Below are 57,671 nucleotides of genomic sequence, written 5' to 3' on the forward strand. Positions count from 1 at the left end.
GGATTAAACATGAAAAAGTGGATGCTGATTGCCGCGATGGCACTGGGTGGCTGTGCGCAAATCAACGATTATGAAAACGCGGTGCAGACACCGGCACCCGCCGATCTGCAGGGAACCTGGCAAACTGTCGGCCCACAGAGCAGCCTGATCAACGAGAAGGCGATGGCCAGTGTGATTATTAATGCGGATGGCAGCACCCTGGATTGCCGTCAGTGGATGCGGGTCATCGCGAAGCCGGGCAAGCTGACTCGCCTGAGCGGTGATTATGTCAATGTGACACGCCAGCTGCGGGTCATGCCGCTGGTGGTGGATAATGGTGAACTGCGCTACGACCGGATGACCCTGCGTAAAGTGGCGCGTCCGACCGTCGAGTGTCAGCAGGCGCTGGAAGAAGTCAGGAAGCAGCCCAAAGCCGCCGTGATTCAGAACATCGAACCGCAACTGCTGCGCACACCGATTACTGAAAACAACGCGAAATCGTAACTATTGTCCATAACAAAACCGCCCCGGCCGGGCAGAGCGCACTTCACGCTCATGCCTGCCGGGGCGGTTTTTCATTTTTATAACGTCAATGCTTCTGGAACGCGCTTAGTCAGCAACAACCCAGACGCTGACGCTGCCACCGTTACAGACAAATACCGCGGTGCCGTGCTCGTCGGCGGTAATCGTCTCTTCACAATTCCCCAGGTGATCGCGCCAGACCTTGCCGGCAAAACCTTCACCCATCGGCACGCTTTTCTCGCCCGCATCACCGTTTGACATGATGACGACACAGCCTGGTTGTGTTTCAGTGCCGCTGCGGCTGAACGCCACGCAGTTGGGATGATCGAAATAGTCGGTCTGTACGCCCCAGCCATATTGCTGGCGCGCCCGGATTAACCCTTCCAGTTCCGGGATCACCGGCATTTCAATTTTGTGTTTCTCGCCGTCGCCGCCTTCATCTTCATAGGTAGCCCCGAACAGATCGGGATAGAAAATGGTCGGCACGCCCTGTTCACGCAGCAGGATCAGTGCATAGGCCAGCGGTTTAAACCAGGCTTCAACCGGCGCTTCCAGCGACTGAAGCGGCTGAGTGTCGTGGTTAGCCACGATCGTTACGGCATGCCATGGATCAGCCACGACCAGCGAGTTAGCAAAAATCTGGCTCATATCGTAGGCGCTGCCCGCGGTTGAGGCCTGATGGAAGTTCATGTGCAGTGGCGCATCGAACAGCATGGTTTTGCCTTCCACCTGATGCACATACTCCTGCAGCTTCTCGGTTTCAAACGACCAGTATTCTGCGACGATGAACATCGGCTCCTCAGCGACCTCCTGAATATGCTCGATCCACTCTTTGTAAAACCAGGCCGGAATATGTTTTACCGCATCCAGACGAAAGCCGGTGCAGGGCACCTGTTCCATGACCCAGCGCGCCCAGAACTTCAGCTCTTCCCTGACCGCGTTGTTGCGGAAATCGATGTTGGCACCCATCAGATAGTCGAAGTTGCCCAGCTCGTTATCGACCTGATCGTTCCAGCCTTCGGCGGTGTAGTCGTTAATGATTTTAAATACGCCGTTTTCATCCGGATTTTCGATGTGGTCTACGCCGCTAAAGCATTTGTGGTCCCAGACAAATTTCGAATATTCCCCGGCGCGGGCCGGAAAGGTGAATTTCGTCCAGGCCTCGCACTCGACGACCTCGTCGTAAATTTCGTCGCGGTTATCCGGGTTGACCCGGTTAACACTGATCGTCTCTTTCTCGTCAGCGCCCATCTTGTGGTTCAGCACCACATCCAGCAGTACCCCAACGTTGTGACTGCGCAGCGCTTCGGTGGCTGCCAGTAACTGCTTTTTATCGCCATATTTAGTGGCAACGCCGCCTTTCTGATCAAACTCCCCCAGGTCAAACAAATCGTAGCTGTCGTAGCCGACAGAATAGCCCCCCGAACCCCCTTTGTAGCACGGTGGCAACCACGCCATCGTGATACCGATTTCGCTGAGCCAGGCCGCGCGATCGGCGACTTCCGGCCACAGTTTGCTGCCATCCGGGTAATACCAATGGAAAAACTGTAATAACGTTGGGTTTTGCATGTACCACACTCCAGGGGATGATGAAAATCAAGTATGGAGTAAGCGGCAGAAAAGAGACGCCGCGCAGAGAAATAAATCTGGCGGCGTGGCAGAGGAGGGTATCAGGAGAGCGTTTCGCGCGGCACCATGACTAAGCCGCCCTGACTGCTATAGGCGGACATCACCGATTTCTGTCGGGTGTTCTGGCCTACCAGCGAGGCCAGCTCATCCATCCGCGCCTGCAGCAGACGTTTCACTTCGCATTCATTATCCAGAATACGGCGCAGCACCGGGCGTAATTGCTCCTGCGTCTGTGATGATGGCGACACAGCATCTGTCGATTCGGCTAAGTTCTGCACCGCACTGACATACTCCATCTCCCTGCTGATCAATTCATCCCATTCGCCTTGTTCTGCATGGCGCAGCATTCCATGGCTGAGATCGAGTAACTTGTGGTAAACGGTAATCAGATGCGGTGCAGTGGTCATTAAACGGCGTCCTGAATCAGGGGAGATTGAACTACTTCTTTCCACGCGTCCGCGATATTGCGCAGCAGGCCTTCGACCTCCTCAACTGCAGCAACATCATTGTGCAGGTTGGCATGCAGCAGGCGACGGGTCATGTAGTTGTAAAGATCCAGCAGATTATCTGCCAGTTCATCACCACGGTTTTCAGCCAGGCCCTCTTTCAGGCCTGCTTCGATAATATTGATTGCTTTGGAGATGGAGCTGCCTTTGCCTTCAATATTGCCATCCTGCATAAACAAGCGGGCGCGAATTAACGCGCTCAGTGCGCCGTCGAACAGCATTCCAACCAGCTGCTGCTGGGTGGCGCTCATGACGGCGCTTTCGACGCCAATTTTTGCATAGGCTTTGGTGCCTGTAGCGCTATACATGGACACTCCTGTTATTTTTTAGATGAATCGGACGTGTCAAACTGCTGCGTCAGATACGTGCTGGTCGAATTGAGTTTACTGATGGCCATATCCAGCTGAGTAAACTGTGTCTTGTAACGTGCGATATCCGCATCAATGCGATCGCTGGTGGTGTTATAGAGCGCAGTTAAGGTATTCAGTGTCTTGCTGACGCCATCGGTGGCAGCCTGAACAATGCCTTTAGATGCCAGCCAGTCAGTGAGTTTGCTGTCAATTTTAGCGGCGATGCCGGTTTTACCGTCACCCACGATCATCGCTTTTACGCCCGCAGCATCTTTATCCAGTGCGGTGCTCAGCTTAGTGGAGTCCAGTTTCAAAGACCCGGTGGTAGGATCGGTGTTAACACCAATCTGACTCAATGACTTAAAAGTAGATGTGCTCTGCGCATTGGTCAGCATGCTTTTCAGCTGCGTTTCAATCGTGCGCAATGTGCTGTCACCCAGCAGGGCACCATTGCTGGAGTCCTGTGCATCGCTATTGGTATCGACTTTGGTGAATTTGGTCAGGGTATTGAACTGATCCAGCAATGTGTTATACGCATCTACCCAGGCACTGACAGCGCCTGACGCTTTTGAGGTGTCTTTGGTAATGGTCAGCGTCTGATTACCGCCCGTCAGAGCATTCAGGTTTAAGGTAATGCCTTCCAGCGCATCACTAATCTGGTTGCTGCTGTTCTCAATGGCCACGTTGTTAACCGTGAGCTGGGCATTCTGCGCCGGTACGCTTTCTGTCATCACATTACTGCTGGCGCTGGCGTCAAAGCCTATAACCCCCTGCAGCGTGCTGTCGCCGGTGACGGCGATGGTTGCCACCGCATTGTCGCTGCCGGTTTTATTGGCGCTCATGGAGAGGCGAAAGCTACCATCCGACACCTTAATGATGCTGGCGGTGATGCCTGCATTCGCACCATTAATCGCGTCACGCATGCCAGCCAGCGAAGTCTGATCGCTGGAAAGCGTCACGCTTTTGCTGGTGCCATCTTTTAAGGTAATTGCGATGCTGCGGCTGGCTACCGAGCTGTCGCCCAGTGCGGCAGTGTTGCTACTCTGTACTCCTGAGGTCAGAACCTGCGCCTGTGCCAGCTGTGTGACGTTAATGGCATATTTGCCGGCCACGGTGCTGCTGCCAGAGGTAGTGGCACTGAATGCCGTCGAACTGCTGTTTGCGGTCGTAGCAGTAAACAGGTCAGCACTGTTCAGCTTGGTGTTCGCGGTCTGAAAAGTTGTCAGTGAACTTTTCAGCGTGGCATAGGCACTGAGCTTGGACGTGTAAGCCGACTGCTGTTTTGAAATCGGTGTGAGCGACGCTTTTTCAGCGGTGGTCAAACTGTCAAGCATGGTACTGAGTGGCAGGCCGGAACCGACACCGAGATTGCTTATACTAGCCATGTTAATTCCTTTATAAGGTCGACAGAGAAATTGATACCTGGGTTATCGGCCTTGAATAAGGAAAGTTTAAGGTTATTTGCCTTAGGGTAATGAGGTAAATAGGCACTATAGAGAAGGGTAATTCAGCGGCTAGAAAATTAATGAATTAAGTCTAAAGAAGTTCGGACGGGTGGCGATAACTTAAAACGTGACAGGTTGAAGCAGAAAAATTCGCCTGGTACTAAAAAAATTCTAAAGGTTGTTAAACGGCAGACGATAACAACTTTGACGGCGCTGAAGCCGGCGGGTTGAAGCCCACACCTTAACCGAAAGACTTGATTAACAGGAAAATTCATCATGGCCCAAGTCATTAATACCAACAGCCTCTCGCTGATCACTCAGAACAACATCAACAAGAACCAGTCAGCTCTGTCTACTTCAATGGAGCGTCTGTCTTCTGGTTTACGTATCAACAGCGCGAAAGATGACGCTGCTGGTCAGGCAATTGCCAACCGTTTCACCTCTAACATCAAGGGCCTGACTCAGGCTGCTCGTAACGCTAACGACGGTATTTCTGCTGCGCAGACTACTGAAGGCGCGCTGTCAGAAATCAACAACAACTTACAGCGTATCCGTGAGTTGACTGTACAGGCTTCAAGCGGTACTAACTCAGATTCTGACAAATCTTCAATCCAGGACGAAATCAAATCACGTCTGGACGAGATTGACCGCGTTTCTGGTCAGACTCAGTTCAACGGCGTGAACGTGCTGGCTAAAGACGGCAAAATGAACATCCAGGTTGGCGCAAACGACGGCGAAACCATCACTATCGACCTGAAGAAAATCGACTCTAAAACTCTGGGTCTGGATAGCTTCAACGTCAACGGTCCTGCAGGCACCCCAACTGCAGCTGGCGCAACTGAATTCAAGGCAGCTTACGGTTCAACTACCAACGTAACTGGCGCGACTGTTGCTGAATCTACTGCTAATGCACTCTCTACCCGTCTGGGTGTGGCAACTTCAGGTGTTGCTGTAGATACCGGCACCGTCTATAAAGATGACAACGGCAAAATGTTCGCTAAAGTCACTGTGACTTCAGGCAGCGATGCTGAAACTAACAACCTGAAAGCGAATGGCTTTGATATCGCCAGCGGCGCAGCCGGCGCGAAAAGCTTCTTCGTAGCGGTTGATCCACAGTCTGCTGATACAGCAACCACTGCTGGCACCGCAGCATTCAAACTGGACACCACTAACATGAGCCTGTCCAGCCTGACCACTGGTGCATCAGCTAATCCACTGGCTAAACTGGATGACGCGATTGCAAGCGTGGATAAGTTCCGTTCTTCACTGGGTGCGATTCAGAACCGTCTGAACTCAGCCGTGACTAACCTGAGCAACACCACGACTAACCTGTCAGCTGCACAGTCTCGTATCCAGGATGCTGATTACGCAACTGAAGTTTCAAACATGTCTAAAGCGCAGATCGTACAGCAGGCTGGTAACTCCGTGTTGGCAAAAGCTAACCAGGTTCCACAGCAGGTTCTGTCTCTGCTGCAGGGCTAATAAGTTCCACTTAGCAACGCAATCAGAACCCCGCTCCGGCGGGGTTTTTTTTTGGCTAAAAACCTGAACGTTGAAGCCGTTCAGGCAGATTAGGCCCTGTTTGCTGTTTTACTTCTCCGATTGAACTGAGGTGCAAAGATTATGCTATGGAAAATATGCGCTGCTCTTAGTCGTTCGTGACTGAGAGGAGTCAGTGAGAGAGAGAAAATGGCTCAACATGATCTTGTTAGCATCATCATTACCGCACGCGTTTCAGCCTGGTTCACTAACGCACTCGACAGCGCGCTCAGTCAGGATTATCCGCATATCGAAATTATCGTCGCTGATTACAGCGATGCTTCTTTCATTCATCAGAAGCTACAGGGCTATCTTGCCAAATACAGTCACATTCTCCGTTATATAAAAATCGATGATGCGACGACACCTGTTTATCAGGCTGCTGTAGACGTGGCGCGTGGAAAATATATCAAGTTTCTGTCAGATGCCGATCTCCTGAAACCATCCTGTGTCTCTACCTTTGTGTCAGGATTGACTGCCTTTCCTGCGTGCCGTGTTGCCGTGTCCCGCCGGGAGCGTATCGGACCTCAGGGCGAAGCGTTGCCCGCGCTTATCTCCACCTCAGCAATCAACAGTGAAAATATCATTATCAACGGGCAGGATTTGCTGCGTAATCAGACATTGAAAGCTTACAGCCTGCTGGGGGAAATGAGTGCAGCGATGTTCTACAGAGAAGATCTCGTCCTCAGCCTCATCGATCATTCACTGCTGACTACGGGCGACCCGGCACTGCAGGCGGTTCCGGCGCTGGTTATTTTTCATAGTCAGTTAAGCCACAGCCACCTTCTCTGGTTTGCCACGCCGCTGTGTAGCGTACGCGCGTCAGACGTTGAACATCAACCTCATCAACGTGAAAGTGACGACGTGTTCAGAAACGGGCGTGAAGCTTTATATGAAAAAATCCGTAACGAAAGCGGGTTTGAAGATATCGACCATGCACTGCATCTTGCGCGAGTTGCTTCCCCTGAAAGACCTGATCTTTTTAGCCTTAAAAATCTTTCTGAAGAGCAGCAAAAGAACTTTACCTTAGAGACGCTTGCGACCTGGAGAGCTTCACGCACCCTGAATCCGTTACAGCATAGTATGCTGGTGGATCTTGCCGCGACACACACGCACACCATTAGCGTGCTGGTTGTGATTACGGTTACAGAAGAGACCGTTAGTGGTCTGGATACACTTTTAAAATCGATCAGCCAGACAGCGACAGTAGGCATGCGGTTTGAACCGGTTATCGTTGCCCTCGACGTAGCGCCTGACTCGGACGCTGAATGCTATGCCGCAACAGAGCAGAGCCGAATCAGTGTCATCAATCAACTTATCCATGAACGAGTAGACCATTGGGTCATGTTTCTTGAGGCGACCAGTATTCTGCACACCTCTGGTGTGCTCGCATTGAGCAAAATGCTACTCGTTCAAAACCAATATTTAGCCCTGTATGCGGATGAGTTTTTTTATATCGATAATGCACCACTTGGTGCCGCTTTCAGGCCCGATTTTAATCTTGATTTACTGCTCAGTTCGCCCAAAACGATGGCGCAACACTGGTTATTCCGGCGTGAGCTGCTGTTAGCGGTGGAAGGACTGGATGCTGATTATCCTGCTTCAGCAGAGTTTGATCTCATTGTTAAGCTGATTGAATCACAGGGGTTTGAGGGTATTGGTCACCTCGCTGAGCCGTTGTTAACAGGCCACCTGAAAAGCAGAGATATCCTTGAAGATGTGGCGATCATTGAGCGGCATTTGCATAACCGCGGCTACCCGGATGGACGGGCGGCATTAGATAAATTCTTCAATTATCGTTTGCGATACAACCATCCCGATAAGCCGGTTGTTTCAATCATCATTCTGGCTAACTGGGATCTCGCCTCGCTGATTAGTTGCGTAACGACCGTGCTGGAAAAAACCTCCTGGCACCAGTATGAGTTGATCATCATCTCTGATAACCAGGGTACGCCTGAGCGGGACAAATGGTTATCGGATATCAGTAACGTAGACCCCGCCCGTATAAAAACGGCGAGCTTTAACGGCACATTCAGTCACAGTGTCATGGCTAATCTCGCCGCTGAGCAGGCCACAGGTGACTATCTGCTTTTCATGCATTGTGAAATGGCGGTCACTGACGGTGAATGGCTCGATAATCTCCTGAATCATGGACTACGACCCGAAGTCTTTGCTGTGGGTGGAAAGCATCTCTCCTCTGACAACAAGATCAGGCATGCGGGCTATGTTCTCGGTGTAAACGGTGCAGTGGGTGAAGTTTTCAGAGGTAATGACGACAAAGACGCCAACTATCTTGGGCGCATGAATGTCGATCAGAACTACAGTGCTGTTTCGGGTGATCTGGTGCTGATGCGCAAATCGGTATTCGATGAGCTGGGAGGATTTGATCAGGATAAGCGCTTATATGCTGACGTTGATCTGTGCCTGAAGGCACGGGAGCAGGGCTATCTGACGGTCTGGACACCTTATGCCCGTCTGCATCGTCCTGCAGCACGCACCAGTCCGTTCCCGGATGAAACCGTGCAGACGTCCAGTAAATTAAAACAGCTGGAAGAAGATAAAATTTATGCTGAATGGATGCCGGTTGTCGCCAGTGATCCTGCATATAACCCAAACCTTTCAATGCGAAGCCGTCACTTCGAACTACGGAATGACGATGTTAACTGGCAGCCGGTCAGAGCAGAAAATCTGCCTACCTTCCTGGCGCATAATGCCGACATTTACGGTTGCGGACATTACCGTATTACGCAACCGCTTGAAGCGATGATAGCCGAAGGCGTTGCGCAGGGAAAAAGCGGCATGACACTGCTGACATTGAGTGAAATAGGGCAGTTCAGACCCGATAGCCTGATTATCCAGCGCCGGTATGCACCGGCATTTCATAACTGGATGGAGCGGGTCAGTAAACTTCATAACGTCTTTAAAGTGTTTGAGCTGGACGATTACATCATCAATCTGCCCATGAAACATCATGGCCGTCACGCTTATAAGCAGGAGACGGCAAAATTAATACGTAAAAGCCTGAGCTTCTTTGACCGCTTTGTGGTCTCAACCGCGCCACTGGCCGACGCGATGCGTGATATGCATCCGGACATCGTTGTGATGAAAAATCGCCTTCCTTCAGAGGCTTGGGGCAGCCTTCGCTCACTGCGTCAGCAGGGTAAAAAACCTCGCGTGGGGTGGGCTGGTGGGGTCAGCCATCGTGGCGATCTTGAAATGATTTTCGATGTCGTTCGGGAATTCTCGAATGACGTGGACTGGGTCTTCATGGGGATGTGTCCGGATAAACTCCGGCCTTATGTGCATGAAATCCACAGCGGTGTTGACCTGGATCTTTATCCCGCAGCGCTCGCGTCACTCAATCTCGATCTGGCGCTGGCACCGGTTGAAGACAATATCTTTAACGCCTGTAAAAGCAATCTTAGGTTACTGGAATATGGTGCCTGTGGCGTGCCGGTTATCTGCAGCAATGTAGCCTGTTATCGGGAAGATAATCTTCCGGTGACAAGAGTTAATAACCGGTTTATTGACTGGCGCGATGCTATTCGGATGCACCTCGCTGATCCAGATGCGAGCGCAAAAATGGGGTTGGAATTGCAGGCTGAAATCCGACGCAACTGGATGCTGACCGGTGAAAGTCTGCGTCTGTGGGCCAGGGCATGGCAGCCCTGATGCCTGTCGGTAGCTTTACCCTTTCAGGCTATCTGATGAAAATGTCAGATGGCCCGACACAGCGCAGAACGGTTAAGTGATTCCATAAACCTGGCAGGCCGGAGTTGCAATGTCTGAATTTAAACATCCTTATTATATAGTTTCACCTGACTATCGGGAGTCATCCGGCGGTATTCAGGCTTTGCACAAACTCTGCCATCAAATAAATCTTCATGGCGGCAATGCCTGGATGGTAAACAGCGATATCATCAATCCTGCCTGGAATACCCCAAAGCTGGATGTTGAGATTTATGATCAGCATAAAAAATCGGCGCTTATACCCATCGCTGTTTATCCTGAAATCTATTCGGGTAATCCGATTAAGGCTGACGTCTGTGTGCGCTACATGTTAAATCATGAAGCGCTACTCAATGGTAATCGTCTTAATGAAACAGAAGAGGATCTCTTTTTCTGGTACAGCTCACAGTTGATTGTGAAAGAACCTGATGTTGATTTTTTAACGATGGTAGGCCCCGATTTAGAGATGTTCTCGGATGACGGCAGAGTAAAAACGACAAAACTTCTTTATCTGAATCGGGTACCCGAAGAGACCGTTGATTTTACGGGGTTACCTGACGATATCACGATTATATCGGTTCAAAACCCTCGTCCTCTGGCGGAGCTGGCAGAGATGTTAAAGTCGGCGACGGTGATGTACACCTTTGAATGGTCCGGAACCTGTAACCTTGCTGCGCTGTGTGGGGTGCCGGTGGTTTCTCTGGTCGCCCCGGGTTATGAAAAGCTCGCCATCTCTGACGCGTCGATTCGCGATATGGGCGGGGCGGGCGTCTGCTTTAGTGACGATCCCGCAGAATTGCAGCGCACGCGTTCCGGGCTTTTTAAAGTCCGTGACCATATGAGACAGTTTGAAGCAAACTTCTCACAGCAACTAATGCATTTTTTCAGTAAAACGCAGAAAGCTGCCCAGAAGAAAAGTGAAGAGACGTTTTTAGCAACGGAAAACTGGCTGGCCCGCTATCCTGTGCCTGAACAATCTCTGGCCGAAGCAAGTGGCACTTTATCTCTCAGCGTTGTGGTCGTGGATGATCAGCAATCACCGCAGGCACTCGATACAACACTCTCCTTGCTTCATACATTGGGCGTGGTTGTTCAGATCTACTCTGTTGTAGCAACAGGCGATGAGGATGGAAAACCGAAAAATTTCAGCCGCTGGTTGAGTCACCTGCTTGTTGAAGACCAGAATGAATGGATACTTTTCCTGCGTGCCGGTGATCGGATTTACCCGGATATATTCTCTGGACTCTCTGTTTTCAGGGAAAAAATAGGTACATCCCTGGCGTTTTATTCAGACAGGATCGTCTTGCATGAGGAAGAAATCATTGAGTCGCATTTTCTGCCTGATTTCGATCTGGATTACTTTTTAGCCCTACCGGAACACTTTGCCAGGGGGGCTTTCTTCAGACGTGAATTATGCATAGAGGTCATTAAATCGCGCGACATCTCACATCAGACTGTAGAGATGGATTTTATGTTGCAGTTGGTTAATGCAGGGCTTAGCGCTGATATTCAGCATATCCCGCTACCTTTACTGGCGGTATCATCAACAGAAAATGACAATCACCTGTTGAAGCAATCTTTGCTGGCAGAGCATCTGACCCTTAGAGGGTGCAGCAATGCACTAATTGAAAGAAAGAATAATGCTTTTAATATAGATTATAATGCGTCAGACATTAAAAAGCTTACCGTCATCATTGTCGTAGAAGAAGAAATTCTTAATGTTAAGCGGCTTCTGTCAACCTTTGTGGATACCGTCGCCGATATTGACTACGAAATTATTTTCATTGATAACTATTCAGCGGACGAGAACGTCAGATCATGGCTATCCTCACTGTCTGATATCAATGAGGATGTCTTCAGAGTCTATTTTGTTCAGGAAAAAATCAATATCGTTAGTGCGCTGAATTATGCCCTATCAGAGGCAAGAGGCGATTTTACGCTTTATCTTTCATGCGGGATTTATTTTAACAATAAATTGTGGCTTAACGCCTTATTGAATCACTGCAGCCGACCTGAACTTTTAGCCTGCGCACCCTTTTTAACAGATAAACGCAGCTATCTCTATTCCCCAGAAGTGCTGGAAGGAGAGATGCGCTGTTGCTACAGTCCGTCCTGCACAGCGGACTCGCTGAACGGGATGTACGCACCGGAACTGAGCGTTCCCCGACAACATTTACTACTCAGCAGTGAATGTATCATGCTAAGAACCGCGGCGTGCCATGAGGCGGGAGGACTGGATGAACACTTCCCGACAATAAATGAGGCGATCAGCGATCTGCTGCTAAGGGCGTCTGACAAAGAAACGGTAATATTAGCGGTGCCTCAGTCGCGGATATGTTGCGATGACATTGTTTCTGACGCAGAACGCATCCCTGTTGATTCTCTCTTTTATGAAAAATGGATCGACCGGTTATCCCGCGATCCTGTTGTTAATCCTAACCTCTCCTGGAAAGGTGAGCATTTAGTCCGGGAGAATAATCGTTCGCTGATAGCAGCACGGCAGGGTTTAAAACCTGATGTGTTATTTTTATTTAATGCCGAAGACTCCACGGAAGTACAGCGCGTAAAAGAATGCTCGCTGTCAGTTTCGCAAGCCGGTAATGGCATACATACCTTAATGTGTCAGCATTTATCTGTTGCTGAGCTTTACAGAATGAAGCCTGCTTGTGTTGTTCTGAGCGATGTCATTGCCTATAAAAACGGGCGGCTGTTCAGAAACAGACATCTTTTCCCTGACACCCGTTTTATTGTTGAGGCGACCCGGGCGTCGTTCAGCGTGAACTGTCCTGCGTATGGTCATGATGAGATCCTGCGGAACACCGACCTACTGGTAGTGAGAAATACCGCTGCGCTGAAATTGTTCAGCCACAAACATGTAGTCCTTCAGGCTGACAAACTCGGTACAGACTGGCAGCATTTAATCCGGGCCCGTCCGGTTCCGCCCGAAAATCACGATAAGCCCAGAGTGGGTATCGTGCTGTCGGATCTGCTACCGGAAGACTGGCGACATATTGAGTTGCTTATCAAAGAGATGAGTGAAGATATCTGCTGGATTATTTACGGTGTCTGTCCTGACACATGGAAAACAGCTATTCATGAATATCATCGTAAAGTGCCGCAAAACAGACTGCCGGAGATGCTTCAGTCGCTCAGGTTAGATCTTGCACTTGCCCCCCTTTCAGATTCTTTACTGAATCAGGCGGAAGGGCATCGGGTTATTGCACAGTTAGGTGCCTGTGGTTACCCGGTGCTTGCCAGCGATCATGATGCTTATAAAGAGATAATGAGCGTTGAGCGCATTAAAAATAAAACGTCGCAGTGGCGATTTATGATCAACAAAATGATCAGTAATCCCCTTTTGTTACGCAGCCTGGGTGAAAATATCTATCATGAAGTTAATGCAGAGTGGATTTATCAGCCAGGTGAACTTCCCGCATGGCTAACCCGTAAAGATCATTAAAAGAGGGGGATGGGTACGTCAGCGTATTCATCCTGCTCATGGCTTATATTAGCCAGGTAATGATGATCCCCTGACCCGTTACAGTTCCCCCTCAGCCTGCCGATAACCCTCTACAGAACAACATCATTAATGATTTTCACTTTGTGGAGTGTCTATGCGCTTCAATTATGACCTTTTACCGGGCGAGCGGCTGACCTTCGACGAGATCGCCCGGCGTTATGCTTTGCAATACCCGGATGATAAAGAGCTGACGGCGCGCGCCTTGCTGAGTCCGTCAACCGGCCTGCGCACGCTGAAAATCCGTGCCGTTTTCGCGCAGGAAGAGAGCAACAGTCCGCTGGAGGACCTGCTGTTCATCTCCCATGATAACGAGCGGAAAAACTACCTGCGTCGCTTTGAGCACTACCTTAAGCAGAATCTCTCTTTCCTTTATTTTCGTCGTAGTGAGAACGAGAAGCGCGAAAACCTGTGGAAGGTGATGGGCAGCAGCCAGGTTTTCGCGATGATCGATCCGCAATCCGCCACGGCGCAGAACCTGCTTAACAGTCGCGGTTACAAACTGGTGCAGATGCATCAGGATGATGACGACGCTTACTGGCAGCTCTTTAGCCCTCAGGCAGAACCCTGTTTTCCGCAGTCGCAGCGCATTCAGTTCATCGTGGTATTGAGTACGCCGCAGCACAAAGTCCCTGTGGCGGTGATGCCGGGTACTGAAGTCGGACGTCGCGTCAAAGCACGGGTGCTGCAGCGCGCCAGTCAGGCCGAATTCAGCGCCGGTGTCAAAGCCCGCTATGGTGCCTGTGTGATGACCGGAACCGAGCTGACCGAACGCCACGGCTGCCCGTGGGTGGAAGCCTGCCATATCGACACACAGGAAGGCGATGACGGCGTGCTGGCCGATAACAGCGTCGATAACGGCCTGTTTTTACGCAGTGATTTGCAGCGATTATTTCTTAATCGATTGATTAGCATAAATGGTGAGTCGGGAGAGATTCAGGTGCATCCTGGCGAGGAGGCACGGCAGCATATCGCGCCCTGGTATCAGGAGCTGGATGGTCGCATCTGCAGCCTGTGGGCGGCAGTGCCACCCGCCACGCGGCAACGGCTGCGCGCCCGTCGTTAATTGCCACTGATGAGTGCAGAAGGATCTGCACTCTGACTTAACAAAAATGAAATAGCCTCGTTTTACCCCGCCTATTCAGTCAATCGAAAACGCTACAGAATTGCATAATCATGCCGATAACTTCATTAACGCAGGATAGTCACCGTGAACGATTTCTATACCGCCGAAGGTGTGATGGACAAGCATTCGCTTTGGCAGCGCTACGTGCCGCTGGTGCGTCACGAAGCGCTGCGTCTGCAGGTTCGCCTGCCGGCAAGCGTTGAGCTTGACGACCTGCTGCAGGCAGGTGGGATAGGGCTTTTAAATGCCGTAGAGCGCTATGACGCGCTTCAGGGTACAGCTTTTACCACCTACGCCGTGCAGCGTATTCGTGGCGCAATGCTCGACGAGCTTCGTAGTCGGGATTGGGCCCCTCGCAGTGTGCGTCGTAATGCACGCGAGGTGGCCGGAGCAATGCATAAAGTGGAACAGTCGCTGGGGCGCTCTGCCTCCGAGCAGGAAGTCGCGCAGCAGCTGAATGTTTCCATGGAGGAGTACCGGCAGATCCTGCTGGACACCAACAATAGTCAACTTTTCTCCTACGACGAGTATCGGGAAGAGCACGGCGACAGCGCGGAGCTGGTGACGGAAGGCCATGAAGAGGCTAATCCGCTTCACCAGTTGCTTGAAGGGAGTCTGCGTGAGCGCGTCATTGAAGCGATCGAAGCATTACCCGATCGTGAAAAGATGGTGCTGACACTGTACTACCAGGAAGAACTGAACCTGAAAGAGATTGGCGCGGTGCTTGATGTGGGTGAATCCCGTGTCAGCCAGCTGCACAGTCAGGCGATCAAACGCCTGCGGGCCCGACTTGCGGGAGCGCGCTAGCAGTATCAGTTCCTGGCGATTCAAAATTATAAGAAACCGGGGACTCAATAATGGGAGCCAAGACCAAGGCCAGACCGTTAAGTCGTTATCTTAAAGACTATAAACACAGCCAGAGCAATTGTTCACACTGTGGCAAAGTATTAGATCGAATGGCGCTCGTTTTTCGTGGCCAGATCATCAATAAAGAGGCCATCGCACGGATGGACCAGATGATTGATGAGCAGCTGTGGCTGAAGCTTCAGCCCGAACTGACTGCGCTTTGTCGTTTTTGCAGTGATATTTTTTGCAATACCCATCCTAATTATTTCGACATTATGGCGTTCAAACAGTACCTGTTTGAGCAGACAGAGATGAGCCCCAGCACGATTCGTGAGTATGTGGTGCGTCTTCGTCGACTGGATGAGATGCTGAAAGCCAAAAATTTCCCGGCCGACAGGCTTAAAGGAAATAGCTGGCATCAGTGTCTGGAAAGCGATTTGCCTGATGCCGGTAATAACAATTACCGCATCGCGCTGCGCAAGTACGATCAATTTTTAGGCTGGCAGCAGGCGTAAGCCTGATCTGCACCGATTGCTCCCCCTTTTCTTTGCCCGCGAGCCGGGTAAGGGGAAGGGGGAGCACGGCGCTTCTTTCCCCTCGCGTTGATCTCAGTGCCTGTGTCTCACCGCATCTGAGGATACCTGAATCAGGGTGATCCTTTACGCATCTTCTGTAACACTATAAAGATAACTCTCGTGCCCGAATGGAGGCAGCATTGTCTTTACATCTGTTACACCAGTTCCCACGTCTTGAGCTGCTGGGCGCTCCGACGCCGTTAGAACATCTGCCACGGCTCTCCGACTATCTGGGTCGCGACATCTTTATTAAACGCGATGACTTCACGCCTGTTGCGATGGGCGGCAACAAGCTGCGCAAACTCGAATTCCTGGCGGCCGATGCGCTGCGCGAAGGTGCCGATGTGCTGCTGACCGCAGGCGCAATTCAGTCCAACCATGTGCGCCAGACCGCGGCTGTCGCGGCCCGTCTTGGCCTGAAGTGTGTGGCGCTGCTGGAAAACCCGATTGGCACCCACGCTGAAAACTACCTGAGCAACGGCAACCGTCTGATACTGGATCTGATGGACGCGGAAGTGATCATGGTGGATGCGCTGCACAATCCCATTGAACAGCTGGCTGAAGAGGCCACGCGTCTGGAAGCCCAGGGCTTCCGTCCTTACGTTGTGCCGGTCGGCGGATCAAATGCCCTGGGTGCGCTAGGCTATGTGGAGTGCGCGCAGGAGATCGCTCATCAGAGTGAAGGCGTGGTCGATTTTGCCGCTGTGGTCGTCGCCTCGGGCAGTGCCGGCACCCATGCCGGACTGGCGGTGGGTTTGGAGCATCTGCTGCCGGAAACTGAGCTGGTAGGCGTCACCGTTTCACGTCAGGTCGACGCGCAGTTGCCGCTCGTTGAACGGCTGCATCAGTCGCTGGCAGAGAAGCTGGAAGTACAGGCTAAGGCACCGATCACCCTGTGGGATGACTATTTTGCGCCGCGCTACGGCGAGCCGAATGATGAAGGCATGGCTGCAGTGAAACTGCTCGCGCAGCTGGAAGGGATTCTGCTCGACCCGGTTTATACCGGCAAGGCGATGGCCGGCCTGCTGGATGGGATCAGCCAGAATCGTTTCCGCCGTGAAGGTCCGTTGCTGTTTATTCATACGGGCGGGGCACCGGCGTTATTTGCTTATCATCCTTCGGTCTGAGACAAGCGAATAAAACAGTTTATACTCCGTGCGTTATCATTCTGGACTGGCAGCGATAAGCGGTGCTGCCCTTATAAAAACACACACACAATACTGTCAATAATGGGGTGAATATGTCCTTTTCTCGTGCAGGTCGTCAGATGGTGATGGGCGTCATGGCTGTGGCGCTGATCGCAGGCGTCAACGTTAAAACCTTTGCAGCGGAAAATCTGCTGAATAAAATTAAAGAGCGCGGCACGCTGCTGGTGGGTCTGGAAGGAACGTATCCGCCCTTCAGCTTCCAGGATGAAAAGGGCAAACTGACCGGCTTTGAAGTGGAGTTCGCAGAGCAGCTGGCCCAGCACATGGGCGTCAAGGCGAGCCTGAAACCGACCAAATGGGACGGCATGCTGGCCTCACTCGACGCGAAGCGCATCGATGTGGTGATCAACCAGGTAACTATCTCTGATGAGCGTAAGAAGAAGTATGACTTCTCAACGCCCTACACGGTCTCCGGGATTCAGGCGCTGACCATGAAAGCCAACGCGAACACCATTACCAAACCGGCCGATCTGGCGGGCAAGAAAGTGGGCGTCGGTCTGGGTACCAACTACGAGCAGTGGCTGCGTGAGAATGTGAAAGGGGTGGACATCCGTACTTATGATGATGACCCGACGAAATATCAGGATCTGCGCTCTGGTCGTCTGAATGCCATTCTGGTTGACCGTCTGGCCGCACTGGATCTGGTGAAGAAAACCGGCAATACCATGGCGGTTGCGGGTGATGCATTTTCCCGTCAGGAATCAGGCGTTGCGATTCGTAAAGGCAACGACGATCTGCTGAAAGCGATCGATCAGGCCATTGCTGACATGCAGAAAGATGGCTCGCTGAGCAAGCTGTCTGAGAAATGGTTTGGCGCGGACGTGACGAAATAATGCAGGAAAGTCTTCAACTGGTGCTGGACTCAGCACCTTTTTTATTAAAAGGCGCGCTGTTTACGCTTCAGCTCAGCATCGGCGGGATGTTCTTTGGTCTGCTGCTGGGCTTTATTCTGGCGCTGATGCGTCTGTCGCGCTTCTGGCCGGTTCGCTGGCTGGCGCGGATCTATGTCTCGATTTTCCGTGGCACCCCGCTGATCGCCCAGCTGTTTATGATCTACTACGGTCTGCCGCAGTTTGGTATTGAGCTGGATCCGATCCCCTCTGCGATGATTGGTCTTTCCCTGAATACCGCCGCCTATGCGTCAGAGTCTCTGCGCGGCGCAATTGCCTCGATTGAGCGCGGTCAGTGGGAAGCGGCGGCAAGTATCGGCATGACGCGCTGGCAGACACTGCGCCGGGTCATCCTGCCGCAGGCGGCGCGTACTGCGTTGCCTCCGCTGGGTAACAGTTTTATCAGTCTGGTGAAAGATACCTCGCTGGCGGCGACCATTCAGGTGCCTGAACTGTTCCGTCAGGCACAGCTGATCACCTCGCGCACGCTGGAAGTCTTTACCATGTATCTGGCGGCCTCCTTGATCTACTGGGTGATGGCAACGGTGCTTTCTGCGTTGCAGAACCGGCTGGAACAGCATGTTAATCGTCAGGATTCGGAGTCGAAATGAGCGCCATCGAAGTCAGAAAGCTGGTGAAATCGTTTAACGGCCAGAGGGTGCTACACGATATCGACCTTGATGTGGCTGCTGGTGAAGTGGTGGCAATTATCGGCCCCAGCGGCTCAGGTAAAACCACGCTGCTGCGCAGTATTAATCTGCTGGAGGTGCCGGATAGCGGCACGATCCGGGTCGGGGAGATTACCGTGGATGCGGCGCTGGCCCAGAGTAAGCAGAAAGAGCAGGTGCGTCGTCTGCGGCAGCAGGTTGGGTTTGTCTTCCAGAACTTTAATCTGTTTCCGCACCGGTCGGTGATGGAGAACATTATTGAAGGACCGGTTATCGTTAAAGGCGAAGCGAAAGCAGATGCGATAGCTCGCGCCCGCACGCTGCTGGAGAAGGTCGGGCTGCACGGCAAAGAGGAGAGCTATCCGCGCCGTCTGTCGGGTGGACAGCAGCAGCGCGTGGCGATTGCCCGTGCGCTGGCGATGCGGCCGGAAGTGATCCTGTTCGATGAACCTACCTCGGCGCTGGATCCGGAGCTGGTGGGCGAAGTGCTCAGCACCATTCGTGCACTGGCCGAGGAGAAACGCACCATGGTTATTGTCACGCATGAGATGAGCTTTGCCCGCGACGTTGCTGACCGCGCCATTTTTATGGATCAGGGACGCATTGTGGAGCAGGGCGAGGCGAAGGCGTTGTTCAGCAACCCGCAGCAGCCGCGAACCCGTCAGTTCCTTGATAAGTTTCTTAATCAGTAACCGCACTGCCTTCTCCGGAAGGCAGTTTTAACCTCTTCAATCCCCCTATTTTTACAGCGGCAACTCGCTAAATTTGCCAGGCGTTATCACAGATAATTATTTAACTGTTAAACCTTCTGCCACATCTGACAAATCTTTTCTTTTCATCGCCTATTTAATGGCTTTAACTGCTGCCGCTTTCTCTTATTTATATTTTGTGGATTATCAAGCGATATTACGCTTTGCTCTGGGTGCAGCACGGATTATTAATACATTGCCACACTGATTAATAAGTGTAAGGAAACGTTCTGCTAAGTAAATATCTGTGGCAACAGGACCAGTCAGCGGTTTTTAAGAGTTTCGCTACATTCATCACGGGTTCAATGGCGAATAATCGCTGGATAATCATAAAAGCAATACTGATTTTCTCGCTTTTAATTTCCAGCATTCTGACCTACACAGCAGGAGTCATTGAATGAGCCAGATTAAGTCAGACCAGATAGCGTGGGTGGATACCCTGAAGGGCGCCTGCATATTGCTGGTGGTCCTGTACCATACGGTTTTACCCGGCTTTGAGGGGACGATGAAATACCTCACTGCCGGATGGATTCCCGCCGAAATATGGATACAGTTTAATACGGTCCTGTCGCCGCTGCGTATGCCCGCCTTTTTCTTTGTTTCAGGATTGCTGGCGACCAATGGCATTATTAACCGGCCCTGGAAACAGGTGTTTACCAGTCGTATCACCAATCTCTTTTATCTCTATATTCTGTGGGGCTTTATTCAGTGGTGGTCAATCATTGGTATCTCTACTGAAATTACCGGCCAGCGTATTTCAAAAAATCTCAATGCCGCCTATGCCGGCTCGCTGCTGGAGTTTCTTAAGCTGACCTTTATGGCGATGAGTACCTCGTGGTATCTCTATGGGCTGGGGCTTTATTTTCTCTGCGCCAAAGTTTTCCGCCAATATAAACTGGCCCTGGTGGCGGTGGCGATCCTGCTCAATTATCTGGCAGTCGAAAAAGTGATTCCGTTCTGGGGACCCCAGAGCCTGGCGCAATATTTCCTGTTCTTCCTGTTAGGGGCGTTCTGGAGCCAGACCATGCTGCGCCTGAGTGAATGGCGGCGGGAGAATCTGATGCCCTGGGCGCTACTGGCTGCCATCGCAGGAATTCATGTGATATTCGGGCTGGATAAGAGTCTGTTCCTGTGTGTGCTGGCGGTGTTATTCAGTATTGCCGCCTGCCGCTGGCTGAATCAGCATTTCAGCATGCGCTATCTCAACTGGGTAGGCCGCAATACGCTGCAGATATATGTCATCCACCGTATTTTTATCGAATTCTTTGGCATGTCGGCAATTCTGTTCGCACAGCGGCATCACCTGTTTGAGCAAGCGTGGTTTTCCTTTCTGTGGGCATGCTTCTATCCGGTGGCGATCGTAGGGCTTTGTTCGCTCTGTTCAGTGGCGATCTGGTCTCTGACCAATCGGGGAGTAGGGCAGTCGCTGTTTGTGTTTCCGACACTGGTTAAGCGGGTGCAAGGCAGGGGGTGAGGTTCGGTTTGCAACGGGCCTGGTATGAGCGGGTTACGCCCGCCAGGCGGTGGGGAGTTTCAGGTCGTCCGTGCGGGCGGACGCGTCAAGGGGCGGACGCCCGCCCCTTAACAATCCCGGCGTCCGGCTGCCTGCGCGCCCCGCTGCGCGGGGTGCCTTCGCCACGCCCTGCGGCCCACGGACCGTCCGGACGCGCCCTCCCTGGCGCGAGCCGTCCTTTCGCCGACGTCCTGTCGGCTCTTCCTCCCCTCCGGTTGTTCCTCAGCGCTTCGGATGCCTCTCCCAACCCCCGCCTGAATTTTCTTTAAGTTTTCTGTCATAAAGAGCTGCCTGCGGGTTCAGGAAGTTAATCCCTGATACTCACAGCGATAAATCACCCAACATAAAAATTAAGAGATAACCACGTGGGGTTCAGGGAGGCCGTCAGAACCGCTGAGCGGATGAGGGATTTCAGGACGAGCGGCAGGGATGCCGCGAAGAGGCGGGTTCGCGCCAGGGATGGCGCGTCCCGGCGATCCTTAAGAAATCCGGAAGACACGAAGGGACCGCGAAGCGGCGGTGAAGCAGGCCGGAGCGCGGGGTCAAGGGGGCGCGGCGACTGGCGCCCCCTTGTTGGTCGCCTGCAGAGGGGTTACTGAAACTGCCCGGCTCACCAGGCGAACGAAACTTTCTCATAGCCCCGTTCGCGCAGCGAACAACAGGGACATGCCCGCCAGGCGAACGAAACCTTCTCAGCGCCCGTTCGCGCAGCGAACAACCCCGGCGAACGCCCCTTACCCTATGGTCATCAGACTCGCATTGCCGCCCGCTGCCGCGGTATTCACACTCAGTGAACGTTCAATCAGCAGACGCTCCAGCAGCAGATTGGTCTCGCCGCGGGCGAAGCCCTGTACCGACACAATCGCGCCGTCACGGGCCGCAATCTGCTCACACAGGGTGCGCAGCTGGTCCGCATCGCCGTGATAAATCACCGCATCAAACTCCGCCGTTAACGGGTCACGCGCCAGTGTAATGCGTGCTTTCACGGCGTCAGGCAGCGAAGTTCGCAGGGCGCGATGCAGCTCATCATCCTGCCACAACGCTTTACTGCCGACGCTGGTGACCGCAGCCAGCTGGATTAATGCATCCTGCTCGTTGTCAGCCAGACAGAGCACCTGATCACGCGGCAACAGCGAGAAGGTGTTGCGCTCGCCCGTCGGGCCTGGCAGCAGGCGGACAACGCCCGCCTGGGCCAGCTCGCCATAATGCTGGCAGAGTTCTGCCAGCGCCGGCTTATCTTTGGCCCAGTTACTGAGCGCCTGATGCGGTGCCAGCAGTGCCTGACGCAGCGTGCTGTCCGCCGGACGTTCCGCATCCTGACGATCAAAGGTCAGACGCAGCGCGCTATCCGGACGATGAGCCAGCAGGCGGTAGAGATAGAGCGGACCGCCGGCTTTCGGACCCGTACCGGATAAGCCTTCACCACCAAACGGCTGGACGCCAACCACTGCGCCCACCATATTGCGGTTAACGTAGAGGTTGCCGACCCGTGCATTCGCCGTTACCTGCGCGATGGTTTCGTCGATGCGGGTATGCACGCCCAGCGTAAGGCCGTAGCCGGAGGCGTTGATCTGCTCAACCAGCTGCGGCAGGTTGGTGCGGGTGAAGCGCACCACATGCAGCACCGGGCCAAAAATCTCTTTATCCAGATCGCTGACCTGATTCAGTTCAATCAGTGTCGGTTTAACGAAGGTGCCACTGTTCCACTCTTTGCTGTCCTGCGGGTTATCCTGCACCGCCTGATAAACCGTGAAGCCCTTGTTACGCATGGCCTGAATATGGCGATCGATATTGGCTTTCGCCTCGGCATCAATCACCGGGCCGATATCAGTTGAGAAGCGCTCCGGATTGCCCATGCGGCACTCCGCCATCGCGCCACGCAGCATCTTCAGCGTATGGTCGGCAACATCTTCCTGAATGCAGAGCAGGCGCAGGGCAGAGCAGCGCTGTCCGGCGCTGTCGAAGGCCGAAGCGACGATATCGATCACCACCTGCTCAGTCAGCGCAGAAGAGTCGACGATCATCGCGTTCATCCCACCGGTTTCCGCAATCAGCGGCACCGGACGACCGTGCTGGTCAAGGCGACCGGCCAGATTACGCTGCAGCAGGGTCGCGACCGCAGTCGAGCCGGTAAACATCACGCCACGCACCCGATTATCCCCGGTCAGCTGCGCGCCCACGGTTTCACCCTGGCCCGGCAGCAGTTGCAGCACGCCTGGCGGTACACCCGCATCCAGCAGGATCTGAACCGCCTGCGCGGCAATCAGCGGTGTCTGCTCAGCCGGTTTAGCCAGCACGCTGTTGCCTGCGGCCAGTGCCGCCGCAATCTGACCGGTGAAGATCGCCAGCGGGAAGTTCCACGGGCTGATGCAGACCACCGGACCCAGCGGACGATGGGTTTCGTTGTCGAAGTCGTCGCGCACCATTCCGGCGTAGTAATAGAGGAAATCAACCGCTTCACGCACTTCCGCGATAGCGTTGTTATAGGTCTTGCCTGCTTCACGCACCAGAATGCCAATCAGCTGTTGCATCTGGCCTTCCATAATCTGCGCGGCGCGTTCCAGAATTGCCGCACGCTCCTGCGGTGGTGTGGCAAACCAGATCGGCCCGCTGTTCACCGCGGCATCCAGCGCCACAGAGACTTCCTGCTCAGTGGCTTCGCGCACCTGACCCACATGATCACCAGGAGCCGCCGGGTTGAGAATATCGCGTAACTCACCGGCACCCGCTTTTCCGTCAATCATCGGCTCAGCCAGGCAGGGCTGTGCGGCGCTGCTCAGCAGGGCGCTGGAAAGCGACGCGAGGCGATGTTCATTGGCCATATCCAGACCCGCAGAGTTAACGCGGTTCTCGCCATACAACTCGCGCGGCAGGGGGATCTTAGGATGTGGCAGGCCAATAGCGCCTTCGCTGGCACCCAGTTTCTCGACGGCAGTCACCGGATCGGCTACCAGCTCATCAATCGGCAGCGAGGTATCGGCAATGCGGTTAACGAAGGAGGTGTTAGCCCCGTTTTCTAACAGACGACGCACCAGATAGGCCAGCAGGGTTTCATGGGTACCGACCGGCGCATAGATGCGGCACGGACGATTAAGCTTGCCGTCCGCCACTTTGCCGACCACCTGCTCATACAGCGGTTCACCCATGCCGTGCAGGCACTGGAACTCATACTGCCCCGGATAGTAGTTATTGCCCGCCAGCTGATAAATCGCCGCCAGCGTGTGGGCGTTGTGGGTGGCAAACTGCGGATAGATAAGGTTTGGTACGGAGAGCAGCTTACGGGCGCAGGCCAGGTAAGAGATATCGGTGTAAATCTTACGGGTGTAAACCGGATAGCCCTCCAGTCCTTCCATCTGGGCGCGCTTGATTTCGCTGTCCCAGTAGGCACCTTTGACCAGACGGATCATCAGGCGACGACGGCTGCGTTGAGCCAGATCGATCAGCTCATCAATCACAAACGGACAGCGCTTCATGTAGGCCTGAATCACGAAGCCGATGCCGTTCCAGCCTTCCAGCTCTGGCTCGAAACAGAGTTTCTCCAGCATATCGAGCGACAGCTCCAGCCGATCCGCTTCCTCTGCGTCGATGTTGATACCGATATCATAGGAGCGTGCCAGCAGCGTCAGCGATTTCAGAATCGGGTAGAGCTCTTCCATCACCCGCTCATACTGCGCACGGCTATAGCGGGGATGCAGCGCGGAGAGCTTGATGGAGATGCCCGGACCTTCATAGATGCCACGACCGTTCGACGCTTTACCGATAGCATGGATCGCCTGCTGATAAGAGAGCAGATAGGCTTTAGCATCGCCCGCCGTCAGGGCCGCTTCGCCCAGCATGTCATAGGAGTAGCGGAAGCCTTTCTCTTCCAGCTTGCGGGCGTTTGCCAGCGCTTCGGCAATGGTTTCACCGGTAACGAACTGCTCACCCATCAGGCGCATCGCCATATCCACGCCTTTGCGGATCAGTGGCTCGCCGCCCTTACCAATAATGCGGTTAAGCGAGCTGGAGAGGTTGGCTTCGTTGTGGGTTGAGACCAGACGACCCGTAAACAGCAGGCCCCAGGTTGCCGCGTTGACAAACAGGGAGGGGCTGCGTCCCAGATGTGACTGCCAGTTACCGTTGCTGATCTTGTCGCGGATCAGCGCATCGCGCGTTGGCTTGTCGGGAATACGCAGCAGCGCTTCAGCCAGGCACATCAGCGCCACACCTTCATGAGAGGAAAGAGAGAACTCCTGCAGCAGGCTTTGCACCATGCCAGCGCGTCCGGTTGCCCCTTTCTGGTGCCGCAGCTTGTCGGCAAGCTGATAAGCCAGCTGATGGGTTTTCTCTGCCAGCGCCGCCGGTAAGCGTGCCTGCTCCAGCATCATCGGCACCGCATCGGTCTCCGGACGACGCCAGGCAGCAGTCACTGCGGAACGGGTCACTGACTGAGGTAAAATCTGTTCTGCAAAATCAAGGAACGGCTGGTGCGTCTCCTCTGGCTGGATATCGTCAGCTTCCGCTACCACGTGGGCAGAAAGAGAAACCTCCGGCACGGCATCGCCGCTTTCAAGCTGGCCCAGGTAGTTAAAAATCGCCTGTTTAATCAGCCAGTGTGGCGTGCGATCAATACGCTGCGCAGCCAGTTTGATGCGCTCACGTGTCGCGTCATCCAGTTTTACACCCATGGTGGTTGTAGCCATGACTCCAGAGCTCCTTGATAGTGGTTCGATACGGCGTTGGCTGCACTATCACTTAAGTTGCAACTTTGTGCAACCGTGTTAAATGTGAGCCAGTTAACACCCTTTTAATGTCGCCGATTGTTAAATTTGGCAATGCGGCACGGATATTGCTGCAAGATCCTCGCCAGGTTGGCAGGCCCGATGAAAAGCGGGTTTCAGACGGTTAATGCGGTGGTGCAACCGGATAACTGTGAGCGAGTGCAACCTATTAGCACATTTTCACAAACGGTTAGTGAAATCACTGTAACGCCTGTGTTAAATCCATTGTGCGCACAACGCCTTTCCGGCAGGATACCGCGCCACTGGGAAATAACTGACGCCCTGACGAAGAAAATCAGCCCGCTTTGCCCCGTTCCGGCAGGTGGACAGATGGCGATTTCTCTGGGATATCAAATAATAAGTGGAGAGACAGATGAGTATAAGTACACCAATGCTGGTGACCTTTTTGGTTTATATTCTCGGGATGATAGTGATCGGTTTTGTGGCCTGGCGCTCGACCAAAAACTTCGATGATTACATCCTCGGTGGCCGCAGTCTGGGTAGCGTGGTCACGGCACTCTCTGCCGGTGCATCCGATATGAGCGGCTGGTTGCTGATGGGTTTACCGGGTGCCATCTTCATCTCCGGTATCTCGGAAAGCTGGATTGCGATTGGCCTGACCATTGGTGCCTGGCTGAACTGGAAAATCGTAGCCGGTCGCCTGCGCGTTCAGACCGAACACCACAACAACGCCCTGACGCTGCCGGACTTCTTTACCAGCCGCTTTGAGGACCACAGTAAAATCCTGCGCGTGATCTCCGCTATCGTGATCCTGGTGTTCTTCACCATCTATTGCGCCTCGGGCGTGGTGGCCGGTGCGCGACTGTTTGAAAGCACCTTTGGTATGAGTTACGAAACGGCCCTGTGGGCGGGTGCAGCGGCGACCATCCTCTATACGCTGGTGGGCGGTTTCCTGGCGGTGAGCTGGACCGATACCGTTCAGGCGAGCCTGATGATTTTTGCGCTGATCCTGACGCCGGTGTTTGTGATTATCGCGGTGGGTGGCTGGTCTGATTCTCTTGCGGTGATTGAAGCGAAGAGCCTGGAGAACCTCAACATGCTCAAGGGTCTGAACTTCGTCGCGGTGATCTCGCTGCTGGGCTGGGGGCTGGGTTACTTCGGGCAGCCGCATATTCTGGCGCGCTTTATGGCGGCAGATTCGCATCGCTCAATCCGTTCCGCACGTCGCATCGGGATGACGTGGATGGTGCTCTGTCTGGCGGGTGCTGTGGGCGTGGGCTTCTTTGGTATCGCCTACTTCCAGAACAACCCGACGCTGGCCACCGGTGTCAATGATAACGCTGAGCGCGTCTTTATTGAGCTGGCGCGTATTCTGTTCAACCCGTGGATTGCCGGCATTCTACTGTCAGCCATTCTGGCGGCGGTGATGTCAACGCTGAGCTGTCAGCTGCTGGTCTGCTCCAGTGCGCTGACCGAAGATCTCTACAAAGGCCTTCTGCGTAAAAATGCCAGCCAGAAAGAACTGGTGTGGGTAGGGCGTCTGATGGTGCTGCTGGTGGCGCTGGTTGCGATCGCGCTGGCATCTAATCCGGAAAACCGTGTGCTGGGCCTGGTAAGCTACGCCTGGGCGGGCTTTGGTGCTGCATTTGGTCCGGTCGTCCTGTTCGGTGTCTGCTGGAAGCGCATGAACCGCAACGGTGCGCTGGCGGGCATGATTATTGGTGCGCTGACCGTGCTGGTGTGGAAACAGTATGGCTGGCTGGGCCTGTATGAAATCATCCCTGGCTTCATCTTTGCCAGCATCGCGATTGTTGTCTTCAGCCTGATGGGACGTGAACCGTCAGCAGAAGCACAGCAGCGCTTTGCCGCCGCTGAGGCCGAGTTCCAGACTAAATAAGCGAAGCGTCAGGTCTGAAGGCCCGTCCCGCAAGGGGCGGGCCTTTTTGTTACAAAGATAAATCACCCAGAGATGAAATTATCTCCGTCAGTAACTTGTTTTTTTCGCAGCGATAATGATAATCGGTATCGTTTACACTTTACCTGTTTTTACTGTTTATTGACGCTGCTTAACATTCAAGAGGTTGGCGATGTTTGTTCCTTTTCTCATCATGCTGCGCGAAGGGCTCGAAGCCGCGCTGATAGTCAGCCTGATAGCCAGCTATCTCAAACGCACCCAGCGCACCCAATGGTTTCCGGCGATGTGGGCGGGCGTGTTTATCGCCGCTGCGCTCTGTCTGGGTCTGGGTCTGTTCATCAATGCCACTACCGGTGAGTTCCCGCAAAAAGAGCAGGAGCTGTTTGAAGGCATTGTGGCACTGATTGCGGTGGTGATCCTCACCTCAATGGTGTTCTGGATGCGCAAAGTGGCCCGCAATATTAGGGTTGAACTTGAGCAGGCGGTCGATCAGGCGCTGCAACGCTCCGGTCGTGGCGGCCTGGCCCTGGTGCTGATGGTGTTTCTGGCTGTGGCACGTGAAGGGCTGGAGTCGGTCTTTTTCCTGCTGGCGGCCTTTACTCAGGATGTCGGTTATGCGCCGCCGATTGGTGCGGTGCTGGGTCTGGCAACGGCGGTTGTGCTGGGCATGCTGCTCTACTGGGGCGGTATCCGCCTTAACATGGCTCATTTCTTCCGCTGGACCAGCGTGTTCATTCTGTTTGTCGCGGCGGGCCTGGCCGCAGGGGCGATTCGCGCCTTCCACGAAGCGGGCTTATGGAATCGCTTTCAGGATATGGCCTTTAATCTCAGCAATACCTTATCGACCCATTCGCTGTTTGGCACACTGCTGGAAGGCATTCTGGGCTATCAGGAGACCCCAAGCGTCAGTGAAGTGACGGTTTACTTCGCCTATCTGATCCCGGCGCTGATTCTGTTCTTTATGCCTGCGCGTCCGGCTGCATCGGCCACGGTTTAATCAGACATTTTTTGGGCGCGTTCGGCGCGTCTGCAACTTAACAGGGAATATCGAGATGACAATGCGTTTCCGCCGCAAGGCACTGCTGCTTCCTCTGCTGGCAATCTCTGCTTCCGCGGCTGCGGCGGTTCCTCAGGTTACCGTTAGCGTCAACGACAAGCAGTGTGAGCCGATGAGTTTAACGGTCAAGGCCGGCAAGACCCAGTTTCTGATTAAAAACAACAGCCAGAAGGCGCTGGAGTGGGAAATCCTGAAAGGGGTGCTGGTGGTTGAAGAGCGTGAAAACATCGCGCCAGGCTTCAGTCAGAAGCTGACCGCCAACCTGGAAGCCGGCGAATATGAGATGACCTGTGGCCTGCTGAGCAACCCAAAAGGCAAGCTGATTGTGCAGGCGGGCGAGGGCGCAGCGAAAAGCAGCACGTCGGTACGGATGCAGCTGGAAGGTCCAATCACCGAATATAAAGCTTATGTGACGGATCAGGTGAACCAGCTGGTCAGCAACACTCAGGCGTTCACGGATGCCGTTAAAGCGGGTGATGTGGAAAAAGCCAAAGCGCTGTTTGCCCCAACGCGTCAGTATTACGAGCGTATTGAGCCGATTGCTGAGCTGTTCTCCGACCTCGACGGCAGCATTGATGCCCGTGAAGATGACTACGAAAAGAAAGCGGCCGATCCTAAGTTCACCGGTTTCCACCGCCTTGAAAAAGCGCTGTTTGCTGATAACAGCACCAAAGGCATGGCGGACTACGCGGATAAGCTGAATAAAGACGTGAAAGATTTGCAGGTGCGCATCAGCGAACTGGCCTTCCCGCCAGCTAAAGTGGTTGGCGGCGCGGCTGGTCTGATTGAAGAAGTGGCCTCCAGCAAAATCTCCGGTGAAGAAGATCGCTACAGCCGTACCGACCTGTGGGACTTCCAGGCGAACATTGATGGCGCGCAGAAAATTGTTGAGCTGCTGCGCCCGATGGTGAGCAAAGCGAATCCGCAGTTGCTGGCCAAGGTTGATGCCAACTTCAAAAAAGTCGATGCAATCCTGAGCAAGTACCGCACCCAAACCGGTTTCGAATCTTACGAGAAACTGACCAGCGCCGACCGTAACGCGCTGAAAGGACCGATCACCGCGCTGGCGGAAGATCTTTCATTACTTCGTGGCACCCTGGGTCTGGATTAATCATGAGTCGTAAGGAAGATGACGCGCAGCCTGCGCGCCGTCGTTTACTGAAAGGCCTGGGTCTGCTGGGCGGCGCGGCAGCAATCGGCGGCGGTTGCCCGTTCCATGCCGCTGCGGCGGACAGCTTTTCGCCGGGTACGGTAACGCCGCAGGCACGTCAGCAGACACAGCCGTTCTACGGTCCGCATCAGGCGGGCATCACGACGCCCCAGCAGGCATCGATGATGCTGGTAGCGTTTGACCTGCTCAGCAGTGATAAAGCGGAGCTGAAGCGTCTGTTTCAGCTACTGACGCAGCGTATCGCCTTCCTCACCACGGGCGGTCCGGCACCCGCGGTGACTAATCCGCAACTGCCGCCGATGGATTCCGGCATTCTTGGGGCGACTATCGCGCCTGATAACCTGACAATTACCGTGTCGGTCGGCCATTCGCTGTTTGATGAACGCTTTGGTTTAGCGCCGCACAAGCCGAAAAAATTGCAGCCGATGACGCGCTTCCCTAATGATTCGCTCGATGCCAGTCAGTGTCATGGCGATCTGCTGTTGCAGATCTGTGCCAACACGCAGGATACGGTGATTCATGCGTTGCGCGACATCATCAAGCATACGCCTGACCTGCTGGGCGTACGCTGGCGGCGCGAAGGTTTTATCTCCGACCACGCGGCACGCAGTCAGGGGCAGGAGACACCAATCAATCTGCTGGGCTTCAAAGATGGCACCGCTAATCCGGATACGCACAATCCTGCGCTGATGAATCAGCTGCTGTGGGTGACCGCCGACCAGGGCGAACCGGACTGGGCGCGAAATGGTAGCTATCAGGCTGTGCGTCTCATCCGCTTTCATGTGGAGATGTGGGACCGCACCCCGCTGGGTGAGCAGCAGACTATCTTTGGACGTGAGAAGCTGAGCGGCGCGCCACTGGGGATGAAGCATGAGCGTGACGTTCCGGACTACGCACGCGACCCGGACGGCGATGTGATAGCACTGGATGCGCATATCCGTCTTGCGAATCCCCGCACGCCGGAGACTGCCAGCAGCCTGATGCTGCGACGCGGCTACAGTTACTCCGCGGGTATCTCTGCATCCGGCCAGCTGGAGATGGGATTACTGTTTGTCTGCTATCAGCACGATCTGGAACGCGGTTTCCTCACGGTGCAGCAGCGTCTGAACGGTGAAGCGCTGGAAGAATATATCCGGCCATTTGGTGGCGGGTACTTTTTCGCTTTACCTGGTATTCCTGACGCCAGCCATTATTTAGCGCAGTCACTGCTGGAAGCCTGATTAAATTTTAACCATTGTGGGCGAACCTGTTTCCGGCCGTCCACTTATTCAGTTTCAGCGCTAAGCCTGCTGAGTTTAAACTGAGATTTCACGGATTTCTGGTCCAGATTAAATAAGCTAATTCTCTGAAAAGTATGAACTTTACATTCTGGCATAAAAGAAAGAGATGCGCGGACTAAGCAATTCCTTTACCAGCAGGTAAAATTACTGTTGCAAAGCTCCAGTAAAATGGTGCAATTTATTCAACAGGCGTAATCGGATGTGTTGATGTATCACACTGGAGTTCGCGCATGGGTCGAGTCTTTAATGGAAAGTCACTGTCACTGAATAAATTGCGCCTGACCGCGAGGGCAATTCTGCCTCGTTATTTCTCCCTTCTTTCAACCCATTCTTTTGTCCTGTCGCATCCTGTTTTATCCGGTGTTCAGCCACGCCAGTGCGTTGTTGTATACCCACTATCCTGTCCTGTCATGGCTCTAAAGGAAGCCAACTGAAACCTCTAAAGCGTTCACGTAATCGCAACAGGCCACCGGCCTCGCGCAGGAAATGAAACCAACTGAAAGGTGCCACTATGGGAAGACAGAAAGCAGTGATCAAAGCGCGTCGTGAAGCCAGAAGAGTGCTTCGCAGTGACTCACGCAGTCATCGTCAGCGCGAAGAAGAGTCGGTCACTTCGCTGGTGCATATGAGTGGACTGGATGCCATTGGCATGGCGCGCGATACGCGCGACCGGCTGCCGATTGAAGCCCGTAATGAAGCTCAGGCGCACTATCTCAATGCCATAGGAACGAAACAGCTAATCTTCGCAACCGGTGAAGCCGGATGCGGTAAAACCTGGATCAGTGCCGCGAAAGCGGCTGAGGCCCTGATTAATAAGGATATCGACAGGATTATCGTTACGCGCCCGGTACTGCAGGCAGATGAGGATTTGGGCTTCCTGCCCGGTGATATTTCTGAGAAATTCGCCCCTTATTTCCGCCCGGTTTATGACATTCTGGTTAAACGTCTTGGCGCATCATTTATGCAATATTGTCTGCGTCCGGAAATTGCCAAAGTAGAGATTGCGCCCTTCGCCTATATGCGTGGCCGCACCTTTGAAAATGCAGTGGTAATTCTGGATGAGGCGCAGAACGTGACCGCTGCGCAGATGAAAATGTTCCTGACCCGACTGGGCGAAAACGTCACAGTCATTGTTAACGGCGATATTACCCAGTGCGACTTGCCCGCTGGGGTGCCTTCCGGTCTCGCGGACGCGCTGGCGCGTTTTGAAGAGGACGAGATGGTAGGCATTGTGCGCTTTGGCAAAGAGGATTGTGTGCGTTCTGCGCTGTGTCAGCGCACCCTGCACGCGTATAGCTAGCGTTTGATTGAGTAGAAGTGTAGCGCCCAAACCCGGCTCCGGCCGGGTTTTCTTTTGTCAGCTTTAACGATCATTCTCTGTTAGTCAGTTTTTTGGCAAATTGCATAGATGGACGTTCTATTAGCCTGAAGCTGGCATAGGCAAGCAGGCCTGAGAGCATAGCTGATAGCAGCATATTGATATAGGGTGAGCCTGGAATGAACGATGCAATAATTTGTTGCATTGGAAACGCCCATAAATATATTCCATAAGATATATCATGCTTGATTTTGATTTTGTTAATAAATGATAAGGAGGAAATATAAAGTAATAAAAAGGATGTGAATATATAAAACAAGGCGGTTTTTGTTAAATCATTATTTGCCAGGAAGAAAATCAGTAAAGCAACCACTGCCAGTACTAAGAACGATGTGGTTGTGATTTTCTCTTTGAATATAGCCAGAAGGCACCCGATTGAGAAAAACGGGTACAACAGATAGATGCTTGGGTCATCTGATTTCGAAATCAGCATTCCTTTAAACGGAGTAAAGGGTTCGATGAGTATGGCTAGCGAGATCATCGCGATAAATGCTTTTTTGTAAGGTCCGAAAACAAGGCTCACTAAATATATGATCAATAAATAAAAATAAGCCTTCACCTCTATGGGGATAGTCCAGAGAGAGCCATTAACGGCCGTTAGTGTATTGTGGGTGAAGACTCCAGGCAGCGTATACTGGACATTAAATTTCAAGGTCCTGACAATGTAATGTAAGGTCTCTTTGGATGTGAAATACTCTCCAGCAGAAACGCTACTTAACCATGGGCCAATAATCAAAGTAAAAGTAACAATAACTACCAGGTATGCCGGATAAACCCTAAAAACTCGCGAGGCTACATAATGCGCTATTCTCCCATTACTAAGCAGGCTATTGGTAACCAGTAATCCACTGATGAGGAAGAAAGCTTTGACGGCTACACCACCAAACGCAACATACCCCAGTAATGTAAAATTATAAAGAATATCATTGCTACCAATAGCAGGAGACAAGGCAAATGCATGCGAGTAAATAACAAAGAGTGCGCATGCAATCCTGATTAAGTCGAGATTGTTATTACCTTTATCCAAAAATTGACTTACTGGCAAATGCTTCATCAGGGGCGTTACTCCAGAATAAATTTATAATTAGTTAGTCTTTTAATACAACCTACCCATATGTACGAAATTAATACGTCTGGCAGAATGTGGCCTTGAAAAGAATGGATTCGCGTCTCTCACCCTGCGAACAGCGTCGCAGGCTTGGTTATACGACGGGCTGCGCACGCGGTCTTGCCCGCCGGGGATTTTTACTCCCTCTTTCTGATGCAAAAAAAAGCCTGAACTTTCGTTCAGGCTCTTCTTTGAAGATGGCGGTGAGAGAGGGGTTCGAACCCTCGATACGTTGCCGTATACACACTTTCCAGGCGTGCTCCTTCAGCCACTCGGACACCTCACCAGATTTACTTCACTGACCGCGCTGGGTCAACGGGGCGGTACTATAGGGAGTCGGCTGAAAACGGTCAAGCACTATTTTCCTCTTTTGTTCTATTCGCTTAAGCTCTGAACGAATCGATTTACTGCGGCATAAAACCGGGGATTTATGCCGCATAGCGTGCCCCGTCAAAGGCTAAATCAGCTCTTTACCCTGTTCGCGAAACTTTTGCGTAGCTTTTGCAGTTTCGGTGGGATGACCGCCATGCAGTAGCCGTTGCGCTGGCCCGCGCCTTCCCAGTAATCCTGATGATAGGCTTCAGCCGGATACCACTCTTTCAGCGGCTCGATAGTGGTCACTACCGGCACCTCATGATCGGCCTGAGCACGGGCAATAGCCGCGTGCGCTTCCGCTTGCTGCTCTGCATTAGCCGGGAAGATCGCCGAGCGATACTGGGTACCGATATCGTTACCCTGACGGTTAAGCTGGGTAGGATCGTGTGTCACAAAGCTGATATCCAGCAGATCGCCGTAGGTCACTTTCTCTGGATCAAAGCCAATGCGTATCGCTTCGGCATGTCCGGTTGCCCCGCTGCAGACCTGCTCATACGTTGGATTAGGACGGGCACCGCCGGTATAGCCGCTTTCAACCGACTCAACGCCGATCACATCCTTAAATACCGCTTCGGTACACCAGAAACAGCCACCAGCGATAACTGCGTATTCGATTGCCATAATAATTTACTCCTGTCAGGTCGAAAGAGGTGAATGGGGGCGCGGCAGACTGCTTTCAACTAGATCAGCATCTCCGGTTTAAAATCGCCGCTCTTATCGAGCATTTTGTCGCTCATCACGCTGAAGCGGCCTTCGCCCGTGTAGTGCAGGGTAGCGGGATATTCCGGCTGCTCGGCGACATGGGCTTTCACAATCTCAAAAATAAACAGGTTGTAGTTGGCGACCATCGAATCGTCATAGAGCTGACATTCAAAGCTGGCAAAACATTCGGCAATCATCGGTGCGCCCACGACCTGAGCGGGTTCCGGGGTCAGACCAAATGCTTCAAACTTATCAAGCTGGTCGCCGTGGCTATTGCCGATGGCGACAACCTCATCAATGAGGGAAGCGGCGGGGATATTCAGAACGCACTGACCGCTGTTGCGGATCAGCTCGTGGCTGTGATTCATTCCGGAAATCATGCAGCCGACCAGGGACGGCGAGAACTCCAGAACCGTGTGCCAGCCGAGCGTCATGATGTCGTGCTGATCCTGATACTGGGAACTGAGCAGCAGCACGGGTCCGGGTTCAAGGTACTTGCGGGCTTTGCTGACCGGAAAAGCATATTTGTGCATGCGTTGGCTCATGGCGTAACTCCTTTAACGGAAGGGTGCCATTAAGTGTAGAGCACACTGCGGGCGCAGCAGGAACACCCGTGGTCAGAAATGCGAGGTGGATGAGGGCGTTTGGGCAGATTCAACATTTTTAGCGGCCGTTACGCGAGCCTAAGGTTTCCTTAATATAGCCTCGCGATACTGCCAGTATTAACTGAGGATGATGCTATGAAAACTGCTCCTGTTACCCTGTCTGCCCCTGTTTCGCGTCCGATGAGTGAATATGCTGCATTGCTGATTGCCGCAGCCACCGTTGTTCTTTTCCTGTCAGCCTGGTTTGCTGCTTAAAATTTAACGACGGCGCGGCATCCGCTTCGGTCGCGACGATTCTCTAAGAAAAACTGAAACCGGTGTAGCTGGACGATGCGGCTGACGATGCTCAGCCCGAGTCCGATACCGCCGTAGCGACTGTCCATGCGGATAAATGCTTTACTCAGCTCGCCACTTTTACTCTCATCAATGCCAGGCCCCTCATCTTCCACCACCATCATCAGGTGGGGCACAGAGAGCAGCTGTACACTAATAGTGCTGTTCTCCGGGCTATAGCGATGGGCGTTTTCGACCAGGTTTCGCAGCAGCATCTTCAGCAGCGTGGCGTCACCGCGCACAAACTGCTCCTGCGGCAGATCAAGCACCAGTGTCTGCTGATGCGCCTCCAGCATGATACTTAGCTCTGCTTCCATCGGCAGGATCACATCTTCGATCAGCCCGACGTTCTGATAGGTGCCAGAGGTAAAAGACTGTCCGGCACGCGCCAGATTCAGCAGCTGCGACACGCTATGCGTCATCTGATCCAAACGCTGCACCAGCGGCTGAACTTTGACATCGCTGTTACGTTCGATTAATTCCAGATGCAGGCGTAATCCCGCCAGGGGCGTACGTAACTCGTGCGCCACGTCGGCGGTGAACAGCCGTTCGCGTTCCAGACTGCTGTTCAGGCGGGCGACCAGCTGGTTGATTGCCTGAGTGACCGCATCGATCTCATGGACCTCACTGTAGCAGGCGACGGGTTCGAGATTCTCTTCGCTGCGACTCTCCAGCTCACGCTGCAACTGATACAGCGGCCGGGTGATCCACTTCACCGCCTGATAGCAGAGCAGCAGCGTCAGGGTAATCATCACCAGACTCGGCACCGCCAGACTGGCCACCGCTTCATGCACTTCACGCTTAACGTGACTGTCCATGTTGCGCTTCTGCAGCTGCGCCTCTACCAGAAACTGAATCTGCTCTTTACTCTCATGCCACAGCCAGACCACGCTGATGACCTGGAATACCAGCAGGATCAGACCAATGGTCAGGATGAGGCGAAAGCGCATACTGCGGTGATCGAAACGTCTTATCATGTTCCCTCGCGAACGCCATCCTGCGTCACCAGTGCATAACCAAAACCGCGCACGGTGCGGATGGCGCTTTTACCAATTTTGTCGCGCAGATTATGGATGTGCACTTCCAGAGTATTAGTAGAAGGCTCGGTCTCCCAGTTATAAATATCCTGATAGAGAATTTCACGGTGTACCGGATTCCCGGCCTTGAGCATCAGCCGTGACAGAATCGCAAACTCTTTAGGCGTCAGATCCAGAAGGAGATCGTTGAGCATGATCTGACGATGCGTCATATCCAGCGCCAGCGCACCCACTCTGACATGACTGTCGCCCTGATTAACGTGACGGCGAATCAGTGCGCGGATACGCGCCAGCAACTCATCCAGCGAAAACGGTTTGATCAGATAGTCGTCCGCACCAGCGTCGAGACCGGCAATGCGCTCGCTGATGGTGTCGCGCGCGGTCAGGATCAGCACCGGCGTCATCTTCTTCTGGCGACGCAGTCGTATCAGAAAATGCAGGCCATCTTCGTCCGGCAAACCAAGGTCCAGCACCACCAGACTATAGAGGCCGCTGGCGAAGTGCGCTTCAGCATCCCGCACCCGCGTCACGCCGTCGCAGACATAGCCTTCACCTTCCAGCGCCAGCATCAGCCCCTGCAGCAGCAGGGCATCATCTTCCACTATCAATATTTTCATTAAGGTTGGCTCCGACACGCCGTCAAAATATCATCCGCAGGCACATATTCATGGGTCGCGGTGCCGGTTAATCCCAGCATGGTTGAGAACAGATTATCCTGTGAAAATTCGTCTGTCGCCGCCAGTTTATTCAGGCAGCCGCGATTAACCGCATAACGTTTCTGATAATCATCGGAAAGCCAGATCAGCAGCGGCACATGTTTCTGGGTATCCGGCGCGATGGCATAGGGCAGGCCATGCAGGTAAGCGCCATTTTCACCCAGCGATTCACCGTGGTCAGAAAGATAAACCAGGCTGGTGGTGAAGCGATCCTGATGCGCACGCAGAACATTTATCGCTTTATCGACGATGTGATCGACATTGACCAGCGTGTTGTCATAGGTGTTGATCAACTGCTGTTGCGAGCAGTCCTGAATCTGATTGGTATCACAGGTCGGTTCAAACTGACGGAACTGCGGCGGATAGCGATGGCTGTAAGTCGGGCCATGACTGCCAATGGTGTGCAGCACAATCACCGCGTTGCCTTTTAGCTGGCTGATGTATTCATCCAGTCCGTGAAACAGCACGTCGTCATAACATTCACCTTCAATACACATGCCGGGCAGGTTCAGGCTGGTCATATCCTGATGCGGAACGCGATCGCAGGCACCTTTACAGCCGCCGTCGTTCTCATTCCACAACACGCTGATCCCCGCGCGCTGAATCACATCCAGCAATCCTTCCTGGTGCGCGGCCAGTACATCATCGTAATGCGCGCGCGGCATGTAAGAGAACATGCAGGGCACGGAAACCGCTGTCGCCGTGCCGCACGAGGTGGTATGCGGGAAATAGATCACATCATCTTTCGCCAGTAAGGGATTGGTCAGACGACCGTAACCGCCGAGCGAGAAGTTTTGTGCGCGTGAGGTTTCACCCAGCACCAGAATGGTCAGATTCGGCTTGCCACTGCTGCGGCTGGGCTGCAGGTGCGCATCTTCACCGATACGAATCAGCGGCGCGTTCTGCAACTGCTCATGCTTATACCAGGAGAGTGTCGCCGCAATGCTGTTAGACGGGCTGAGCGCTTTAACCAGTTCGCGATTGTTGCGGAACAGTGAGGCGTAATCTTTGTAGAAGAGCAGGGCGACCAGCACGATCAGTGCGGCTGACAGCAGCACGCTGAGCAGTCGCGCCAGTACCCCGCGCCACTGCTGCTTTTTGATTCGCGGCCAGAACACCAGCAGCGCCATCAGAACGCCCGAGGTGAGCAGGGTGAGCAGCAGCTTCGGCGTAATCAGCGCAAAGGATTCCGACGCGGTGGTATCCATCATATTGGTGATCATCGAGCGATCGACCACGATATTATAAGTCTGAATAAAATACTGAGCCGACGCCGAGAGCAGTATAAACAGTGCGGCCAGCAGTCGGTCCAGCCAGATAAAAGAGGCCAGCGTAATCACGATGTTAATCACGCTAAAGGCGACCAGCGGCATTGATAAAAACACCAGCGTGGTATGCAGGTTGTTGAGCGGCATCACCGCCAGTACCTGACGGTAATAGACAATATTAAGGAAAACCGCGATATAAACGGCAGCCAGAATCAGCAAGCTAAGGCGGCTAATCAGCGGCCTCTTGAGAGTAAATGCCATAGGAACAGGAACCAGCGTAATAAAAGTGTCATGAGATTGCGCTTTCAATATTAGGAATACCTTAAGATGCTTAAGGTTCGGGACAGGTCTTCTCTATAGAGAGCAATACGGCGATGACTCCAGCCAGCCGTGGATCGGGTCCGGCCTGTTCATGACAGACCATGTCAATCAGAACGGGACGTTTATGCTGACTTAACCGCAGCGGCTGGCATGAAAACTGCATCTTTCTGGCATTACCCCTGTTAATGACTACACTGAATGTGAAGATGTTCTCAGTTAGGCAGTATTGTCAGCAATGCGCTTGCAAGTTTGAGGAGTGTGACCTATCCAATCACCACGTTTTATCCCTCAATCACCGCTTTATCAGAATTTCCCGCTTGCTGACCTGACTGCGTCAGGACATTCTTGTTTTAACTCAATGTTTTATTAAATTTCGATTTTCAGGAGACGTAACGTGACTCAAGCGGCAGACACCCATGCCAGGTACCCGACATTAACGAGCGGGCAGTACGCCTTCTTTTTTGATGTCGACGGCACGCTGGCAGCGATTCAGTCCCGTCCCGAAGCGGTATTCATTCCTGAGCAGGTCATCGCACAACTCCAGCAGCTCTCTGCACTCTCTGGAGGCGCACTTGCGCTGGTTTCCGGCAGACCTATTGAACAACTTGATGCGCTGGCCGCGCCGTGGCATGGCCCGGCTGCGGGCGTGCATGGTGCTGAGCGCCGTGATGCAGAGGGTAATCTGCAACGTATCAGCCTGCCGACTGAAGTCGAGCAACCGCTCAGAGCGGAGCTGCAGGAGGCAATGGCTTCCTGGCCTGGCACCCAGCTGGAGATCAAAGGCATGGCCTTTGCCCTTCACTACCGTCAGGCGATGCAGCATGAGCAGGATGTGATGCGTCTGGCTGAGCAGTCAGTGAAGCGCTTCCCCGGACTGGCGCTTCAGCCCGGAAAATGTGTGGTTGAGATCAAACCCGCAGGCATTGATAAAGGCGCCGCCATTGGCGACTTTATGCAGCAGTCCCCTTTTGCCGGACGAACGCCGGTCTTTATCGGCGACGATCTCACTGATGAGAAGGGCTTTCTGGCCGTCAATGAACGCCAGGGCGTCTCGATCAAAGTCGGCGAAGGTTCCAGTCAGGCCGATTATCGGCTTAGTGATGTCGATGCGGTTTATGGCTGGCTGGAAAGAACATTATTACTATTAGAGCAAGACAACGTCGGTAAGGAGTTTAGGTTATGAGTCGTTTAGTGGTTGTATCTAACCGTGTCGCCATGCCAGATGGGTCTAAAACCAGCGCTGGCGGCCTGGCCGTCGGTATCCTCGATGCACTGAAAAGCACCGGTGGAATGTGGTTTGGCTGGAACGGTGAAATCAGCGAGTTCACAGGCGAAGACGTTGAAGACGTCAAGGTTCAGGAGCATGAGGGTATCGAGTATGCCTCGTTCCCGCTGAGCCAGAACGATTACGATCTTTATTATTGCCAGTTCTCTAACACGGTTATCTGGCCTGCCTTCCATTATCGCCTCGACCTGGTGCAGTTCCAGCGTGAAGCGTGGGAAGGGTATTGTGACGTCAATGATGCAGTAGCACAGCGTTTAAAACCGCTGATTAAGCCTGATGACATTGTCTGGATCCACGATTATCACTTTTTACCGTTTGCCGCCGCATTGCGTCGGGCGGGCATTAATAACCGCATCGGTTTCTTCCTGCATATTCCATTCCCGACGCCTGAAATCTTTAACGCACTGCCTCCGCACAAAGAGTTGCTGGAAATGCTGTGTGAATATGACCTGCTGGGCTTCCAGACCGAATCCGACCGGGTGGCGTTCCTCGACAGCGTCAGCCAGCTCACACAGTTACAGAATAAGGGCGACAAAAAACATCGCGCCTTTGGCAACACCTTTATGACTGAGGTGTATCCGATCGGGATTGAGCCAGACAGTATTAAAGAGATGGCAGAAGGACCGCTGCCGCCGAAAATGGCGGCTATGAAGAAAGAGCTGGGTGATGCACGCAATATTATTGCCTGCGAACGTCTCGACTATTCCAAAGGTCTGCCAGAGCGTTTCCTTGCCTATGAGGCGCTGCTGGAAAACTTCCCGGAGCATCGCGGCAAGATCCGTTATTCGCAGATCGCGCCAACCTCGCGTGGCGATGTGCAGGCGTACCAGGATATCCGTCATCAGCTGGAGACCGAAGCAGGGCGCATCAACGGTAAGTACGGTACGCTGGGCTGGACCCCGCTCTACTACCTTAATCAGCATTTCGACCGTCGCCTGTTGATGAAGATTTTTCGACTGACCGATGTCGGTCTGGTGACGCCGCTGCGTGACGGCATGAACCTGGTGGCGAAAGAGTATGTTGCTGCGCAGGACCCGGATGATCCAGGCGTACTGGTGCTGTCGCGCTTTGCCGGCGCCGCCAATGAGCTGACGTCAGCATTGATAGTCAATCCTTATGACCGTGATGAAGTGGCCGCTGCACTGGATAAGGCCATTACCATGCCGCGTACCGAAAGGATTTCACGCTACAACGACATGATGGCGGTATTGCGTAAGAATGATATTACTGCATGGCGTGAAAGCTTCCTGAAAGACCTTGAACGCATCGACCCACGCAGCGTTGACCACAACACGGCCAACAAGGTTGCGACCTTCCCAAAACTCGCCTGAAATAAGTCCTGATTAAGGTGTTGAAAGCAGTGATACCCAAACGGTGGTATCACTGCTTTTTTTTTGGCGCCGATCACAGAAAGCACATGACGTATCTGTTAAAGACTTACCATGCGATAGCACGCTGACCCGTTTAAAGACTTCCTGGAGTGGCCTGATTAATGCAGGTGAACCCGTAAACTGCGCCAGATCAGGCTCTGAGACTTTCTTTACCTTCTTAACTCAAGTTCTTCACCAGACTGCCGATAGTAATAGTGCCAACGCATAACCTCTTGTTAATTCATTCGACTTTCTTATGTAACCCCTTGTCAGAGTGGATGTTGGATCCTGAACACACTGCTGTTGCTGTTAATACCAGGTTGCCATAAATCTCTCCTGATACCGTAGAAGTCTTAACGTTTTCATTACTTACCTCCTGCGATACTCCCCTTAAGTAACTAATTTAGAAGCAATTACCTGTCTGCCTTGTCAGCATAATCTTCTGATAACTCTTGTTTGTCTGGTTCTAAATAGGGTGTTAAAACGAATAACACCCGATATTCATTTCGGACTGCTCAAAGCGTCGAATAGCGATGGTTTTACCCCCTATTAAACCTTTCTCAGGACCAATTGGACTTAAAAACGGGAATTTTTGTACAAAAAACGATCAGTAAGTAAGGAACCGTAAAGCTTTGTTGAAGAAATTTGCGTTAAAAGTGTGATCTACGTCACACTTTATCTAAAATTACGCTTCCCTGTCGTTGTATGTGGAAATCAGACGATATAGATTTGCGTTGTTTTCGGAATAGTCCTAAAAAACGTAAGAAGATGTCACGGAAGATGTCCAGAACTCGAAAATAGAATGGCATGGATTTTCGACCTTCAGTGGGTCTGAAACCCACAAAAAAACAGAAGGCGAAAAACGGTGACATTAAGGTTATGTGAGGTTTTTTTTGCCATCTTTTGATTTAACAAACAGCAGCTCGAACTGCAGATAATAATCTGCGATACAGTTACGTCGCATCTCTCAGGATGGAAAAAATAATGAATACCTCTGAAGTACTAAAACATATTTACGACCTCAACTTGTCTTATTTACTTCTGGCGCAGCGTTTAATTAACCAGGATAAGGCGTCTGCAATGTTTCGTCTCGGAATTGACGAAAAAATGGCAAACACATTATCTGAATTAACTTTGCCTGAGATGGTGAAAATGGCGGAAACCAATCAACTGGTTTGTCAGTTTCGTTTTACCGAAAGCAGCACCATTAATCGTTTGACGCAGGAATCACGCGTGGATGATTTACAACAAATCCACACCGGAATTTTATTATCCAGCCGTTTACTGCGTAATGCGTCTAAAGATGAAGCGCCAGCTAAAAAGAGAGCAATGTCATGAGTGAGAAAAGTATTGTTCAGGAAGCCCGTGATATTCATCTCGCGATGGAACTCATCACTTTAGGTGCGCGCTTACAGATGTTAGAGAGTGAAACTCAACTGAGCCGTGGTCGTCTGATCAAGCTCTATAAAGAATTGCGTGGCAGTCCGCCACCGAAAGGCATGCTGCCTTTCTCCACGGACTGGTTTATGACGTGGGAGCAGAACATTCATGCTTCTATGTTCTGTAACGCCTGGAAGTTTTTACTGAAAACTGGCCTGTGCAGCGGCGTCGATGCCGTGATCAAAGCTTACCGCCTGTATCTTGAACAGTGTCCTCAATCGGACGAGGGCCCACTGTTGGCGCTGACTCGTGCCTGGACCCTGGTCCGATTCGTTGATAGCGGTATGCTGGAACTGGCAGATTGTAAGAGCTGCAACGGTAGCTTTATTAACCATGCACATCAGCCGGTTGGCAGCTTTACCTGCAGCCTGTGCCAGCCGCCATCACGTGCCGTAAAAAGACGTAAACTTTCTGCAGAACCTGCCGATATGTTTCCACAACTGCTGGATGAACAGGTTAAACACGCCGTTTAAATTTGTTCGCATTGTGGAAGTCATCCAGCAGCGGTTAATACCGCTGCTTTTTTTTTGCTTGCGGTTCAGGAATAACACCTGCGGCTCACTGGCTTAACTTCCACCAACACGTTACGGACGTAAGGATATTTTTGTGCTGATAATTATAGGTTACCTGATTGTTTTAGGCTCCGTGTTGGGCGGATATGCGCTGGTAGGTGGCCATCTGGGCGCGCTTTATCAGCCCGCTGAGTTATTAATGATCGGCGGCGCTGGCGCAGGTGCTTTTTTAGTCGGCAACAATGGTAAGTCGATTAAAAAAACACTGAAAGCGTTGCCTAAGTTATTTCGCGGATCCAAGTATAATAAAGCCGTTTACATGGATTTAATGGCGCTGCTTTATCGCCTGATGGCGAAGTCGCGTCAGCAAGGGATGTTATCGCTGGAACGCGATATTGAAGATCCGAGCCAGAGTGAAATTTTTGCTAATTATCCCCGCATTCTTGCCGATAAACAGTTAGTAGATTTTATTACTGACTATTTACGCCTGATGGTGAGTGGCAACATGAACGCCTTTGAAATCGAAGCGTTGATGGATGAAGAGATTGAGACCTACGAACACGAGTGTGACGTACCAGCGCAAAGTATTGCTGCAGTGGGTGATGGTCTTCCTGCATTCGGTATCGTCGCTGCGGTAATGGGCGTGGTCCATGCGCTGGCTTCTGCTGACCGTCCGGCTGCTGAGCTGGGTGCGCTGGTGGCACATGCGATGGTGGGAACCTTCCTGGGTATTTTACTGGCGTATGGGTTTGTCTCTCCACTGTCATCAGTACTGCGTCAGAAGTGTGCGGAAACGACCAAGATGATGCAGTGCATTAAGGTGACATTGCTGTCGAGCCTGAATGGTTACGCGCCGCAGATTGCGGTGGAGTTTGGTCGTAAGACGCTTTACTCCGCTGAGCGCCCATCGTTCAGTGAACTGGAAGAGCATGTGCGTAACGCTAAGAACCCGGCTAAACAGACTTCAGACGAGGCTTCATGAAACACGGCAATCGCCCAATTGTGCTGATCAAAAAGCGCAAACATAAAGGCCATGAAGGCAGCCACGGATCGTGGAAAATTGCCTACGCCGACTTTATGACGGCGATGATGGCCTTTTTTATGGTGATGTGGCTGCTGTCGATCGCCAACCCACAGGAGCTGGTGCAGATAGCAGACTACTTTAAAACACCGCTGAAGGTTGCACTTACCGGCGGGGCGCGCAGCAGCGATAGCGAAAGCCCGATCCCCGGCGGCGGTGATGATCCAACGAAAAAGATTGGCGAAGTGAACAAAGTCGTCGATATGGATGCACAGAAACGCAAGCTGGAAGAGATTCGCCTTAACCGTTTGCGTGAAAAGCTCGACCAGATGATTGAAGCGGATCCGCGTCTGAAAGCGCTGCGCCCGCATCTGATCATCAACATGGTGGAAGAGGGGCTGCGTATTCAGATTATCGACAGCCAGAATCGCCCGATGTTTAAGACCGGTCGGGCCGAGGTGGAGCCTTATATGCGCGATATTCTGCGTGCCATAGCGCCCATCCTCAACGACATCCCGAACCGCATCAGCCTGGCCGGCCATACCGATGATTTTCAGTATGCCAACGGTGACAAAGGCTACAGCAACTGGGAACTGTCGACCGACCGCGCTAACGCCTCACGCCGTGAACTGGTGACGGGCGGCTTAGACAGCGGAAAAATTTTACGGGTGTTAGGCATGGCCGACACCATGAGCCTGAAAAATCGTGGCGGTAATGACGCAGTTAACCGCCGCATCAGCCTGCTGGTGTTGAACCATGACACTGAAGCGGCAATAGAAAAAGAGAACGCAGAAAGTGATGCCGTCCAGATCAGCGATCCGGCGGCCATCCAACAGATTACCGCACCTGCAACACCAGGCAGCGCGGTGAATACAGCAGCCCCCTCACAGCCGAGGTGATTCCCGTGAGTATGGACATCAGCGATTTTTACCAGACGTTTTTTGATGAAGCCGATGAGCTATTAGCGGATATGGAACAACACCTGTTGGGCTTAGACCCGCAGGAGCCAGATTCGGAACAGCTTAACGCCATCTTCCGTGCCGCTCACTCCATTAAGGGTGGGGCCGGAACCTTTGGTTTTACGGTATTACAGGAAACGACTCATATCCTGGAAAACATTCTGGATGGTGCTCGTCGCGGCGAGATGCAGCTCAGCACCGACATCATCAACCTGTTTTTGGAAACCAAAGATATTATGCAGGAACAGCTCGATGCTTATAAAACCGCGCAGGAGCCTAACGCGGAAAGCTTCAAATATATCTGTGAAGCGCTGCGCCAGCTGGCGTTAGAGGCCAAAGGTCTGCCGGTTGACGCACCGGCCAGTGTGACGACTGCCAGCGCAGAGCCTGTCAGTAACAGCGGCCTTCGTGTCCAGTTGATCGATCTCAAAGAGAAAGAAGTCGATCTGATGCTGGAAGAGATGAGTAATCTCGGCACGCTGACCAATGTGCAGAAAGGCAGCAACATGCTGGATGTCTGCATTGATGGCGTCGGTAAAGATGACATCGTGGCGGTGCTTTGCTTCGTGATCGACGAAGCGCAGATTCGTTTCCCGGCTGCTGACGAAGCGGTTGCAGATCCGGTAGCTGTCGCTGCCGTTGCTGCACCCGTGGTGGAAGAAGTTCACACTGCGACCGTCACCGAACTGCCAGTGGCAGCGGCGAAGCGTGAAACTAAGCGCGCCGCGGCACCAGCCAAATCGAGTGAATCCACCAGCATCCGTGTGGCCGTGGAGAAGGTCGATCAGTTGATCAACCTGGTGGGCGAACTGGTCATTACCCAGTCAATGCTCGCGCAGCGTTCCGGTGAACTGGATCCGGTGGCGCATGGCGACCTGCTGAACAGCATGGGTCAGCTGGAGCGTAACGCCCGCGATCTGCAGGAATCGGTGATGTCGATTCGTATGATGCCAATGGAGTATGTCTTCAGCCGCTTCCCGCGTCTGGTGCGTGACCTGGCAAGCAAACTCGGCAAAGAGGTCGAACTGACTCTGCTGGGCAGCTCAACCGAACTCGATAAGAGCCTGATTGAACGCATCATCGATCCATTAACGCACCTGGTGCGTAACAGTCTTGACCACGGTATCGAAACCCCGGAGAAACGTCTGGTGGCCGGTAAAGTGGCTACCGGTAACCTGACGCTTTCTGCGGAACATCAGGGCGGCAACATTTGTATTGAAGTCTCTGATGATGGTGCCGGTCTGAACCGTGAACGTATTCTGGCGAAGGCGCTCTCTTCGGGCCTGCCGGTGCACGAGAACATGAGCGATGAAGAGGTCGGCATGCTGATCTTCGCGCCGGGCTTCTCGACAGCAGAGCAGGTGACGGATGTTTCAGGACGCGGCGTCGGTATGGACGTGGTGAAACGAAATATTCAGGAGATGGGCGGTCACGTCGAAATCGCCTCGAAGCAGGGCAAAGGCACCACCATCCGTATCCTGCTGCCGCTGACGCTGGCCATTCTTGATGGCATGTCTGTTCGCGTCGCCGATGAAGTCTTTATTCTGCCGCTGAATGCGGTGATGGAGTCACTGCAACCGCGCGCCGAAGATCTGAAACCAATGGCCGGTGGCGAGTGCGTGCTGGAAGTACGTGGCGAATATCTGCCACTGGTCGAGTTGTGGAACGTCTTTGATGTGCAGGATGCCAAAACCGAAGCCACCCAGGGCATCGTAGTGATCCTGCAAAGCGCGGGCAAACGCTACGCGCTGCTGGTCGATCAGCTGATTGGTCAACATCAGGTGGTGGTGAAGAATCTGGAAAGTAACTATCGCAAAGTGCCGGGCATCTCAGCTGCCACCATTCTTGGCGATGGTAGCGTAGCGCTGATTGTTGATGTTTCAGCACTGCAATCACTTAACCGTGAAAAACGTGTGGCTGGCGCTGCCGCCTGATTGATAACGAAAGGGTAAATAACATGAATGGAATGGCAACCGTGACAAAAATCGCTGGCGAAACCGTGGGTCAGGAGTTTCTGGTCTTCACGCTGGGCGACGAAGAATACGGCATCGATATCCTCAAAGTTCAGGAAATTCGCGGTTACGATCAGGTAACACGTATTGCGAATACGCCTGAATTCATCCGCGGTGTCACTAACCTGCGCGGTGTTATCGTGCCGATTATCGATCTGCGTGTGAAGTTTGCGCAGCCCGATGTTGAGTACAACGAAAACACCGTGGTTATTGTGCTGAATCTGGAAAACCGTGTGGTCGGTATTGTGGTTGACGGCGTCTCTGACGTGCTGTCACTGACCCAGGATCAGATTCGTCCTTCACCAGAGTTCGCTGTGACCATGTCTACCGAGTACATGACGGGTCTGGGTGCACTCGGTGACCGCATGCTGATTCTGGTCGACATCGAGAAGCTGCTGAGCAGCGACGAGATGGCGCTGGTTGATAACCTGCGTAGCGCGTAATCGAATCTTCACGGGCCAGTTATGGCTGGCCCGTGATAATTTCCTCACGTGATAATCCCTTTAAATTCATAGAATAAAGTCTCGTCTTCCCTAATTTCCTGCGATCACCTGCCGATAATCCCTGAGTCACTTTTTAATTACCTACTTTGTTCAGGGTTACTCATGTTAACGAAAATCCGTGTTGTCACCAGCCTGTTACTGGTGTTGCTGGTGTTCGGGCTGTTACAGGCCTTCTCCGGTTCTGTCTTTTACTCCGCATTAAGTCACGATAAGCAAAACTTCGCCGTATCCCAGCTGGCCATGCAAAATACGCAGGGGCTTAATGATGCCTACATGAGTCTTAACCAGAGCCGTGTATTGCTGACCCGCATTCAGCTGCGGTTTGCCACCAGTAAACTGGAAGGCAAACCGGCAGATGTTGCCACGCTGTTTGAAGAGAGTCAGCGTTTCCAGCAGGCGGCCGCGGGCTTCTACAAGGCGTTCAGAGAGACGCCAGAAACCCCAGGAATGGATGAGCAACTCGGCAGCCAGCTTGACCAGCGCTTCAGAGACTATGCGGGCGCGCTGAGCAGCCTGCAGAGCGCGCTGCAGGTAAATGACATGGTCGCGGCCGCTAAAGCCCCGGTCGCACCGAGCCAGAGTGCATTTCTGACGCTCTACCGTGAGTGGCGCGCCGACCAGAGTCGTCTGACCAGCCTGGGCGTGGCAGAAAACAGCAGTGCCTATACCCGTATGATGTGGATCCTCTCCATCATTATGGCCGCGGTGGTGGCGGTGATCGTGCTCTGCTGGTTTGGCCTGCGCAAAATCGTCATAACGCCGCTGAACAGCAGCATTAACCACATCCAGCATATCGCCCAGGGCGATTTAACCCAGCCGATCGTGGTGGAAGGGCGCAACGAGATGACCCAGCTCGCAGCCAGCCTGCATGATATGCAGCAGTCGCTGGTGCGCACCGTGACCAATGTGCGTGAAGGATCGGATGCGATCTTCACCGGCGCCAGTGAGATCGCTAGCGGGAACAATGACCTGTCTGCCCGCACGGAACAGCAGGCTGCCTCACTGGAGCAGACGGCGGCCAGCATGGAGCAGCTCACCGCGACCGTGAAGCAGAACGCTGAAAACGCCCGCCAGGCGTCACAGCTGGCACACAGCGCCTCCGAAACCGCAGAAAAAGGCGGCAACGTAGTGGCGGGTGTGGTGAAAACCATGAGCGAAATCGCTGGCAGCTCGAAGAAGATTGCGGATATCACCAGTGTGATTGATGGCATTGCGTTCCAGACCAATATCCTGGCGCTGAATGCAGCGGTTGAGGCAGCGCGTGCCGGGGAACAGGGGCGTGGTTTTGCGGTGGTAGCCGGTGAAGTGCGGAGTCTGGCGCAGCGTAGCGCCCAGGCAGCTAAAGAGATCAAAGGGCTGATTGATGACTCTGTGAACCGGGTCAATGTGGGTTCACAGCTGGTCGGCACCGCCGGGGAAACCATGAGCGATATCGTCAGTGCGGTTACGCGCGTCACCGACATCATGGGCGAAATCGCCTCGGCGTCGGACGAGCAGAGTCGGGGTATCGATCAGGTCGGTCAGGCCGTCACCGAAATGGATCGCGTGACCCAGCAGAACGCCTCGCTGGTAGAGGAGTCCGCAGCGGCGGCGGCCTCGCTGGAAGATCAGGCCAGCCGGTTAAGCCAGGCCGTGTCGGTCTTCAGAATCAAACGCGAAGCCAGGCAGACGCTGACAAAGCATCTGCCGATTGCCGCGCCCGCCACGGCGACGCTGGCCACTCGCAAAGCCCTGACGGCACCGGTCAGTGATACGCACTGGGAAACTTTCTGATGTAAAGCTGCGCATCCTGCGGGATGCGCAGCATCCACCCCGTTATTCCTCTGCTTAAAGCCAAACTCAGCAGCTCATGCTGATAAAAATAATTACAAAAGCCACTTCTCTTCTGAAAGCGTCGAAAAGCGTTAACTAATCCCGTCAGTACGCCGATATAGCCGCTGCACCTAAATTAACCTGCAGGGGAACATGATGTTAAAAAGAATAAAAGTGGTGACCAGTTTAATCGCAGTCCTGATTATCTTTGGCGCGCTCCAGTTAGTCGCTGGCAGCCTTTTCTGGTCGGCCCTCAATAAAGATAAAGAGTCCTTTGCGCTGTCGCAGGTCTCTAATCGCAACGTCACCGAGATGACGGATGCCTATATTTCCTTAAACAACAGCCGTACCACACTGAACCGCGGCATGCTGCGCTTACAGACCAGCATGGCATCACAGATGAATGGCGGTCAGCTTGAGGATCTGATCAATAAAGCCAGTAAGCAGCTGGTGGAAGCGGATCGCCACTTCAAAATCTATTACCATCTGCCGACAACACCCGGTCTCGATGAGACGCTGGGCGACAAGCTGGAAGCCGATTACGCCAATTACGAAAATGGCCTGAAAGCGATGGTGAAAAGCCTGCAGGCACGTGACCTGGAAGGGATGTTTAAACAGAACATCGAACAGAAACAGGTGGCGATGCAGGAGAGTTACAACAAATGGCGTGAGCTCCAGACCGCGCTGTCCGATAAGGGCATGGCGCAGAACCAGAAAGCCTTTACCCAGATGATGTGGCTGCTGGTCATTATTGGCGTCGCCGTGCTCGCGGTGATTATCTCCTGCTGGTTTGGCCTGCGTCAGGTGCTGATTCAGCCGTTGCAACAGCTGCTGACACAGATTCGTGCTATCGCCTCTGGCGATTTAACCCAGCCGATTGTAGTGGAAGGGCGCAATGAGATGAGCCAGCTGGCGGCAGGTATCCATGAGATGCAGCAGTCGCTGGTCATGACGGTGGGTAATGTCCGTGATGGCTCTGATGCCATCTTCACCGGTGCCAGCGAAATCGCCGCCGGTAACAACGACCTTTCATCCCGCACCGAAGAGCAGGCTGCCTCACTGGAGCAGACTGCAGCCAGCATGGAGCAGCTCACGGCGACCGTGAAGCAGAATGCGGATAACGCCCGTCAGGCGTCGCAACTGGCCCTGACCGCCTCCGAAACCGCACAACAGGGCGGTAAAGTGGTGGACGGCGTGGTCACCACCATGAAAGAGATCGCCGGAAGCTCGAAGAAAATCGCAGACATCATCAGCGTGATTGACGGCATCGCCTTCCAGACCAACATCCTGGCGCTGAACGCAGCCGTTGAAGCGGCGCGTGCCGGTGAGCAGGGTCGCGGTTTTGCGGTGGTGGCGGGCGAAGTGCGCAGTCTGGCACAGCGCAGCGCCCAGGCCGCGAAAGAGATCAAAGGCCTGATTGAAGACTCCGTTTCACGCGTCAACAGCGGTTCACTGCAGGTTGAAAGCGCCGGCAGCACCATGAATGAGATCGTGGGCGCCGTGACCCGCGTGACCGACATCATGGGTGAAATCGCCTCAGCGTCCGATGAGCAAAGCCGGGGTATTGAGCAGGTCGGACTGGCTGTTACTGAAATGGATCGCGTGACCCAGCAGAACGCCTCGCTGGTGGAGGAGTCTGCCGCCGCTGCCGCTGCACTGGAGCAGCAGGCCAGCGTACTGACCCAGGCCGTCTCCGTTTTCAAAATTTCCCGCGCCTGATTTCCCGCCTTTCACGATGGCGGCGGCGTAAAGCCGCCGCCGTACATAAAGTTCCCCCTGACTCCGCCGATAAATAAACACGAATCGCCAACCAACGAGGTGTTTATGTTTAGTCGTGTACGAGTCGTTTCCGGCCTGCTGTGTGTGCTGGCGCTGTTTGCGCTGCTGCAGCTTTTTTCGGGCGGAATGTTTTTCAAAACTGTCAGTTCAGATAAAGAAAATTTTGCCTATAACCAGCGCCTGAATACCTTGCAACAGGCGATGGGCACCTCATGGGTTTCGCTGGTTCAGGCACGTAATACGCTTAACCGCGCTGGTATCCGTTTTCTTCAGGATGCCCAGATGTCGGGATCCGGTGCCAGCGTAAAAGAGCTGGTTGCACTGGCGGGTGAGGAGCTGAAACAGGCTGAAGTCAGCTATCAGATCTTCAACGATAACCTGTCAGAACAGGGGAAGACGGCCGAGAACGTCCTGGCATTACAGGCGAACTACAAGGCCTATCACGATGCGCTGGCAGAACTGATGGTGTTCTTCACCACCGGTAACTTCAAAGGTTTTGTCGACCAGCCTACGCAGAGCTTCCAGGACAAGTTTCAGAAAGAGTACAGCGCCTGGCTGGAGAACAACAAAGCGCTGGCACAGCAGGGCGTTGAAGCCAATCAGCAGGCGTACAGCCGCTCCATCACGATCGTTATTGCCACGCTGGCTGTGACCTTGCTGATGATTATTTTGGTGTGGAACGTGATGCGTTCAGTGCTGATCCGCCCACTGCGTCAGAGCATTGAGCATATCCAGCACATCGCGCGCGGCGATCTGACCCAGCCGGTGGAGATTAACGTGCGAAACGAAATCGGTGAGTTACTCACCTCGTTGCAGCACATGCAGCAGGAACTGGCGCGTACCGTTCGCACCGTGCGTGATGGATCAGATGCCATCTATACCGGTGCCAGCGAAATTTCCATTGGCAATAACGATCTCTCTTCGCGTACCGAACAGCAGGCCGCCTCACTGGAGCAGACCGCTGCCAGCATGGAGCAGCTCACTGCAACGGTGAAACAGAATGCTGAAAACGCCCGTCAGGCGTCGAAGCTGGCACTGACCGCCTCTGAAACCGCGCAGCAGGGCGGCAAAGTGGTGGATGGTGTAGTCACCACCATGAAAGAGATTGCTGGCAGTTCCAGGAAGATTGCCGATATCACCAGTGTGATTGATGGCATTGCCTTCCAGACCAACATCCTGGCGCTGAATGCGGCGGTTGAAGCAGCGCGTGCCGGTGAACAGGGTCGCGGTTTTGCGGTGGTCGCCGGGGAAGTGCGCAGCCTGGCGCAGCGCAGCGCCCAGGCCGCCAAAGAGATCAAAGGTCTGATCGAAGATTCCGTTAGCCGCGTTAATACTGGCTCGGTACTGGTAGAGAGCGCCGGTGACACCATGAGCAACATTGTCAGCGCGGTCACACGCGTGACCGACATTATGGGTGAGATCGCCTCCGCATCAGATGAACAGAGCCGTGGCATTGACCAGGTGGGCCTTGCGGTGACGGAGATGGATCGCGTCACGCAACAGAACGCCTCACTGGTTGAAGAGTCCGCAGCAGCGGCTGCAGCGCTCGAAGATCAGGCAAGTCACTTAAAACAAGCGGTTTCAGTGTTCAATATTGGTAAAGAATTTGTCGCTCAGGCCGTTAACAAGACAACGGCGATGAAAACTCTCCAGTCAGAAGCACCGTTAGCCGTTGGTCGTCCGGCTGCTACACGCAGCGACGACAACTGGGAAACCTTTTAATCGCCCGTGGCCCGGTCGCCGTTAAGCCGCCGGGCATCGCAGCAGAAAAATAATATAGTCAGTTCGGGCCAGGTGCAGAGATGAAAAAATCGACAATTTTAGATCAAAGTGAGACGACAACGCTGCTGTCGCAGATGGTGCAGCGATTACCGCTCTCCGATACGCATTTTCGTCGTATCAGCCAGCTGATCTATCAGCGTGCCGGAATCGTACTGGCCGATCACAAGCGCGAGATGGTTTACAACCGTCTGGTTCGCCGCCTGCGTACGCTGAACATCGATGATTTCGGTCGCTACCTGGCGCTGCTGGAGTCCGATCCGAACAGCGCCGAGTGGCAGGCTTTTATCAATGCGTTGACCACTAACCTGACCGCGTTCTTCCGTGAAGCGCATCACTTCCCGATTCTGGCGGAGCATGCACGTAAGCGACAGGGCAACTTCAGCGTCTGGAGCACCGCAGCGTCAACCGGCGAAGAACCTTATTCAATTGCTATGACGCTGGCGGAAGCGCTGGGGACCGGACCGGGTAAGTTCCAGGTTCATGCCAGCGATATCGACACACAGGTGCTGGAAAAAGCGGTGTCAGGTGTCTATCGCCAGGAAGAGCTGCGTACGCTGTCACCCGCGCAAATGCAGCGCTACTTCCTGCGTGGCACCGGTCCGCATGCCGGTATGGTGCGGGCGCGCCCCGAGCTGACCAATATGGTCACTTACGCGCAGCTTAATCTGCTGGCGAATGACTGGGCGCTGCCGGGTCAGTTCGACGCGATTTTCTGTCGCAATGTGATGATCTATTTCGATAAAGAGACGCAGGAGAAGATTCTGCGTCGGTTTGTCCCACTGCTGAAGCCGGGCGGCATCCTGTTCGCCGGGCACTCAGAAAACTTCAGTCAGATCAGTAAAGAGTTCTGGCTGCGCGGGCAAACCGTCTATGGACTGACGAAGGAAAGATGATGAGCAAAATCACCGTGATGTGCGTAGATGACTCTGCGCTGATGCGGCAGTTGATGACCGAGATCATCAACAGTCATCCGGATATGGAGATGGTCGCTACGGCGCCCGATCCGCTGGTTGCCCGCGATTTGATTAAGCAGTTCAATCCGCAGGTGCTGACGCTGGATGTGGAAATGCCGCGCATGGATGGCCTCGATTTCCTCGAAAAACTGATGCGGTTACGGCCAATGCCGGTGGTGATGGTTTCATCGCTGACCGGAAAAGGCTCCGAAATTACGCTGCGCGCGCTGGAACTGGGAGCGGTGGATTTTGTCACCAAACCCCAGCTCGGCATCCGCGAAGGGATGCTGGCGTACAGCCAGATGATTGGCGACAAAATTCGTGCGGCTTCCCGTGCCCGTCTGCACAACCGGACAGCGATGCCGGTGCCAGCGACACTGAAAGCCGGTCCGCTATTGAGTAGTGAGAAGCTGATTGCGATTGGCTCCTCAACCGGTGGAACCGAGGCCATTCGCCATGTGCTGCAGCCGTTACCGGCGACCAGCCCGGCACTGCTGATTACCCAGCATATGCCACCAGGCTTTACCCGCTCTTTTGCCGAGCGTCTGAATAAGCTGTGTCAGATTACGGTGAAAGAAGCCGAAGATGGTGAGCGTATCCTGCCGGGCCACGCCTATATCGCGCCAGGCGCAATGCACATGGAACTGGCCCGAAGTGGTGCCAACTATGTGGTGAAACTGAATGAAGGGCCACCGGTTAACCGGCACAAACCCTCTGTGGATGTGCTGTTTAAATCGGTGGCAACGTACGCCGGACGAAATGCGGTAGGGGTCATCCTTACCGGAATGGGCAACGATGGTGCGGCCGGCATGCTGGAAATGCATCGGGCAGGCGCCTGGACTATCGCCCAGAACGAAGCCAGCTGTGTGGTATTTGGCATGCCGCGTGAGGCCATCGCCACAGGCGGCGTGAGCGAAGTCGTAGATTTAAGCAACATCAGCCAGCACATGCTGGCGAAAATTAGCGCCGGACAGGCATTGCGTATTTAACAGGCCCGTCCCGCCGGGCGAGACAACTCAGGAGTAGATATGGCTGATAAAAACATGCGCTTTTTGGTAGTAGACGACTTCAATACGATGCGTCGTATTGTGCGTAACCTGCTGAAAGAGCTGGGCTTCAATAACGTAGAAGAAGCGGAAGATGGTGTGGATGCCCTCGGCAAACTAAAAGCGGGCGGTTTCGACTTCGTGATTTCCGACTGGAACATGCCAAACATGGATGGCCTGCAACTGCTGCAGACCATTCGTGCCGACGCGGCAATGAGTTCGATGCCGGTGTTAATGGTGACCGCGGAAGCGAAGAAAGAGAACATTATCGCCGCCGCCCAGGCGGGTGCCAGTGGTTATGTGGTGAAGCCATTCACCGCAGCGACCCTGGAAGAAAAGCTGGGTAAAATTTTCGAAAAACTGGGCATGTAAGGGGATGTGATGAGCGACTTTCCGAAACCAACTGAGGATGCCGCGGCACCCGACATCATTTCACGCATTGGCTCTCTGACGCGCATGCTGCGCGACAGTCTGCGCGAGCTGGGGCTGGATAAAGCCATTGCCGATGCAGCTGAAGCCATTCCTGATGCTCGCGATCGTCTGGATTATGTTGTGCAGATGACGGCGCAGGCCGCCGACCGTGCGTTGAACTGTGTCGAAGCAGCACAACCCCATCAGGATAAGATGGAAGCCGGAGCAACGCAGCTGAAAGGGCGTTGGGATGAGTGGTTTGAGAACCCGATTGAACTGGGTGATGCGCGGGAGTTGGTGACGGATACACGCGAATTCCTCACCGCCGTGCCAGAACACACCGCCTTTACGAACAAGCAGCTGCTTGAAATCATGATGGCGCAGGATTTCCAGGACCTTACGGGTCAGGTTATCAAGCGCATGATGGATGTGATCCAGGAAATTGAGCGCCAGCTGTTAATGGTGTTGCTGGAGAACATGCCAGAAGTCAGCGCTGAGAAGCGTCAGGTTGGCAACAGCCTGCTGAACGGTCCGCAGATCCACAACGATGCCCCCGGCGTCGTGGCGAACCAGGATCAGGTTGATGACCTGCTGGACAGCTTAGGCTTCTAAGTTTCGTCCGCCTGCGGACGGGCAAAACCGCTGCAAAATAAACTAAACAGGGTCACCTTTGGGTGACCCCGTTCTGCATTGTCAGATCCATCCCCGAAAGAACGCCTGTTTCCCCCTTCTTATCTCCGCTTTAACTTAAGCCAGATTTGGCATCCTAAGCTCAGAATTCCTGCCAACCGAGGTTTGTCGTGGCTGAAGATAGCGACGAAGACAAAACAGAATCGCCCACGGCCCACCGACTTGAGAAAGCGCGTGAAGAGGGCCAGATTCCGCGTTCGCGCGAACTGACATCTGTACTGATGCTGCTGGCCGGCATCATGATCCTGTGGATAGGCGGCAACATGATGGCGCACCGGCTGGCGGCGATGGTCGCAACCGGGCTCCGTTTTGACCACGGCATGGTCAGAGATGACAAAGTTATCGTCGGTCACATCGGTAGCCTGATCACTCAGGCACTGATGGCGCTGCTGCCATTGATGGGCGGTCTGGTGCTGGTGGCGATTGCCGCGCCCATGCTGCTGGGCGGTATCGTTTTCAGCGGTAAATCGATCAAGTTCGACCCGAAGAAGATGAACCCGATGGCCGGTTTCAAGCGGATGTTTGCTGCTCAGGCCTGGACCGAACTGTTTAAAGGCATCCTTAAGACTATTCTGGTCGGCTCGGTGGGCTGGTGGTACATCTGGAGCCACTGGCCTGAGATGCTGCGGCTGATCAGCGAAGCCCCCGTCACCGCGCTGATTCACGGCATGGAGATGATTGCGATTTGCTGTTCGCTGGTGATGCTGGGCCTGATCCCGATGGTGGGGTATGACGTCTTCTGGCAGCTATACAGCCACTTTAAAAAGCTGAAGATGTCGATGCAGGAGATCCGCGACGAGCATAAGCAGCAGGAAGGGGACCCGCACGTTAAAGGGCGTATCCGTCAACAGATGCGCGCCGCTGCGCGCCGCAGGATGATGGCGGATGTACCGAAAGCGGATGTCATCGTCACCAACCCGACGCACTACTCGGTGGCACTGCAGTACAACGAGAAGAAAATGAGTGCGCCGAAAGTTGTTGCGAAAGGCGCGGGTGAGATCGCCCTGAGAATTCGTGAACTGGCTGCTGAACACCGCATTCCGGTTCTGGAAGCACCGCCGCTGGCGCGTGCGTTATACCGACATACCGAAATTGGTCAGCACATACCCGGCGCGCTCTATGCGGCCGTGGCCGAAGTGCTGGCATGGGTCTGGCAGTCACGTCGCTGGAAGCGTGAAGGCGGCCTGATCCCAACCAAACCAAAAGACCTGCCGGTCCCGGCAGAGATGGACTTTGCAGGAGAGAACAACAACGATGGCTAATAACCTGGCCGTAAAGCTACGTTTACCGGGCTTTAAAGATATGCAGTGGCAGGTAC

The 57,671-nt window shown here is 53.4% G+C and carries 45 protein-coding genes and 1 tRNA gene (1 of these 46 running past the window's edge); 34 read left to right on the forward strand and 12 right to left on the reverse strand.

Annotated elements, in window-relative coordinates; translation table 11 throughout:
• The first annotated feature begins 9 nt into the window (after positions 1 to 9).
• Positions 10 to 483, forward strand: coding sequence for a lipoprotein YedD (gene yedD / locus ACR8BF_RS07830; RefSeq protein ID WP_292992266.1), 474 nt, complete (start codon positions 10 to 12; stop codon positions 481 to 483).
• Positions 484 to 588: 105 nt separating this feature from the next.
• Here yedD and amyA read toward each other — a convergent pair whose 3' ends face one another.
• The 4 genes from amyA to fliD all read right to left on the reverse strand — a co-directional run bounded on the left by amyA (position 589) and on the right by fliD (position 4,371).
• Positions 589 to 2,070, reverse strand: a complete 1,482-nt coding sequence (gene amyA / locus ACR8BF_RS07835) for an alpha-amylase (protein ID WP_314984234.1) — start codon at positions 2,068 to 2,070, stop codon at positions 589 to 591.
• A 101-nt stretch (positions 2,071 to 2,171) separates the two neighbouring features.
• Complete coding sequence (gene fliT, locus ACR8BF_RS07840; RefSeq protein ID WP_179895467.1) at positions 2,172 to 2,537, reverse strand: flagella biosynthesis regulatory protein FliT; 366 nt, start codon at positions 2,535 to 2,537, stop codon at positions 2,172 to 2,174.
• Positions 2,537 to 2,944, reverse strand: coding sequence for a flagellar export chaperone FliS (gene fliS, locus ACR8BF_RS07845; protein WP_140033302.1), 408 nt, complete (start codon positions 2,942 to 2,944; stop codon positions 2,537 to 2,539). Before fliS ends, fliT begins: the two co-directional genes overlap by 1 nt.
• 11 nt (positions 2,945 to 2,955) lie before the next feature.
• Positions 2,956 to 4,371, reverse strand: coding sequence for a flagellar filament capping protein FliD (fliD, locus tag ACR8BF_RS07850; protein ID WP_434745831.1), 1,416 nt, complete (start codon positions 4,369 to 4,371; stop codon positions 2,956 to 2,958).
• Positions 4,372 to 4,707: 336 nt separating this feature from the next.
• On the opposite strand from fliD, the gene ACR8BF_RS07855 reads away from it, so the two are divergent.
• The 11 genes from ACR8BF_RS07855 (at position 4,708) to ACR8BF_RS07905 (ending at position 20,752) form a co-directional block, all read left to right on the forward strand.
• Complete coding sequence (locus ACR8BF_RS07855; RefSeq protein ID WP_179895468.1) at positions 4,708 to 5,913, forward strand: FliC/FljB family flagellin; 1,206 nt, start codon at positions 4,708 to 4,710, stop codon at positions 5,911 to 5,913.
• 207 nt (positions 5,914 to 6,120) lie between these two features.
• On the forward strand, positions 6,121 to 9,642 hold the full coding sequence (locus tag ACR8BF_RS07860; RefSeq protein ID WP_434745832.1) for a glycosyltransferase: 3,522 nt from the start codon (positions 6,121 to 6,123) through the stop codon (positions 9,640 to 9,642).
• Between the two features lie 109 nt (positions 9,643 to 9,751).
• Positions 9,752 to 13,159, forward strand: coding sequence for a glycosyltransferase (locus ACR8BF_RS07865; RefSeq protein ID WP_434745833.1), 3,408 nt, complete (start codon positions 9,752 to 9,754; stop codon positions 13,157 to 13,159).
• 154 nt (positions 13,160 to 13,313) lie between these two features.
• A complete protein-coding gene (locus ACR8BF_RS07870; RefSeq protein ID WP_179895471.1) occupies positions 13,314 to 14,282 on the forward strand; it encodes an HNH endonuclease signature motif containing protein in 969 nt (322 codons plus the stop codon).
• Positions 14,283 to 14,426: 144 nt separating this feature from the next.
• Entirely contained in the window at positions 14,427 to 15,149 is a 723-nt protein-coding gene (locus ACR8BF_RS07875) for an RNA polymerase sigma factor FliA (protein ID WP_179895472.1), read from the forward strand.
• Positions 15,150 to 15,199: 50 nt separating this feature from the next.
• Positions 15,200 to 15,703, forward strand: a complete 504-nt coding sequence (gene fliZ / locus ACR8BF_RS07880) for a flagella biosynthesis regulatory protein FliZ (RefSeq protein WP_179895473.1) — start codon at positions 15,200 to 15,202, stop codon at positions 15,701 to 15,703.
• Between the two features lie 200 nt (positions 15,704 to 15,903).
• The gene (locus ACR8BF_RS07885) at positions 15,904 to 16,890 is read left to right on the forward strand and encodes a D-cysteine desulfhydrase (protein ID WP_434745834.1); all 987 of its coding nucleotides are present in this window, start codon (positions 15,904 to 15,906) and stop codon (positions 16,888 to 16,890) included.
• A 113-nt stretch (positions 16,891 to 17,003) separates the two neighbouring features.
• A complete protein-coding gene (gene tcyJ, locus ACR8BF_RS07890; RefSeq protein WP_179895475.1) occupies positions 17,004 to 17,804 on the forward strand; it encodes a cystine ABC transporter substrate-binding protein in 801 nt (266 codons plus the stop codon).
• Positions 17,804 to 18,472: a cystine ABC transporter permease gene (gene tcyL / locus ACR8BF_RS07895; RefSeq protein ID WP_013358251.1), complete on the forward strand. Its 669-nt coding sequence runs from the start codon at positions 17,804 to 17,806 to the stop codon at positions 18,470 to 18,472. The genes tcyJ and tcyL overlap by 1 nt, the downstream gene beginning before the upstream one ends.
• Positions 18,469 to 19,221, forward strand: coding sequence for an L-cystine ABC transporter ATP-binding protein TcyN (gene tcyN, locus ACR8BF_RS07900; RefSeq protein WP_179895477.1), 753 nt, complete (start codon positions 18,469 to 18,471; stop codon positions 19,219 to 19,221). The genes tcyL and tcyN overlap by 4 nt, the downstream gene beginning before the upstream one ends.
• A 454-nt stretch (positions 19,222 to 19,675) precedes the next feature.
• Entirely contained in the window at positions 19,676 to 20,752 is a 1,077-nt protein-coding gene (locus ACR8BF_RS07905) for an acyltransferase family protein (protein WP_434745835.1), read from the forward strand.
• Positions 20,753 to 21,525: 773 nt separating this feature from the next.
• On the opposite strand, the gene putA is transcribed toward ACR8BF_RS07905, so the two are convergent.
• The gene (gene putA / locus ACR8BF_RS07910; protein ID WP_434745836.1) at positions 21,526 to 25,473 is read right to left on the reverse strand and encodes a trifunctional transcriptional regulator/proline dehydrogenase/L-glutamate gamma-semialdehyde dehydrogenase; all 3,948 of its coding nucleotides are present in this window, start codon (positions 25,471 to 25,473) and stop codon (positions 21,526 to 21,528) included.
• A 451-nt stretch (positions 25,474 to 25,924) separates the two neighbouring features.
• Here putA and putP point away from each other — a divergent pair, with 451 nt between their 5' ends.
• The 5 genes from putP to phoH all read left to right on the forward strand — a co-directional run bounded on the left by putP (position 25,925) and on the right by phoH (position 32,235).
• Positions 25,925 to 27,409, forward strand: coding sequence for a sodium/proline symporter PutP (putP, locus tag ACR8BF_RS07915; RefSeq protein ID WP_292992273.1), 1,485 nt, complete (start codon positions 25,925 to 25,927; stop codon positions 27,407 to 27,409).
• A 190-nt stretch (positions 27,410 to 27,599) separates the two neighbouring features.
• A complete protein-coding gene (efeU, locus tag ACR8BF_RS07920) occupies positions 27,600 to 28,424 on the forward strand; it encodes an iron uptake transporter permease EfeU (RefSeq protein WP_434745837.1) in 825 nt (274 codons plus the stop codon).
• 55 nt (positions 28,425 to 28,479) lie between these two features.
• Positions 28,480 to 29,595 carry an iron uptake system protein EfeO gene (gene efeO, locus ACR8BF_RS07925; RefSeq protein ID WP_292992275.1) on the forward strand — a complete coding sequence of 372 codons (1,116 nt, stop codon included), beginning with the start codon at positions 28,480 to 28,482 and terminating at the stop codon, positions 29,593 to 29,595.
• Between the two features lie 2 nt (positions 29,596 to 29,597).
• A complete protein-coding gene (gene efeB, locus ACR8BF_RS07930; RefSeq protein ID WP_013358242.1) occupies positions 29,598 to 30,875 on the forward strand; it encodes an iron uptake transporter deferrochelatase/peroxidase subunit in 1,278 nt (425 codons plus the stop codon).
• A gap of 571 nt (positions 30,876 to 31,446) precedes the next feature.
• Positions 31,447 to 32,235: a phosphate starvation-inducible protein PhoH gene (gene phoH, locus ACR8BF_RS07935; protein WP_003852284.1), complete on the forward strand. Its 789-nt coding sequence runs from the start codon at positions 31,447 to 31,449 to the stop codon at positions 32,233 to 32,235.
• Positions 32,236 to 32,305: 70 nt separating this feature from the next.
• On the opposite strand, the gene ACR8BF_RS07940 is transcribed toward phoH, so the two are convergent.
• The 7 genes from ACR8BF_RS07940 to eptA all read right to left on the reverse strand — a co-directional run bounded on the left by ACR8BF_RS07940 (position 32,306) and on the right by eptA (position 38,718).
• The gene (locus ACR8BF_RS07940) at positions 32,306 to 33,367 is read right to left on the reverse strand and encodes an acyltransferase family protein (RefSeq protein WP_434745838.1); all 1,062 of its coding nucleotides are present in this window, start codon (positions 33,365 to 33,367) and stop codon (positions 32,306 to 32,308) included.
• A 252-nt stretch (positions 33,368 to 33,619) separates the two neighbouring features.
• Positions 33,620 to 33,707: transfer RNA gene (locus tag ACR8BF_RS07945), tRNA-Ser, on the reverse strand.
• Positions 33,708 to 33,883: 176 nt separating this feature from the next.
• Positions 33,884 to 34,417, reverse strand: coding sequence for a peptide-methionine (S)-S-oxide reductase MsrA (gene msrA, locus ACR8BF_RS07950; protein WP_179895484.1), 534 nt, complete (start codon positions 34,415 to 34,417; stop codon positions 33,884 to 33,886).
• Positions 34,418 to 34,476: 59 nt separating this feature from the next.
• Complete coding sequence (locus tag ACR8BF_RS07955) at positions 34,477 to 35,043, reverse strand: flavin reductase family protein (protein WP_179895485.1); 567 nt, start codon at positions 35,041 to 35,043, stop codon at positions 34,477 to 34,479.
• A 311-nt stretch (positions 35,044 to 35,354) separates the two neighbouring features.
• Positions 35,355 to 36,413: a two-component system sensor histidine kinase PmrB gene (gene pmrB / locus ACR8BF_RS07960; protein ID WP_292992280.1), complete on the reverse strand. Its 1,059-nt coding sequence runs from the start codon at positions 36,411 to 36,413 to the stop codon at positions 35,355 to 35,357.
• Positions 36,410 to 37,090 (reverse strand): two-component system response regulator PmrA, encoded by a 681-nt coding sequence (gene pmrA, locus ACR8BF_RS07965; RefSeq protein WP_179895487.1) that lies wholly within the window; start codon positions 37,088 to 37,090, stop codon positions 36,410 to 36,412. Before pmrA ends, pmrB begins: the two co-directional genes overlap by 4 nt.
• Complete coding sequence (gene eptA, locus ACR8BF_RS07970; RefSeq protein ID WP_292992281.1) at positions 37,090 to 38,718, reverse strand: phosphoethanolamine transferase EptA; 1,629 nt, start codon at positions 38,716 to 38,718, stop codon at positions 37,090 to 37,092. The genes pmrA and eptA overlap by 1 nt, the downstream gene beginning before the upstream one ends.
• Before the next feature lie 454 nt (positions 38,719 to 39,172).
• On the opposite strand from eptA, the gene otsB reads away from it, so the two are divergent.
• The 17 genes from otsB to flhA form a co-directional block, all read left to right on the forward strand.
• On the forward strand, positions 39,173 to 39,961 hold the full coding sequence (gene otsB, locus ACR8BF_RS07975; RefSeq protein ID WP_179895489.1) for a trehalose-phosphatase: 789 nt from the start codon (positions 39,173 to 39,175) through the stop codon (positions 39,959 to 39,961).
• Complete coding sequence (otsA, locus tag ACR8BF_RS07980) at positions 39,958 to 41,394, forward strand: alpha,alpha-trehalose-phosphate synthase (protein WP_179895490.1); 1,437 nt, start codon at positions 39,958 to 39,960, stop codon at positions 41,392 to 41,394. Before otsB ends, otsA begins: the two co-directional genes overlap by 4 nt.
• A gap of 1,023 nt (positions 41,395 to 42,417) precedes the next feature.
• Positions 42,418 to 42,771 carry a flagellar transcriptional regulator FlhD gene (gene flhD / locus ACR8BF_RS07985; protein WP_292992282.1) on the forward strand — a complete coding sequence of 118 codons (354 nt, stop codon included), beginning with the start codon at positions 42,418 to 42,420 and terminating at the stop codon, positions 42,769 to 42,771.
• Positions 42,768 to 43,346: a flagellar transcriptional regulator FlhC gene (flhC, locus tag ACR8BF_RS07990; RefSeq protein ID WP_010258532.1), complete on the forward strand. Its 579-nt coding sequence runs from the start codon at positions 42,768 to 42,770 to the stop codon at positions 43,344 to 43,346. The genes flhD and flhC overlap by 4 nt, the downstream gene beginning before the upstream one ends.
• A gap of 133 nt (positions 43,347 to 43,479) precedes the next feature.
• The gene (gene motA, locus ACR8BF_RS07995; RefSeq protein WP_003849139.1) at positions 43,480 to 44,367 is read left to right on the forward strand and encodes a flagellar motor stator protein MotA; all 888 of its coding nucleotides are present in this window, start codon (positions 43,480 to 43,482) and stop codon (positions 44,365 to 44,367) included.
• The gene (motB, locus tag ACR8BF_RS08000) at positions 44,364 to 45,305 is read left to right on the forward strand and encodes a flagellar motor protein MotB (RefSeq protein ID WP_179895492.1); all 942 of its coding nucleotides are present in this window, start codon (positions 44,364 to 44,366) and stop codon (positions 45,303 to 45,305) included. Before motA ends, motB begins: the two co-directional genes overlap by 4 nt.
• Before the next feature lie 11 nt (positions 45,306 to 45,316).
• Entirely contained in the window at positions 45,317 to 47,299 is a 1,983-nt protein-coding gene (gene cheA / locus ACR8BF_RS08005) for a chemotaxis protein CheA (protein WP_179897036.1), read from the forward strand.
• Positions 47,300 to 47,322: 23 nt separating this feature from the next.
• Positions 47,323 to 47,820, forward strand: coding sequence for a chemotaxis protein CheW (gene cheW, locus ACR8BF_RS08010; RefSeq protein ID WP_090960141.1), 498 nt, complete (start codon positions 47,323 to 47,325; stop codon positions 47,818 to 47,820).
• 162 nt (positions 47,821 to 47,982) lie between these two features.
• Entirely contained in the window at positions 47,983 to 49,653 is a 1,671-nt protein-coding gene (locus ACR8BF_RS08015) for a methyl-accepting chemotaxis protein (RefSeq protein WP_313700333.1), read from the forward strand.
• 195 nt (positions 49,654 to 49,848) lie between these two features.
• A complete protein-coding gene (locus ACR8BF_RS08020) occupies positions 49,849 to 51,411 on the forward strand; it encodes a methyl-accepting chemotaxis protein (RefSeq protein ID WP_179897038.1) in 1,563 nt (520 codons plus the stop codon).
• Between the two features lie 105 nt (positions 51,412 to 51,516).
• Positions 51,517 to 53,193, forward strand: coding sequence for a methyl-accepting chemotaxis protein (locus ACR8BF_RS08025; protein WP_292992284.1), 1,677 nt, complete (start codon positions 51,517 to 51,519; stop codon positions 53,191 to 53,193).
• An 80-nt stretch (positions 53,194 to 53,273) separates the two neighbouring features.
• Positions 53,274 to 54,146 carry a protein-glutamate O-methyltransferase CheR gene (gene cheR, locus ACR8BF_RS08030; protein WP_179895495.1) on the forward strand — a complete coding sequence of 291 codons (873 nt, stop codon included), beginning with the start codon at positions 53,274 to 53,276 and terminating at the stop codon, positions 54,144 to 54,146.
• Entirely contained in the window at positions 54,146 to 55,195 is a 1,050-nt protein-coding gene (locus ACR8BF_RS08035; RefSeq protein ID WP_090960156.1) for a protein-glutamate methylesterase/protein-glutamine glutaminase, read from the forward strand. Before cheR ends, ACR8BF_RS08035 begins: the two co-directional genes overlap by 1 nt.
• A gap of 39 nt (positions 55,196 to 55,234) precedes the next feature.
• Positions 55,235 to 55,624 (forward strand): chemotaxis response regulator CheY, encoded by a 390-nt coding sequence (gene cheY, locus ACR8BF_RS08040; RefSeq protein ID WP_136196455.1) that lies wholly within the window; start codon positions 55,235 to 55,237, stop codon positions 55,622 to 55,624.
• Positions 55,625 to 55,633: 9 nt separating this feature from the next.
• On the forward strand, positions 55,634 to 56,275 hold the full coding sequence (gene cheZ / locus ACR8BF_RS08045) for a protein phosphatase CheZ (RefSeq protein ID WP_136196456.1): 642 nt from the start codon (positions 55,634 to 55,636) through the stop codon (positions 56,273 to 56,275).
• A 188-nt stretch (positions 56,276 to 56,463) separates the two neighbouring features.
• Positions 56,464 to 57,615: a flagellar biosynthesis protein FlhB gene (gene flhB, locus ACR8BF_RS08050; RefSeq protein WP_313700338.1), complete on the forward strand. Its 1,152-nt coding sequence runs from the start codon at positions 56,464 to 56,466 to the stop codon at positions 57,613 to 57,615.
• Positions 57,608 to 57,671, forward strand: partial view of a flagellar biosynthesis protein FlhA gene (gene flhA / locus ACR8BF_RS08055; protein WP_179895497.1) — the 5' portion only. Its footprint extends 2,030 nt past the window's final position; 64 of the gene's 2,094 nt are visible here — the first part of the coding sequence; its start codon is at positions 57,608 to 57,610; its stop codon lies off the right edge, out of view. Before flhB ends, flhA begins: the two co-directional genes overlap by 8 nt.

Source organism: Candidatus Pantoea rara (genome assembly GCF_051136265.1).
Taxonomy (GTDB): Bacteria; Pseudomonadota; Gammaproteobacteria; order Enterobacterales; family Enterobacteriaceae; genus Pantoea; species Pantoea rara.

Bases quoted from the DNA above. Each gene is read 5' to 3' on its own strand.
- ACR8BF_RS07905 (WP_434745835.1), top strand. From the start codon at position 19,676: ATGAGCCAGATTAAGTCAGACCAGATAGCGTGGGTGGATACCCTGAAG.
- ACR8BF_RS08020 (WP_179897038.1), top strand. From the start codon at position 49,849: ATGTTAAAAAGAATAAAAGTGGTGACCAGTTTAATCGCAGTCCTGATT.
- fliT (WP_179895467.1), bottom strand. From the start codon at position 2,537: ATGACCACTGCACCGCATCTGATTACCGTTTACCACAAGTTACTCGAT.
- ACR8BF_RS07870 (WP_179895471.1), top strand. From the start codon at position 13,314: ATGCGCTTCAATTATGACCTTTTACCGGGCGAGCGGCTGACCTTCGAC.
- eptA (WP_292992281.1), bottom strand. From the start codon at position 38,718: ATGGCATTTACTCTCAAGAGGCCGCTGATTAGCCGCCTTAGCTTGCTG.
- ACR8BF_RS07860 (WP_434745832.1), top strand. From the start codon at position 6,121: ATGGCTCAACATGATCTTGTTAGCATCATCATTACCGCACGCGTTTCA.
- otsA (WP_179895490.1), top strand. From the start codon at position 39,958: ATGAGTCGTTTAGTGGTTGTATCTAACCGTGTCGCCATGCCAGATGGG.
- motB (WP_179895492.1), top strand. From the start codon at position 44,364: ATGAAACACGGCAATCGCCCAATTGTGCTGATCAAAAAGCGCAAACAT.
- ACR8BF_RS07940 (WP_434745838.1), bottom strand. From the start codon at position 33,367: ATGAAGCATTTGCCAGTAAGTCAATTTTTGGATAAAGGTAATAACAAT.
- phoH (WP_003852284.1), top strand. From the start codon at position 31,447: ATGGGAAGACAGAAAGCAGTGATCAAAGCGCGTCGTGAAGCCAGAAGA.
- putA (WP_434745836.1), bottom strand. From the start codon at position 25,473: ATGGCTACAACCACCATGGGTGTAAAACTGGATGACGCGACACGTGAG.
- msrA (WP_179895484.1), bottom strand. From the start codon at position 34,417: ATGGCAATCGAATACGCAGTTATCGCTGGTGGCTGTTTCTGGTGTACC.
- ACR8BF_RS08035 (WP_090960156.1), top strand. From the start codon at position 54,146: ATGAGCAAAATCACCGTGATGTGCGTAGATGACTCTGCGCTGATGCGG.
- putP (WP_292992273.1), top strand. From the start codon at position 25,925: ATGAGTATAAGTACACCAATGCTGGTGACCTTTTTGGTTTATATTCTC.
- tcyJ (WP_179895475.1), top strand. From the start codon at position 17,004: ATGTCCTTTTCTCGTGCAGGTCGTCAGATGGTGATGGGCGTCATGGCT.
- efeU (WP_434745837.1), top strand. From the start codon at position 27,600: ATGTTTGTTCCTTTTCTCATCATGCTGCGCGAAGGGCTCGAAGCCGCG.
- flhC (WP_010258532.1), top strand. From the start codon at position 42,768: ATGAGTGAGAAAAGTATTGTTCAGGAAGCCCGTGATATTCATCTCGCG.
- yedD (WP_292992266.1), top strand. From the start codon at position 10: ATGAAAAAGTGGATGCTGATTGCCGCGATGGCACTGGGTGGCTGTGCG.
- tcyL (WP_013358251.1), top strand. From the start codon at position 17,804: ATGCAGGAAAGTCTTCAACTGGTGCTGGACTCAGCACCTTTTTTATTA.
- cheW (WP_090960141.1), top strand. From the start codon at position 47,323: ATGAATGGAATGGCAACCGTGACAAAAATCGCTGGCGAAACCGTGGGT.
- fliS (WP_140033302.1), bottom strand. From the start codon at position 2,944: ATGTATAGCGCTACAGGCACCAAAGCCTATGCAAAAATTGGCGTCGAA.
- tcyN (WP_179895477.1), top strand. From the start codon at position 18,469: ATGAGCGCCATCGAAGTCAGAAAGCTGGTGAAATCGTTTAACGGCCAG.
- fliD (WP_434745831.1), bottom strand. From the start codon at position 4,371: ATGGCTAGTATAAGCAATCTCGGTGTCGGTTCCGGCCTGCCACTCAGT.
- cheA (WP_179897036.1), top strand. From the start codon at position 45,317: ATGGACATCAGCGATTTTTACCAGACGTTTTTTGATGAAGCCGATGAG.
- ACR8BF_RS07955 (WP_179895485.1), bottom strand. From the start codon at position 35,043: ATGAGCCAACGCATGCACAAATATGCTTTTCCGGTCAGCAAAGCCCGC.
- cheY (WP_136196455.1), top strand. From the start codon at position 55,235: ATGGCTGATAAAAACATGCGCTTTTTGGTAGTAGACGACTTCAATACG.
- efeB (WP_013358242.1), top strand. From the start codon at position 29,598: ATGAGTCGTAAGGAAGATGACGCGCAGCCTGCGCGCCGTCGTTTACTG.
- pmrB (WP_292992280.1), bottom strand. From the start codon at position 36,413: ATGATAAGACGTTTCGATCACCGCAGTATGCGCTTTCGCCTCATCCTG.
- ACR8BF_RS07855 (WP_179895468.1), top strand. From the start codon at position 4,708: ATGGCCCAAGTCATTAATACCAACAGCCTCTCGCTGATCACTCAGAAC.
- cheR (WP_179895495.1), top strand. From the start codon at position 53,274: ATGAAAAAATCGACAATTTTAGATCAAAGTGAGACGACAACGCTGCTG.
- ACR8BF_RS08025 (WP_292992284.1), top strand. From the start codon at position 51,517: ATGTTTAGTCGTGTACGAGTCGTTTCCGGCCTGCTGTGTGTGCTGGCG.
- ACR8BF_RS08015 (WP_313700333.1), top strand. From the start codon at position 47,983: ATGTTAACGAAAATCCGTGTTGTCACCAGCCTGTTACTGGTGTTGCTG.
- amyA (WP_314984234.1), bottom strand. From the start codon at position 2,070: ATGCAAAACCCAACGTTATTACAGTTTTTCCATTGGTATTACCCGGAT.
- pmrA (WP_179895487.1), bottom strand. From the start codon at position 37,090: ATGAAAATATTGATAGTGGAAGATGATGCCCTGCTGCTGCAGGGGCTG.
- fliZ (WP_179895473.1), top strand. From the start codon at position 15,200: ATGGGAGCCAAGACCAAGGCCAGACCGTTAAGTCGTTATCTTAAAGAC.
- ACR8BF_RS07865 (WP_434745833.1), top strand. From the start codon at position 9,752: ATGTCTGAATTTAAACATCCTTATTATATAGTTTCACCTGACTATCGG.
- cheZ (WP_136196456.1), top strand. From the start codon at position 55,634: ATGAGCGACTTTCCGAAACCAACTGAGGATGCCGCGGCACCCGACATC.
- efeO (WP_292992275.1), top strand. From the start codon at position 28,480: ATGACAATGCGTTTCCGCCGCAAGGCACTGCTGCTTCCTCTGCTGGCA.
- flhD (WP_292992282.1), top strand. From the start codon at position 42,418: ATGAATACCTCTGAAGTACTAAAACATATTTACGACCTCAACTTGTCT.